At 68.4% G+C, this 55823-nt stretch carries 52 protein-coding genes and 1 tRNA gene (2 of these 53 cut by a window edge); 36 read left to right on the top strand and 17 right to left on the bottom strand.

Going from position 1 to position 55823, the window contains the following annotated elements:
- Positions 1-1018, bottom strand: partial view of a M28 family metallopeptidase gene (locus ML342_RS08290; protein ID WP_240126570.1) — the 5' portion only. Its footprint begins 707 nt before the window's first position; only the first 1018 of its 1725 coding nucleotides appear in the window; the start codon lies at positions 1016-1018; its stop codon lies off the left edge, out of view.
- A 72-nt stretch (positions 1019-1090) separates the two neighbouring features.
- Complete coding sequence (locus ML342_RS08285) at positions 1091-1771, bottom strand: DUF4097 family beta strand repeat-containing protein (protein WP_240126569.1); 681 nt, start codon at positions 1769-1771, stop codon at positions 1091-1093.
- A gap of 106 nt (positions 1772-1877) precedes the next feature.
- Here ML342_RS08285 and gpmI point away from each other — a divergent pair, with 106 nt between their 5' ends.
- The 3 genes from gpmI (at position 1878) to ML342_RS08270 (ending at position 6156) form a co-directional block, all read left to right on the top strand.
- A complete protein-coding gene (gpmI, locus tag ML342_RS08280; protein ID WP_240126568.1) occupies positions 1878-3422 on the top strand; it encodes a 2,3-bisphosphoglycerate-independent phosphoglycerate mutase in 1545 nt (514 codons plus the stop codon).
- A 50-nt stretch (positions 3423-3472) separates the two neighbouring features.
- Positions 3473-4636 carry a murein hydrolase activator EnvC family protein gene (locus tag ML342_RS08275; RefSeq protein WP_240126643.1) on the top strand — a complete coding sequence of 388 codons (1164 nt, stop codon included), beginning with the start codon at positions 3473-3475 and terminating at the stop codon, positions 4634-4636.
- A gap of 98 nt (positions 4637-4734) precedes the next feature.
- Positions 4735-6156 carry a S41 family peptidase gene (locus ML342_RS08270; protein WP_240126567.1) on the top strand — a complete coding sequence of 474 codons (1422 nt, stop codon included), beginning with the start codon at positions 4735-4737 and terminating at the stop codon, positions 6154-6156.
- On the opposite strand, the gene ML342_RS08265 is transcribed toward ML342_RS08270, so the two are convergent.
- The gene (locus ML342_RS08265) at positions 6150-6842 is read right to left on the bottom strand and encodes a rhomboid family intramembrane serine protease (protein WP_240126566.1); all 693 of its coding nucleotides are present in this window, start codon (positions 6840-6842) and stop codon (positions 6150-6152) included. The genes ML342_RS08270 and ML342_RS08265 overlap by 7 nt on opposite strands.
- Before the next feature lie 198 nt (positions 6843-7040).
- Here ML342_RS08265 and ML342_RS08260 point away from each other — a divergent pair, with 198 nt between their 5' ends.
- Positions 7041-8402: an OmpP1/FadL family transporter gene (locus tag ML342_RS08260; RefSeq protein WP_240126565.1), complete on the top strand. Its 1362-nt coding sequence runs from the start codon at positions 7041-7043 to the stop codon at positions 8400-8402.
- 113 nt (positions 8403-8515) lie between these two features.
- Here the strand turns inward: ML342_RS08260 and putA are convergent, their stop codons facing one another.
- Positions 8516-11728: a bifunctional proline dehydrogenase/L-glutamate gamma-semialdehyde dehydrogenase PutA gene (gene putA, locus ML342_RS08255; RefSeq protein ID WP_240126564.1), complete on the bottom strand. Its 3213-nt coding sequence runs from the start codon at positions 11726-11728 to the stop codon at positions 8516-8518.
- 242 nt (positions 11729-11970) lie between these two features.
- Between putA and coxB the strand changes: the two genes are divergently transcribed.
- The 5 genes from coxB to ML342_RS08235 are packed head-to-tail and all read left to right on the top strand — an operon-like array spanning position 11971 to position 16210.
- Positions 11971-12909 (top strand): cytochrome c oxidase subunit II, encoded by a 939-nt coding sequence (gene coxB, locus ML342_RS08250; protein WP_439655185.1) that lies wholly within the window; start codon positions 11971-11973, stop codon positions 12907-12909.
- Between the two features lie 32 nt (positions 12910-12941).
- Entirely contained in the window at positions 12942-14564 is a 1623-nt protein-coding gene (ctaD, locus tag ML342_RS08245; protein ID WP_240126563.1) for a cytochrome c oxidase subunit I, read from the top strand.
- 16 nt (positions 14565-14580) lie between these two features.
- Positions 14581-14715 (top strand): hypothetical protein, encoded by a 135-nt coding sequence (locus ML342_RS11900; protein ID WP_275672422.1) that lies wholly within the window; start codon positions 14581-14583, stop codon positions 14713-14715.
- Positions 14716-14717: 2 nt separating this feature from the next.
- Positions 14718-15290: a cytochrome c oxidase assembly protein gene (locus tag ML342_RS08240; RefSeq protein WP_240126562.1), complete on the top strand. Its 573-nt coding sequence runs from the start codon at positions 14718-14720 to the stop codon at positions 15288-15290.
- Positions 15291-15319: 29 nt separating this feature from the next.
- Positions 15320-16210: a cytochrome c oxidase subunit 3 gene (locus ML342_RS08235; protein ID WP_240126561.1), complete on the top strand. Its 891-nt coding sequence runs from the start codon at positions 15320-15322 to the stop codon at positions 16208-16210.
- Between the two features lie 109 nt (positions 16211-16319).
- On the opposite strand, the gene ML342_RS08230 is transcribed toward ML342_RS08235, so the two are convergent.
- Positions 16320-16547 carry a twin transmembrane helix small protein gene (locus tag ML342_RS08230; RefSeq protein WP_240126560.1) on the bottom strand — a complete coding sequence of 76 codons (228 nt, stop codon included), beginning with the start codon at positions 16545-16547 and terminating at the stop codon, positions 16320-16322.
- 63 nt (positions 16548-16610) lie between these two features.
- Between ML342_RS08230 and ML342_RS08225 the strand changes: the two genes are divergently transcribed.
- The 6 genes from ML342_RS08225 to ML342_RS08200 all read left to right on the top strand — a co-directional run bounded on the left by ML342_RS08225 (position 16611) and on the right by ML342_RS08200 (position 21618).
- A complete protein-coding gene (locus ML342_RS08225; RefSeq protein ID WP_240126559.1) occupies positions 16611-17366 on the top strand; it encodes an SURF1 family protein in 756 nt (251 codons plus the stop codon).
- A complete protein-coding gene (locus ML342_RS08220; RefSeq protein WP_240126558.1) occupies positions 17363-17950 on the top strand; it encodes a redox-active disulfide-containing membrane protein in 588 nt (195 codons plus the stop codon). Before ML342_RS08225 ends, ML342_RS08220 begins: the two co-directional genes overlap by 4 nt.
- A gap of 5 nt (positions 17951-17955) precedes the next feature.
- Positions 17956-19113, top strand: coding sequence for a COX15/CtaA family protein (locus tag ML342_RS08215; RefSeq protein ID WP_240126557.1), 1158 nt, complete (start codon positions 17956-17958; stop codon positions 19111-19113).
- 7 nt (positions 19114-19120) lie between these two features.
- Complete coding sequence (cyoE, locus tag ML342_RS08210) at positions 19121-20047, top strand: heme o synthase (RefSeq protein WP_240126556.1); 927 nt, start codon at positions 19121-19123, stop codon at positions 20045-20047.
- Positions 20044-20688 carry a DNA oxidative demethylase AlkB gene (gene alkB, locus ML342_RS08205; RefSeq protein ID WP_240126555.1) on the top strand — a complete coding sequence of 215 codons (645 nt, stop codon included), beginning with the start codon at positions 20044-20046 and terminating at the stop codon, positions 20686-20688. The genes cyoE and alkB overlap by 4 nt, the downstream gene beginning before the upstream one ends.
- 75 nt (positions 20689-20763) lie before the next feature.
- A complete protein-coding gene (locus ML342_RS08200; protein WP_240126554.1) occupies positions 20764-21618 on the top strand; it encodes a methylated-DNA--[protein]-cysteine S-methyltransferase in 855 nt (284 codons plus the stop codon).
- A gap of 20 nt (positions 21619-21638) precedes the next feature.
- Here ML342_RS08200 and ML342_RS08195 read toward each other — a convergent pair whose 3' ends face one another.
- Positions 21639-24101 (bottom strand): acyl-CoA dehydrogenase, encoded by a 2463-nt coding sequence (locus ML342_RS08195; RefSeq protein ID WP_240126553.1) that lies wholly within the window; start codon positions 24099-24101, stop codon positions 21639-21641.
- 180 nt (positions 24102-24281) lie between these two features.
- Here ML342_RS08195 and ML342_RS08190 point away from each other — a divergent pair, with 180 nt between their 5' ends.
- The 4 genes from ML342_RS08190 to ML342_RS08175 all read left to right on the top strand — a co-directional run bounded on the left by ML342_RS08190 (position 24282) and on the right by ML342_RS08175 (position 31098).
- Entirely contained in the window at positions 24282-24860 is a 579-nt protein-coding gene (locus ML342_RS08190; protein ID WP_240126552.1) for a TetR/AcrR family transcriptional regulator, read from the top strand.
- Between the two features lie 83 nt (positions 24861-24943).
- Entirely contained in the window at positions 24944-26698 is a 1755-nt protein-coding gene (locus ML342_RS08185) for a phosphoenolpyruvate carboxykinase (GTP) (RefSeq protein ID WP_240126551.1), read from the top strand.
- Positions 26699-27013: 315 nt separating this feature from the next.
- Positions 27014-30022: a TonB-dependent receptor gene (locus ML342_RS08180; protein ID WP_240126550.1), complete on the top strand. Its 3009-nt coding sequence runs from the start codon at positions 27014-27016 to the stop codon at positions 30020-30022.
- 320 nt (positions 30023-30342) lie between these two features.
- Entirely contained in the window at positions 30343-31098 is a 756-nt protein-coding gene (locus tag ML342_RS08175) for a hypothetical protein (RefSeq protein ID WP_240126549.1), read from the top strand.
- A gap of 292 nt (positions 31099-31390) precedes the next feature.
- On the opposite strand, the gene mgtE is transcribed toward ML342_RS08175, so the two are convergent.
- Entirely contained in the window at positions 31391-32752 is a 1362-nt protein-coding gene (mgtE, locus tag ML342_RS08170; RefSeq protein WP_240126548.1) for a magnesium transporter, read from the bottom strand.
- 121 nt (positions 32753-32873) lie between these two features.
- On the opposite strand from mgtE, the gene apaG reads away from it, so the two are divergent.
- Both apaG and ML342_RS08160 read left to right on the top strand, forming a co-directional pair.
- A complete protein-coding gene (gene apaG, locus ML342_RS08165) occupies positions 32874-33257 on the top strand; it encodes a Co2+/Mg2+ efflux facilitator ApaG/CorD (protein ID WP_240126547.1) in 384 nt (127 codons plus the stop codon).
- A 10-nt stretch (positions 33258-33267) separates the two neighbouring features.
- Positions 33268-34128 carry a symmetrical bis(5'-nucleosyl)-tetraphosphatase gene (locus ML342_RS08160; protein ID WP_240126546.1) on the top strand — a complete coding sequence of 287 codons (861 nt, stop codon included), beginning with the start codon at positions 33268-33270 and terminating at the stop codon, positions 34126-34128.
- A gap of 25 nt (positions 34129-34153) precedes the next feature.
- Here ML342_RS08160 and murA read toward each other — a convergent pair whose 3' ends face one another.
- Together murA and ML342_RS08150 are read right to left on the bottom strand one after the other, a co-directional pair.
- Positions 34154-35410, bottom strand: a complete 1257-nt coding sequence (murA, locus tag ML342_RS08155) for a UDP-N-acetylglucosamine 1-carboxyvinyltransferase (RefSeq protein WP_240126545.1) — start codon at positions 35408-35410, stop codon at positions 34154-34156.
- The gene (locus ML342_RS08150) at positions 35410-35643 is read right to left on the bottom strand and encodes a BolA family protein (RefSeq protein WP_240126544.1); all 234 of its coding nucleotides are present in this window, start codon (positions 35641-35643) and stop codon (positions 35410-35412) included. The genes murA and ML342_RS08150 overlap by 1 nt, the downstream gene beginning before the upstream one ends.
- Positions 35644-35712: 69 nt before the next feature.
- Between ML342_RS08150 and ML342_RS08145 the strand changes: the two genes are divergently transcribed.
- From ML342_RS08145 to ML342_RS08090, 12 genes are all read left to right on the top strand, one after another.
- Positions 35713-36699 carry a KpsF/GutQ family sugar-phosphate isomerase gene (locus ML342_RS08145; protein ID WP_240126543.1) on the top strand — a complete coding sequence of 329 codons (987 nt, stop codon included), beginning with the start codon at positions 35713-35715 and terminating at the stop codon, positions 36697-36699.
- Positions 36699-37244 (top strand): KdsC family phosphatase, encoded by a 546-nt coding sequence (locus ML342_RS08140; protein WP_240126542.1) that lies wholly within the window; start codon positions 36699-36701, stop codon positions 37242-37244. The genes ML342_RS08145 and ML342_RS08140 overlap by 1 nt, the downstream gene beginning before the upstream one ends.
- On the top strand, positions 37241-37795 hold the full coding sequence (lptC, locus tag ML342_RS08135; protein WP_240126541.1) for an LPS export ABC transporter periplasmic protein LptC: 555 nt from the start codon (positions 37241-37243) through the stop codon (positions 37793-37795). Before ML342_RS08140 ends, lptC begins: the two co-directional genes overlap by 4 nt.
- On the top strand, positions 37779-38300 hold the full coding sequence (gene lptA, locus ML342_RS08130) for a lipopolysaccharide transport periplasmic protein LptA (RefSeq protein ID WP_240126540.1): 522 nt from the start codon (positions 37779-37781) through the stop codon (positions 38298-38300). Before lptC ends, lptA begins: the two co-directional genes overlap by 17 nt.
- On the top strand, positions 38300-39019 hold the full coding sequence (gene lptB, locus ML342_RS08125; RefSeq protein WP_240126539.1) for an LPS export ABC transporter ATP-binding protein: 720 nt from the start codon (positions 38300-38302) through the stop codon (positions 39017-39019). Before lptA ends, lptB begins: the two co-directional genes overlap by 1 nt.
- A 197-nt stretch (positions 39020-39216) precedes the next feature.
- Positions 39217-39540, top strand: coding sequence for a ribosome hibernation-promoting factor, HPF/YfiA family (hpf, locus tag ML342_RS08120; protein WP_240126538.1), 324 nt, complete (start codon positions 39217-39219; stop codon positions 39538-39540).
- Between the two features lie 10 nt (positions 39541-39550).
- Entirely contained in the window at positions 39551-40507 is a 957-nt protein-coding gene (gene hprK, locus ML342_RS08115) for an HPr(Ser) kinase/phosphatase (protein ID WP_240126537.1), read from the top strand.
- Positions 40504-41373, top strand: coding sequence for an RNase adapter RapZ (gene rapZ / locus ML342_RS08110; protein ID WP_240126536.1), 870 nt, complete (start codon positions 40504-40506; stop codon positions 41371-41373). Before hprK ends, rapZ begins: the two co-directional genes overlap by 4 nt.
- Before the next feature lie 67 nt (positions 41374-41440).
- Entirely contained in the window at positions 41441-41833 is a 393-nt protein-coding gene (locus ML342_RS08105) for a PTS sugar transporter subunit IIA (protein ID WP_240126535.1), read from the top strand.
- Positions 41834-41877: 44 nt separating this feature from the next.
- Positions 41878-42147 (top strand): HPr family phosphocarrier protein, encoded by a 270-nt coding sequence (locus tag ML342_RS08100; protein ID WP_240126534.1) that lies wholly within the window; start codon positions 41878-41880, stop codon positions 42145-42147.
- A complete protein-coding gene (gene ptsP, locus ML342_RS08095; RefSeq protein WP_240126533.1) occupies positions 42147-43874 on the top strand; it encodes a phosphoenolpyruvate--protein phosphotransferase in 1728 nt (575 codons plus the stop codon). Before ML342_RS08100 ends, ptsP begins: the two co-directional genes overlap by 1 nt.
- Before the next feature lie 98 nt (positions 43875-43972).
- Entirely contained in the window at positions 43973-45106 is a 1134-nt protein-coding gene (locus ML342_RS08090) for an HD-GYP domain-containing protein (RefSeq protein ID WP_240126532.1), read from the top strand.
- An 18-nt stretch (positions 45107-45124) separates the two neighbouring features.
- On the opposite strand, the gene rsmA is transcribed toward ML342_RS08090, so the two are convergent.
- From rsmA to ML342_RS08055, 7 genes are all read right to left on the bottom strand, one after another.
- Positions 45125-45937: a 16S rRNA (adenine(1518)-N(6)/adenine(1519)-N(6))-dimethyltransferase RsmA gene (gene rsmA, locus ML342_RS08085; protein ID WP_240126531.1), complete on the bottom strand. Its 813-nt coding sequence runs from the start codon at positions 45935-45937 to the stop codon at positions 45125-45127.
- Positions 45934-46908 carry a 4-hydroxythreonine-4-phosphate dehydrogenase PdxA gene (gene pdxA, locus ML342_RS08080; RefSeq protein WP_240126530.1) on the bottom strand — a complete coding sequence of 325 codons (975 nt, stop codon included), beginning with the start codon at positions 46906-46908 and terminating at the stop codon, positions 45934-45936. The genes rsmA and pdxA overlap by 4 nt, the downstream gene beginning before the upstream one ends.
- Before the next feature lie 7 nt (positions 46909-46915).
- Positions 46916-48364: a peptidylprolyl isomerase gene (locus ML342_RS08075; RefSeq protein WP_240126529.1), complete on the bottom strand. Its 1449-nt coding sequence runs from the start codon at positions 48362-48364 to the stop codon at positions 46916-46918.
- Entirely contained in the window at positions 48361-50691 is a 2331-nt protein-coding gene (gene lptD / locus ML342_RS08070) for an LPS assembly protein LptD (protein WP_240126528.1), read from the bottom strand. The genes ML342_RS08075 and lptD overlap by 4 nt, the downstream gene beginning before the upstream one ends.
- A gap of 80 nt (positions 50692-50771) precedes the next feature.
- A complete protein-coding gene (locus tag ML342_RS08065) occupies positions 50772-51683 on the bottom strand; it encodes a histone deacetylase family protein (protein ID WP_240126641.1) in 912 nt (303 codons plus the stop codon).
- A 15-nt stretch (positions 51684-51698) separates the two neighbouring features.
- On the bottom strand, positions 51699-52250 hold the full coding sequence (locus ML342_RS08060) for a cob(I)yrinic acid a,c-diamide adenosyltransferase (protein WP_240126527.1): 552 nt from the start codon (positions 52248-52250) through the stop codon (positions 51699-51701).
- Positions 52250-52819, bottom strand: a complete 570-nt coding sequence (locus tag ML342_RS08055) for a DUF6580 family putative transport protein (RefSeq protein ID WP_240126526.1) — start codon at positions 52817-52819, stop codon at positions 52250-52252. The genes ML342_RS08060 and ML342_RS08055 overlap by 1 nt, the downstream gene beginning before the upstream one ends.
- Before the next feature lie 42 nt (positions 52820-52861).
- Here ML342_RS08055 and ubiH point away from each other — a divergent pair, with 42 nt between their 5' ends.
- Together ubiH and ML342_RS08045 are read left to right on the top strand one after the other, a co-directional pair.
- Positions 52862-54094: a 2-octaprenyl-6-methoxyphenyl hydroxylase gene (gene ubiH, locus ML342_RS08050; protein ID WP_240126525.1), complete on the top strand. Its 1233-nt coding sequence runs from the start codon at positions 52862-52864 to the stop codon at positions 54092-54094.
- Complete coding sequence (locus ML342_RS08045; RefSeq protein ID WP_240126524.1) at positions 54091-55293, top strand: FAD-dependent oxidoreductase; 1203 nt, start codon at positions 54091-54093, stop codon at positions 55291-55293. The genes ubiH and ML342_RS08045 overlap by 4 nt, the downstream gene beginning before the upstream one ends.
- A 116-nt stretch (positions 55294-55409) precedes the next feature.
- On the opposite strand, the gene ML342_RS08040 is transcribed toward ML342_RS08045, so the two are convergent.
- Positions 55410-55494, bottom strand: a tRNA-Leu gene (locus tag ML342_RS08040).
- Positions 55495-55593: 99 nt separating this feature from the next.
- Between ML342_RS08040 and rnr the strand changes: the two genes are divergently transcribed.
- A protein-coding gene (gene rnr / locus ML342_RS08035) for a ribonuclease R (RefSeq protein WP_439655184.1) crosses the window boundary here: on the top strand, positions 55594-55823 show its 5' end (the start). 2158 nt of this gene lie beyond the right edge of the window; the window shows 230 of its 2388 coding nt (coding positions 1-230); the start codon lies at positions 55594-55596; its stop codon lies off the right edge, out of view.

Below are 55823 nucleotides of genomic sequence, written 5' to 3'. Positions count from 1 at the left end.
GGTGATCCCAGTGCGCCATGTACACGATTGCCTCGTCGGCGGCCTCGCGGCCGGGCAGCAGGCCGAGCACATTGCGCGACTGCGCCGTGCTGATCGTGCTGTCGAGGCTCAACGAGGCGCTCGCGGGAAGATCCACCGGCTTGAATCCGGGTTTGGCGGCGGCCGCGCGCAGCTTGGCCAGATCCAGCCCGGCGGCCGAAAACAGGGCCTGCGCGGCGTGACCGGTGATCCAGCCCTGCACCGGCAGCCGTGGCGAGGGATCGGCCGACACCGGCAAGTCGTACTGCGGGCCCGACCAGGAATTGCGCACCACGTCCCAGCCGTACGAGGCCCCGGGCGTGTCATGAATGATCAGCGCCGCGGCGGCGCCCTGGCGCGCGGCCTCCTCGAACTTGTAGGTCCAGCGTCCGTAGTAGGTCATCCGCTTGCCGTCGAACAGGCGCGGATCGCCGGTGGCGAAGCCGGGGTCGTTGATCAGCATCACCACCGTCTTGCCGCGCACGTCGATGCCGGCATAGTCGTTCCAGCCGCGCTCCGGGGCGTTGATCCCGTAGCCGACGAACACCAGCGGGCTGTCGGTGAGCTCCACGTGCGACTTCCCGCTGCGGGTGCCGACCACCATGTCGGTGCCGAACGCGAGATCCTGGCGGTGGTCGCCGATCGTAAGATGCAGCACCGTGGAAGGATCGGCCACGCTGCGCACCATCGGCACCGTCTGGAACCAGTGCTCGCCATTGCCGGGTTGCAGGCCGATGCGTGCGAACTGCGACTTGATGTATTCCACCGTCTTCTGTTCGCCCGGGGTGCCGGGGCCGCGACCGCCGAAGGCGTCCGAGGCCAGTTGCTGCACGTGAGCGGCAAAGTCGGCCGCATCGATGGCGGGCTGGAAGGCATGATCGCCGGCGTGGGGCGTGCTGGCTGGCGCCGCGGTGTCCGATGCCGCGTCCGTCGCCGGCGCGGTCGCGTTCTGGCCGCAGGCGCACAGGGCAAGGCAGAGCAGCAGGAGCAGCGGGCGCATCGGTGGAACTCCAGGATCAGGGTTCCATCATCCTAGCAGCGCGGCCCGTCCACGCCGGCCGCGCCGCCGCCGTCAGTCCGCCGGCGGGCGCTCGCCGCTGTAGCGCACCACGCTGGCGCCGGTGACGCTGCCGATGCGGGCGCTGGCATGCACGTACAGCTTCACCTCGCGTTCGAACACCATCGGGCCTTCGACCACTGCCTCCGGGCCGATCACGATGCGCGGGATCTTGGGCTTGCCGAACAGCCCGTGCAGCGTGCCCTTCGGCTTTTCCACCAGGATGCCGCCGACCACTCGCGAGCCGCTGCCCACGGTGATGTCGCCGGTCACGGTTTCCACCCGGCCTTCGATCGTGCTGGCCTGCAGGCCGATTCCGCCGTTGACGGTGCTCACCTTGCCGCGCACCACGCTGCCGCGGTCGAGGGTGATGCCGCCATTGACGGTCTCCAGGTCGCCGTCGATGCGGCCGCGCTGGCCGAAGCGGATGCCGCCGTTGACGGTGGAGGCGCTGCGCAGGACGACATCGTCGCCGGCATCGATCCCGCCGTTCACGGTTTCTACGTCACTGGCGCGGGCGCCGCGGCCGAGGGTGATGCCGCCGTTCACCGTTTCCAGCCGGCCGTAGGCCTGCCAGGCCTCCGCGACGATGCCGCCGTTGACCTTGTCGATGTCGCGCAGCGGGGGTTGCGCCTGCGGGGCGGCGAGCGCCACGCCGGAGGCGAGCAGGAACGTGCAGAGCAACAGGGGTTTCATCGGGCCTCCCGGCCGTGTGGACGTGCCGGTTGGGATGCAGCGGCAAGGCGCAGGGTTTACACGCCGCTACAATCACGCATCCGTTCGAACTTCCCCGGAGTGCCCCGTGTCCACTGCCGCCGCCCCGCGCCCCCGGCCCGTCGTCCTGCTGATCCTGGATGGCTGGGGCCACCGCGAGGAGACCGCGGACAACGCGCTGGCCCTGGCCGAACTGCCGAACTGGCGCGGTCTGCTGGCAAGCTGTCCGCACACGCTGATCCACACCGAAGGCAAGTACGTCGGGTTGCCGGACGGGCAGATGGGCAACTCCGAGGTCGGCCACATGAACCTCGGCGCCGGCCGCATCGTCTATCAGGACCTGACCCGGGTGGATGCGGCGATCGAGGACGGCAGCTTCTTCGCCAATCCCGAGCTCACCGCCGCCTGCGCCGCGGCCAAGGCCGACGGCGGCACCCTGCACGTGCTGGGGCTGCTCTCGCCCGGCGGCGTGCACAGCCACGAGCGGCACATTTTCGCGATGCTGGAACTGGCCCAGCGCGCCGGCGTGTCGCGCGTCGCCGTGCATGCCTTCCTGGATGGCCGCGATACCCCGCCGCAGTCGGCGCGCGCCAGCCTCGAGGCCTTGCAGGCGCTGTGCGCGCGGCTCGGCAATGCGCACATCGCCAGCCTCGGCGGCCGCTATTTCGCGATGGATCGCGACAAGCGCTGGGACCGCGTGCAACGCGCGTGGGAGGCGATCGTCGAGGCGCGCGCCGAATACCGCGCCGGTGATGCGCTGGCGGCGCTGGACGCCGCCTATGCCCGCGGCGAGACCGATGAGTTCGTCGCGCCCACCGTGCTGGAGGGTGCCGAGCCGATGCGTGACGGCGATGCGGTGGTGTTCATGAACTTCCGCGCCGATCGCGCGCGTCAGCTCACCGCCGCGTTCGTGGACCCCGCATTCGCCGGATTCGCCGCGCGGCGTCCGGCGCTTTCACGGTTCGTCTGCTTGACCGAATACGACGCCACGCTGCTCGCCGCGGTGGCGTTTCCGCCGGACGATCTGCGCCAGACGTTCGGCGAGGTCATCTCCGCACACGGGCTGACCCAGCTGCGCATCGCCGAGACCGAGAAATACGCGCACGTCACCTTCTTCTTCAGCGGTGGGCGCGAGGCCCCGTTCCCCGGCGAGGAGCGCATCCTCATCCCCAGCCCGAAAGTGGCCACCTACGACCTGCAGCCGGAGATGAGCTGCCCGGAGCTGACCGAGCGGCTGGTGGAGGCGATCGCCGGCGGGCGTTTCGATGCGATCGTCTGCAACATCGCCAATCCCGACATGGTCGGCCACAGCGGCGTTCTGGAAGCGGCGATCCGCGCTGCCGAAGCGGTGGATGCGGCGATCGGGCGGATCACGGCGGCGGTGCGCGCGGCCGGCGGCGCACTCATCATCACCGCCGACCACGGCAATCTGGAAATGATGCGCGACCCGCAGACCGGCCAGCCGCATACCGCGCATACGGTCGGCCCGGTGCCGCTGGTGTACGTGGGCGAGCGCCCGGCCCGTCTGCGTGAAGGCGGCGCCCTGCGCGACGTGGCGCCGACTTTGCTCGATCTGATGCAACTGCCGCAGCCAGCGGAGATGACCGGAACCAGCCTGCTGCTTCCGATCTGATGCGCCATGTCGTCGCCCGCGCGATCTTCCCGTGCGCGCTCCTGTGCGGAGTGTTGACGGCAAGCGCCCTGGCGCAGGAGGTGAAAGACGCCCGGGAGGCGGAGCGCCGGCTGCAAGACGTGCGCGGCGAGCTGCGCCAGGTGGCGGCGCAGCGGCGGCAACTGGAGGGCCAGCGCGGCCAGGTCGCGCAGCGCCTGCGTGAGGTCGAGCGACGGATCGAGGCCCTGCAGCGCGATTTGCAGCGCACCCAGACGCAGCTGCAGCAGGATGGCGCGGCGCTGGCGCGTGTGCAGACGGAGCATGCGCAGCATCAGCAGGCGCTCGCTGCGCGTCGGGACGAGCTGGCGCGTCTGCTGCGCGCGGCGCAGGCGGCGGGCGATGCGCCGGCGCTGAAAGCGTTGCTGGCGCAGGACCGGATCGCAGAGGCCGAGCGCGAGCTGATCTACCAGGGTTACCTGCAACGGGCGCAGAGCGCGCGTATGCGCCAGTTGCGCGAGGAAATCGACCAGCTGCAGACACAGGCGGCTGAGATCACCCAGCGCCAGCAAGCGCTGGATGCGGCGCGTCAGCAGCAGGCGCGCCAGCTGGCGCAACTGCAGCAGGCGCGCCAGCAGCGGGCGGAGCTGCTGGCCGAGCTCGACCGGCAGTACAAAGATCGCAGCGCACGCGAACAGGCGCTGGGACAGGATGCCCGCGCACTTCAGCAACTATTGGCGCAGCTGCGTGCGGCAGCCGCCAGCGCGGCGCGGGCCAAGGCCGAGGCCGAGCGTCAGGCGCGTCTTGCCGGCAGGACGAAACCATCGCCGCCGCCGTCCACGAGCAGACGCCCGCAGGTAGGAGGCGCGAGCTGGCCGGTGGCCGGCGGCCTGCTGGCTGGCTATGCCGGGCGGCTGCCGGACGGCCGCCGCAGCGATGGCGTGCTGATCGCCGCCGGTGCCGGAACCCCGGTGAAGGCGGTGGCCGACGGCACCGTCGTGTTCGCCGATTGGATGACCGGCTACGGCAATATCCTCATCATCGACCATGGCAATGGCTACATGAGCCTGTATGCCCACAACGACAGCCTGCTGCGCAGCCCGGGAGACAAGGTCAGGCGGGGTGATCCGGTCGCTACCGTCGGCACCTCTGGCGGGCAGGCGATGCCCGCTCTGTATTTCGAGCTGCGCCGCAACGGCGCTCCGGTGGATCCCGCGGCCTGGCTGAGCAGGCCATGAGGGCGTGCCGTTTGCCTGATTCACAGGCAAGATCGTGGGATCACACCCGCGGCAGCGGATCGAAGACACCCCCCATTCCCCTCTGCAGGAGCATTTGCATGCGCATTCGGTCGCCTTTCTTCCTCATCGCGCTGACGCTGATGGGGATGCCGCAGTGGAGCTGGGCGCAGGCGGCCCCTGCCGTGGTGCAAGGGCAGGACGCGGCGCCGGATGCGGAGCCCGCGGAGGAGGATCCGGACGCCGCCGCGCTGGCGGCGTCCAAGGTACCGCTGGCGGAGATCCGCCGTTTCGTGACGGTCTACAACGCGATCCGGCAGGCCTATGTGGACCCGGTGGACGACCACACCCTGATGCAGTCGGCGGTGCGCGGGTTGCTGTTCAACCTCGATCCGCACAGCGCGTATCTCGAGAAGGCCGATGCCGAGGATTTCGACGAGCAGACCCGCGGCGCCTACGACGGCGTTGGCGTGCAGCTGCAGCAGCTGCCGGACGGCAGCCTGCGGGTGATCGCGCCGCTCGACGACAGCCCGGCCGCGCGCGCCGGGCTGCGCAGCGGCGACCGCATCGTGGCGATCGACGGCAAGCTCCTGATGCCCGGTCAGAGCGATGGCTCCGCGCCGCTGCGCGGCAAGGCCGGCACCAAGGTGGTGGTGAAGGTGGTGCGCGAGGGCGTGCGCGAGCCGTTCGACCTCACCCTGGTGCGCGACACCATCCGCACCGCCAGCGTGCGCTCGCGGATGTTGGCGCCGGGCTTTGGCTACATCCGCATCGCCAGCTTCCAGGCCGATACCGCCGCCGATTTCGTCAAGCAGCTCGATGCCTTGCAGACGCGCGCGCCGCTGCGCGGGCTGGTGATCGACCTGCGCAGCAATCCGGGCGGCCTGCTGGTCGGCGCGGTGCAGATCGCGGACGAACTGCTGGACAGCGGCAATATCGTCAGCACCCGCGGGCGCGAGGCGATCGGCACCACCCGCTTCGAGGCCACTCCAGGCGACCGCCTGCATGGTGCGCCGATCGTCGTGCTGGTGGACGCCGGCTCGGCCAGCGCCGCCGAAGTGCTGGCCGGCGCGCTGCGCGACAACAAGCGCGCGCGCATCGTCGGCAGCCGCACGTTCGGCAAGGGCTCGGTCCAGACCCTGCTGCCGCTGGACAACGGTGATGCCGTCAAGCTCACCACCGCGCGCTACTACACGCCCAGCGGCCATTCGATCCAGGCGCTGGGGATCACGCCCGATGTCGTTCTCCATCCCGAGGACGGCCAGCGCCGGCCGGCGCCGGTCAGCGAGGCGGAGCTGCCCGGCCATCTCGCCGCGGAAGCCGGCGCGCTGGAAGGCGACAACGCCGGGGAAGTGCTGCCGGGGCAGGCGCCGATCGAGGCCGCCCTGCGCGAGCTCAAGGCGATGGCGGGGATCGCGCCGCCGCCAGCCCCCATCGCGGCCAAGCCCGCGCCTGCCAAGCCCGCGCCGGCGGCGACGCCGGCCAAGCCTGGAGCCAAAGCGGACCCGGCAACGCCTCAATAACCGCGCTGGCGGCGTAGGCGACGCGCGATCGCCGCCTTGGTCAGCAGCGCGAACACGATCCCGAACAGGAAGCCGGCGATGTGCGCCGGCCAGGCCACCGCGCCGAACGTCGGCCCGGCATAGGCGAACCCGACCTGCAGCAGCGCCCACAGGCCGATCAGCAGAAACGCCGGCACCCGCACGAACTGCAGGAACAAGCCCAGCGGCAGCACCACGCCCAGACGCGCGCCCGGGAGCAGCGCCAGATAGGCGCCGAGCAGCGCCGAGACCGCGCCGCTGGCGCCGATGATGAGGCGGTCTGGCGCGACGATGGCGAGCACCGCAGCCAGGTTGGCCATTGCGCCCCCGAGCAGGAACAACAACAGCAGCCGCGCGCCGCCCATCACCCGTTCCGCCGGCAGGCCGAAGATCAGCAGGAACACCAGGTTGCCGAGCAGATGCAGCCAGTCGGCGTGTAGGAACAGCGCAGAGAACAGACGCAGCACGCTGCCGTCGGCCAGCGCGCGTCGCCATTCGGCGAGGCTGTCCAATCCGCCGCTGAGCACGCCCCAGTCCAGCGCGGTGGCCAAGCTACCGGCCGGCGTATGCAGCGCGGCCAGCACGTAGGCCAGCCATAGGGTGGCGAACAGGGCGGGGGTTGCCCACACGAACCGGCGCTGCGGGCGGGGCGGGATGGCGACGAACATGGGTGGCGAATGGCGTCGAATGGGCCTCAAAGCGGCCGTTGAGCGTGTTAGAGCAAAGTTAAAGTTTTGCGGTATAGTCGCATACAGCGTCGTACGTGGAGGGGGACTCCGGTGCACGCATTGATGAGCCGCGCGGCTGATGTTTGCCGTGCGCACGACCACTCAAACCAACCGATCCGCATTCGGAGACACATCAAGATGCACAAGACTCGCAATATCCGCGCCTCGGCCCTCGCGCTGGCCGTGCTCGGCACCCTGTTCGTCGGCCAGGCGGCCGCCTCGGGCTTCCAGCTGCGTGAGCAGAGCGTGAAGAACCTCGGCAAGTCCAACGCCGGCAGCATGGTCGGCAAGGACGCGGCGGTGGTTTCGCTCAACCCGGCGGCGATGGTCAACCTGGACAAGAACACCTTCCAGGCCGACCTGACCGTCATCGATCTCAATGCCAAGTTCAGCGGCGGTGGTGCCATCCTCGGCAACCCGGCCAAACCGCTGACCGGTGGCAACGGCGGCGACCCGGGCGATCCGACCCCAGTGCCGAACATGGCTGTGGTGTTCCCGATGCACGGAGCGCTGGAAGGCCTGACCCTGGGCGCCAGCCTCGGCGCGCCGTTCGGCCTGGCCACCAAGTACGACGCGAACTGGGTGGGCCGCTACCGTGCCATCGAGTCCGATGTGAAGACCATGGACCTGACCCTGTCGGCCGCGCTCAAGCTCAGCGACGGCGTGTCGATCGGCGCCGGCTTCATCTGGGAGCGCGCAGAGGCGACCCTGACCAAGGCGATCGACTTCGGCACCGCGATCTGCGCAGGCTCGGGCAACCCGGCCAACTGCTTCAACCCGAGCTATCCGTTCCAGCCGCAGGCGCTGGATGGCGGTTTCAAGGTCAAGGGCGCCGACAACAGCATCGGCTTCGTGATCGGCGCACAGATCGCCCCGACCGACCAACTGGCGATCGGCCTGAGCTACCGCTCCGAGATCAAGCAGGAGCTCAAGGGCAACCTGTACTTCACCGGCGTGCCGGCCCTGCTCGCCAGCGACCCGCGCTTCGCCAACGGCCCGGGCGGCGCGCGCCTGGTCACTCCGAGCGTGACCACCGTGAGCGTGAAGTACGCCGTCGCCGACAACTTCCGCGTGCTGGCCGACTACCAGTACACCGGCTGGGATTCGCTGCAGGACGTCACCATCAAGCGCAGCAACGGCACCATCGTCGGCAGCGAGCCGTTCCACTGGAGCAACACCCACTTCTACTCGCTGGGCATGGAGTATGACTTCTCGCCGGCGCTGACCCTGCGCGGCGGCATCGGCAAGGACAAGACCCCGACCCACGACACCTACCGCACGCCGCGTCTGCCCGACAACGATCGCACCCTGTACTCGATCGGCGCCAGCTGGCACCTCAGCGACAGCCTGTCGCTGGATGCGGCCTACCAGCGCATCGAGATCAAGTCGCCGACCATCAATCTGCCGGTGGACGCGGCATCCGGCAACACCTCGACCCTGGCCGGCCGCTACACCGGCCACGCGGATCTGGTGGGCGTGTCGATGCAGTACCGCTTCTGATCCTGGCGATCACGCAACAAGAAACAGCCCCGCTCCGGCGGGGCTGTTTCGTTGCAGGCACGGATGCCGCCGAGGCGGTGCCCCGCGCATCGCGCGCAGGGCGGCCACCAGGCTCAATCGCCCAGGGTCAGCAGGCTGGCATTGCCGCCGGCGGCGGTGGTGTTGATGGTCACCGTCTTCTCGGTGGCAAAACGCGGCAGGTAGTGCGGTCCGCCGGCCTTGGGGCCGGTGCCGGACAGCCCCTGGCCGCCGAACGGCTGCACCCCGACCACCGCGCCGATCTGGTTGCGGTTGACATAGATGTTGCCGACCTTGGCGCGCGCCACGATGCGGTCGATGGTGGCATCGATGCGCGAGTGGATGCCGAGGGTCAACCCGTAGCCGGTGGCGTTGATCGCATCCACCACCGCATCCAGCTCCTCGGCCTTGAACCGCACCACGTGCAAGGCGGGGCCGAACTTTTCGCGGTCGAGCTGGGCGATGGAATCCAGCTCCCAGGCGGTGGGTGGGAAGAAGGTGCCGTGCTCGGTTCCGGGCGGCAGCGGAGTGCGTGCGATCAGGCGCGCCTCGCGGTCCATGCGCTCGGCATGCGCGGCCAGCACTTGGCAGGCATCGGCATCGATCACCGGGCCGACGTCGGTGGAGAGCAGCGCCGGGTTGCCGACCTTCAGCTCTGCCATCGCGCCGGCGAGCATGTTGATCACTTTGTCGGCGATGTCCTCCTGCACCAGCAGGATGCGCGCGGCCGAGCAGCGCTGGCCGGCCGAAGTGAACGCGGAGGCGAGCGCGTCTTTGACCACCTGTTCCGGCAGCGAGGAGCTGTCGGCGATCATGGCGTTCTGGCCGCCGGTCTCGGCGATCAGGGTGGCGATCGGGCCGGCCTCGCGGCTGGCCAGCGCGCGGTGGATCAGGCGCGCGGTGTCGGTGCCGCCGGTGAAGGCCACTCCGGCCACGCGCGGATCGCGGGTCAGCGCTGCGCCGACGGTGGCGCCATCACCCGGCACGAACTGCAGCACGTCCTGCGGGATGCCGGCCTCGTGCAGCAGCTTGACTGCGGCATACCCGACCAGGTTGGTTTGCTCGGCCGGCTTGGCAATCACGCTGTTGCCGGCCGCCAGCGCCGCCGCGATCTGGCCGGTGAAAATGGCCAGCGGGAAGTTCCACGGGCTGATGCAGACGAACACGCCGCGCCCGGACAGCTGCAGCTGGTTGGATTCGCCGGTCGGGCCGGGCAGGGGGATCGGGGCGAAATGCTCGCGCGCCTGCAGCGCGTAGTAGCGCAGGAAATCCACCGCTTCGCGCACCTCGGCCACGCTATCGGCGATGGTCTTGCCGGCTTCCTTCACGCACATCGCCATGAACTGCGGCATGCGCGCCTCCAGCAGGTTTGCGGCGTGCTCGAGGATCGCGGCGCGCGAGGCGGCCGGCATCGCGTCCCAGGCGGGCTGCGCGGCGACGGCATTGGCCAGCGCGCGCTCGACGGTCGCGGCGTCCGCGGGCTGCCAGTGGCCCACCACCTCGCGGCGATCGGCCGGATTGGTGACGGCGATCGCTTCGCCGGCGGAGCGTGCGCCCGGCACCAAGGGGGCGGCGGTCCACTGGCCGCTGCCGGAGGCGTTCATGGCGGCGGCCAGTTCGCGTAGGGTGTCGTCGTTGGCGAGATTGATGCCCATGGAGTTGTCTCGTGGCTGGCCCTGGCTGCGGTACAGGTCGACCGGCAGTGGGATGCGGGGGTGCGGGATGTGTTCGAGTGCGGACACGAAGTCCACCGGGTCGCGGATCAGCTCTTCGACCGGAATCTCCGGATCGGTGATGCGGTTGACGAAGCTGGAGTTGGCGCCGTTTTCCAGCAGGCGGCGCACCAGGTAGGGCAGCAGGTCCTCGTGGCTGCCGACCGGCGCGTACACCCGGCAGGGCACGTCCAGGCGGTCGGCTGGGATCACCTCCGCGTACAGATCGTCGCCCATTCCGTGCAGTTTCTGGAACTCGAAGTCGCGGCGGCCGCGCATGGCGCGCGCCATCCGGTGCACGGTGGCGATGGTGTGCGCGTTGTGGGTGGCGAACATCGGATAGACCGCATTGCCGGCGTCCAGCAGGCGACGGGCGTTGGCGAGATAGCTGACGTCGGTGTTCTGCTTGCGCGTGAACAGCGGGTAGCCGGCCTGGCCTTCGACCTGGGCGCGCTTGATCTCGGCGTCCCAGTAGGCGCCCTTGACCAGCCGCACCGGGATGCGGCGACCCAACTGGCCGGCCATGTGCACGATGTGGTCGATCACGAACGGCGCGCGCTTTTGGTATGCCTGCACCACGATGCCGAAGCCATCCCAGCCCTGCAGCGAAGGGTCTGCCATCACCTGGAAGATCAGGTCCAGCGACAGTTCCAGACGATCGGTCTCCTCGGCGTCGATGGTCAGGCCGATGCCGTATTCGCGCGCCAGACGCGCCAGTTCCAGCAGGCGGCCCCCCAACTCGTCCAGCACCCGCGCGCGCTTGGCGTGCTCGTAGCGTGGGTGCAGCGCCGAGAGCTTGACCGAGATGCTGGGCGCGGCGAACACCGCATCGGCGCCTTGCGCGCGGCGTGGGGCGTAGTCGCGACCGATCGCATGGATCGCGCCCAAATAGGCTTGCTGGTAGCGCAGCGCGTCACGCTGGGTGAGCGCGCCTTCGCCCAGCATGTCGAAAGAATAGCGGTAGGCGGCGTTCTCGCCCTTGCGGCTGCGCGCCAGGGCTTCTTCGATCGTGCGTCCCAGCACGAACTGGTGGCCCATGATCTTCATGGCCTGGCGCACCGCCAGCCGGATCACCGGCTCGCCGGCGCGGCCGATCAATCGTTGGAAAGCCCCGTACACGTCGCGGCGGGTGTCATCGGCCAGTTCGACCAGCTTGCCGGTCAGCAGCAGGCCCCAGGTGGAGGCGTTCACCAGCAGGGATTCGGACTGCCCCAGGTGCTTCTCCCAGTTGGCATCGCCCAGCTTGTCGCGGATCAGCGCATCCGCCGTGGCCTGATCGGGAATGCGCAGCAGCGCCTCGGCCACGCACATCAGCAGCACGCCTTCCTCACTGCCGAGGTCGTACTGGCGCATGAAGGCTTCGACCGCGCCCTGATTGCGCGCGCGGGCGCGCACCCTGCGCACCAAGTCGGCCGCGACTGCCTGCGCGGCGTCGCGGTCGGCGGCGGGCAGGCGGGCCTGCTCCAGCAGTTCGCGGACGTGGCTGGCTTCGTCGCGGATCCAGCCGGCGGTGATCGCGGCGCGGGTGGGCGCGGGGACGGGAGGGAGTTCCGGAGAGAGGATGGGAGAAGAAGAAATGGAGGCCTGACTGCTCATGCGGAGGGCCGATCGCAGGGGATCACACATTGTAGAGGCCCGCGGCCAGCAGCGAGCAGGCAGCGAGTATGGGCGGTGGTTGCCGTGCGCTCCCGGGCCCAGTAATCTTTGATTCGGGTCAAGGCAGTTTGTGTTCATTCATGTTCCTGCCAGCCCAGGACTTAAAAAGTCGCGCGCCACGGGAGGGGTATGCCGTGGCCCGGCATCTTCGATCGAGCACGAGACAGGCGGGACTTGGCGTGATGACATCCGGTCGTATCAAACAACTGGCGCTGGCGGCGATGGCCGCCGCATGGCCTGTGCTGGCGCAGGCGCAGGATCCGGCCGCAGGGCCCGCCGATCCGCATCCTTGGCAGCTGAACATGGGGCAGGGCGTCACTCCGACCTCACAGGCGGCCTACGACGCCCACATGATCATGCTGGTGGTGTGCGTGGTGATCGGCATCCTGGTGTTCGGCGCCATGGCCATCGCCATCTTCCGCTTCCGCAAATCCAAGGGCGCAGTGGCGGATACCTCGTTCACGCACAGCACCAAGCTGGAGCTGATCTGGACCGCGATCCCGGTATTGATCCTGATCGGCCTGGCGTTCCCCGCCACCAGCGGCCTGCTGCGCATGTACGACGTGCGCGATGCGCAGATGACGGTGAAGATCACCGGCTATCAGTGGATGTGGAAGTACGAATACCTGGGCGAGAACGTGGCCTTCACCAGCCGCCTGGCGCGCGAGCATGACGAACTGAGGCAGAGCGGGAAAACCGTCACTGCGGCAGATGCTCCGCACTATCTGCTGGACGTGGACAACGCGCTGGTGTTGCCGGTCGGCACCAAGGTGCGCTTCGTGCTGACCGCGGACGACGTCATCCATTCCTGGTGGGTGCCGGCGCTGGGCTGGAAGCAGGACGCGGTGCCCGGCATCGTCAACGAAGCCTGGGCCAAGATCGACAAGCCCGGCATCTATCGCGGCCAGTGCGCCGAACTGTGCGGCAAGGATCACGGCTTCATGCCGATCGTGGTCAAGGCGGTCAGCCAGCAGGAGTTCGCGCAGTGGCTGGCGGCCGAGAAGGCCAAGCGCGCGTCGGCCAAGCCCGAGGCTCCGGCAGAGACGCCAGCGCCGGCGCCTGCCGCCACCGCTGCGGCCACTCCGTCCGATCCGCCCGCCGCCGTCGCGCAGGCCGGTTGATCTCCGCACCGCATTCGTCAAGAGGTCACGCCATGTCCGCTACCCATCCCGATGCCGTCGCCCAGCACGATGCCCACGGCCACCACGCGCAGGGCTTCATCGAGCGTTGGCTGTTCTCGACCAATCACAAGGACATCGGCACGCTGTATTTGGTGTTCAGCTTCATCATGGCCATTCTCGGCGCCGCGCTCTCGGTGGGCATCCGCGCCGAGCTGGCCGAGCCGGGCCTGCAGTTCGTCAAGCCCGAGGTGTTCAACCAGCTGACCACCATGCACGCGCTGGTGATGATCTTCGGCGCGATCATGCCGGCCTTCGTGGGGCTGGCGAACTGGATGATCCCGCTGCAGATCGGCGCCCCTGACATGGCGCTGCCGCGCATGAACAACCTCTCGTTCTGGATCATGCCGTTCGCGTTCGCCCTGCTGCTGCTGACCTTCTTCCTTCCGGGCGGCGCGCTGGCGGGAGGTTGGACGTTGTATCCGCCGCTGTCGTTGCAGGGCGGCGCCAACCTGGCGTTCGGCATCTTCGCCATCCACATGATGGGCATCAGCTCGATCATGGGTGCGATCAACATCATCGCCACCGTGCTCAACATGCGCGCGCCGGGGATGGACCTGCTGAAGATGCCGATCTTCTGCTGGACCTGGCTGATCACCGCATTCCTGCTGATCGCGGTGATGCCGGTGCTGGCCGGCGCGGTGACCATGCTGCTCACCGACCGCTTCTTCTCCACCAGCTTCTTCAATGCGGCCGGCGGCGGTGACCCGGTGATGTATCAACACATCTTCTGGTTCTTCGGACACCCGGAGGTGTACATCATGATCCTGCCGGCGTTCGGGGTCGTGTCCGAGATCATCCCCACCTTCAGCCGCAAGCCGCTGTTCGGCTATCAGGCGATGGTGTATGCCACCGCGGCGATCGCGTTCCTGTCATTCATCGTGTGGGCGCACCACATGTTCGTGGTCGGCATGCCGCTGGGCGGCGAACTGTACTTCATGTTCGCCACCATGCTGATCTCGATCCCCACCGGGGTGAAGGTGTTCAACTGGGTCACCACGATGTGGCGCGGCTCGCTCACCTTCGAGCCGCCCATGCTGTGGGCGATCGCGTTCGTGGTGCTGTTCACCATCGGCGGTTTCTCTGGCCTGATGCTGGCGATCGTGCCGGCCGACTTCCAGTATCACGACACCTACTTCGTGGTCGCCCACTTCCACTACGTGCTGGTGACCGGCGCGCTGTTTGCGATCATTGCCGCGATCTACTACTGGTGGCCGAAGTGGACCGGCCGCATGTACAACCAGACCTGGGCCAAGTTCCATTTCTGGTGGAGCGTCGTGTTCGTCAACGTGCTGTTCTTCCCGCAGCACTTCCTCGGCCTGGTCGGCATGCCGCGCCGCATCCCGGACTACAGCGTGGTGTTCGCGGACTGGAACCTGGTCAGCTCGATCGGCGCGTTCGGCATGTTTCTGACCCCGTTCATGATGGCCTTCATCCTGTGGCATTCGCTCAAGCATGGCGCCAAGGCCGAGGCACGGGTCTGGGAAGGTGCGCGCGGTCTGGAGTGGACGGTGCCATCGCCCGCGCCGCACCACACCTTCCAGCACCCGCCGGTGATCAACGACGGCGACCTCGCGCACGGCGACGTGGCGCACTGATCCTTCGGAGCCTGCGATGCGTCCTGATCCTGCCAACGACCCCGCCCTGCAGGCGCGCCGCCGGCGCGCCCGCCGCACGGCGTGGTGGTTGGCGGCGATCGCGCTGGCGGTGTATGCGGGGTTCATGCTGTCGAGTATGCCGGGGCGTTGAGCATGGCCGCGCGGCGCGAGCACGGGGTATGGAAGCTGGCCGGAGTGGCGCTGCTTGCGTTCGGCTTCGCGTTCTCGATGGTGCCGCTGTACCGCCTGGCCTGCCAAAAGGTGTTCGGCGTGCGCCTGGAGCAGGGGCCGGTGCAGGACGCCGGTGTGCAGCGGCCTGCCGATCGCTGGGTGACCGTCCAGTTCGATGGGGCCGTGAACTCCAAGTTGCCGTGGAAGTTCGCGCCCGAGCAGCAGAGCATGCGGGTGCAGGTGGGGCGTCAGTACCAGGCGCTGTACTTCGCGCGCAACGGCGCCGGGCGCGCGATCGTGGGCAATGCGGTGCCGTCGGTGGCGCCGGCGCGGGCTTCGGGCTATTTCAACAAGACCGAATGCTTCTGCTTCACCGCGCAGACGCTTCAGGCCGGCGAGTCGCGCGACATGCCGGTGCGCTTCATCGTCGATCCGGCGCTGCCGGCCGATATCAACACCATCACCCTGTCCTACACCTTCTACAAGAACGACGCTCTGACCGCCGCGCTGGCGACGAGCAGAGATCCCGCGGGAGCGGTTCGCGCCGCGCCCTGACCCACCTGACAGAAGACTGGAAGACCGCCATGTCCCACGCTCACGCCGAACACGGCCATCATGATCAGGACGTTTATTTCGTTCCCCACGGCAGCAAGTGGCCGGTGTTGCTCTCGGTCGCACTGTTCGTACTGATGGTCGGGTTCGCCAGCTGGCTGAACGAGGTCAGCTGGGGCCGCACGGTGTTCTTCGTCGGCCTGGCTGGCCTGCTGGCGGTGCTGTTCAAGTGGTTTGGCGATGTGATCCGCGAGTCGATCGCTGGCCACTACAACAGGCAGGTGGATGTGTCGTTCCGGATGGGGATGGTGTGGTTCATCTTCTCCGAGGTGATGTTCTTTGCCGCCTTCTTCAGCGCGCTGTTCTACGCACGCCAGTTCGCGCTGCCGTGGCTGGCGGGCGAGGGTCATGGCGTGCAGACCCACGCGCTGCTGTGGCCGGATTTCTTCGGCGGCTGGCCCAGCAACGGGCCTGCGGACGTCGGCGGCAGTTTCCAGACCATTCCGCCGTGGGGGCTGCCACTTCTCAACACTCTGATCCTGCTGTCCTCCGGCGTCACCGTCACCATCGCGCACCATGCCCTCAAAGCGGGCAAGCGCGGCGCCCTGCTGCTGTTCCTCGGCCTGACCGTGGTGCTGGGCTGTCTGTTCCTGTACTTCCAGGCTACCGAGTACGCGCACGCCTACCACAGCCTCAACCTGACCCTGGGCTCGGGCATCTACGGCTCGACCTTCTTCATGCTGACCGGCTTCCACGGCGCCCACGTCACCCTCGGCACGCTGATGCTGCTGGTGATCTGGCTGCGCTGCGCGATGGGCCATTTCACCAAGGACAACCACTTCGCGTTCGAAGCGGTGGCCTGGTACTGGCATTTCGTGGACGTGGTCTGGCTGGGCCTGTTCCTGTTCGTGTACGTGCTCTGAATCCAGACCTGCGTTCGCAGGCAGGCGAGAGGCCGGCGCTGCCGGCCTTTTCGTTCATGGGCGGAGGCAGGGTTCGAGTCCAGCCCGCAGGCGGGCGTCAGGTCGAGAATCAGCCGGGAGCGCGGCCGATGCCGTGCGGCACGATCCAGCCCAGCTTGATGGCCAGGATCACCAGCAGGATCAGCGCGATGCTCAGCGCCACCCGCCGGGTCAGGGCGTTGACCGTCCGCTTACTGGTGCCCTTGTCGATCAGCAGGTAGTACAGCCCCGCACCGAGGTTCCATAGGATGAGCAGCAGAAAGCCCACTACCAGCAGGATTTTCAGGGGTTCGCTCATGGAGGCCTCTTTGCCGGTTCAGGCTGTCAGCATAGCCGCATCGCCGCGGAAGGTGTGGCGCAGATGAGCATCCGCAGCGGACGCCTGCTGGGCGGTTGGGCTTTGGCGCTGCTGCTGGCGGCTGGGTTCGCCGCGCTGGGGCGCTGGCAGCTGGCGCGCATGCACCAGAAAGAGCGCCAACTGGCAGATGCCGCAAAGGCGGCGCTTGCGCGTGGCCAGCCGCAGCCGCTGCTGCTGGCCTCTGATCCCGCGCGCGCGCAGGCCTACGACTGGGCGGCCGGGCGCGGCGTGCTGGCGGATGTCACCCTGTGGCTGGACAACCAGCAGCGCGACGGCCGGGTGGGCGTGCGCATGTATTGCCTGCTGTATCCGCAGGACGGCGTGCAGCCGCTGCTGCTGGATGCCGGATGGTGGCCGCTGGGCGGCGATCGCGCGCTGCCCGCGCCGGGTTGCCCGCGGGTGGCCGACCAGGCCGTGCGCGGGCTGCTGGCGCCGCCGCCGGCAGCAGGTCTGGCGCACGGCGCGCCGCTGACGCGCCAGGCGGACGGCCGCTGGCTGGCGGTGCGCCTGGACCTGCCGGCGATCGCCGCCGCGCTGGGCCTGCGTACCCACATCGCGCCGCGGGTGCTGCGGCTGGATCCGCAGTATCGGCCGGGAGATGCGGGCGTGATGCTGGCCCCCGGCCAGCGCGATCTCGACATCCTGCCGAATACCCTGCCGCCCGAACGCCACCTTGGGTATGCCGTGCAGTGGTTCGGGCTGGCATTTGCCACAGTGGCGGTAGCTGCCGTCCTCACGTTCAGGAGACGATCGCGATGAACTCGCTGACTCCACCGCCTGCGGCCGTGCGTCGCAACCGTCTGGTCTTGCTCGCGATCGCAGGTCTTTCATTCGGCACCCTGCTGGCGGCGGGCGCACTGCGCTTTTCCGGCTGGCAGCCGCAGGGCCTGAAGAACAAGGGCGAGCTGTTGCAGCCCTACGGTGACCTGCGCGATCACGCCCTGACCCTGGCTGACGGTAGCCACTACCGTTGGAAGGACAGCCCGCGCACCTGGCGCATCGTGGCGGCGCCGGACGGGTGCGACGGCGCCCGCCGCGCCGCCTGCACGCAGCTGCTGGAAAACCTTGACAAGGTCTGGCGGCTGATGGGGCGCGAGGCCGACCGCGTGCACGTGCTGTGGGGCGGTGCGCTGCCGAGACCGGTTGCCGGAATGCGCGAGGTGTATCCGATCCAGATGGATGCGCGACTACGTACGACGTTGGCGCCAGGGAAGAGCGCCGCCGCGCCGGGCGATCAGGTGTGGCTGGTGGATCCCTATGGCTTCGTGGTGATGCGCTACCCTTCCGGATTCGATCCGGGCGATCTGCGCAGCGATCTCGCCCGTCTGCTGAAGGTCAACTAACGACGATGAGTGCTTCTCCTGGTTCTGCCCGTCAGCCGCTGTATCGCCATTTCCACCGCATCGCCTGGCTGGCGGTGCTGCTGGCGGCCGGGGTGATCGTATTCGGCGCTTTCGTGCGCCTGTCCAACGCCGGCCTCAGCTGCCCGGATTGGCCGACCTGCTACGGCCGCGCGACGTGGCCGACGCATGCCGATCAGGCGCTGGATCATGCCGCCACCGCGATCCGCCCGGTGGTCCCGGAGAAAGCCTGGCGCGAGCAGGTGCACCGGATGATCGCCGGCCTGCTGGGCCTGCTGGTGTTCTGCCTCGCGCTGCTGGCCACGCGCCGGCGCCCCCAGGGCTGGCTGCACGTGCTGGGCGCGGCCGCCGCGGTGGTGGTGGCCATCCCGCTGTACATGCGCGGCGCGCATGCGCCGGCCTCGCTGCTGGCGGTGGCGGCCGAACTGCTGTTGCTCATCGGCGCGCTGCGCTGGTCGAACGTCGATCTGGCGCGGGTGTCCACCTTGACCCTGGCGGTGATCATCTTCCAGGCCCTGCTGGGGATGTGGACGGTCACCTGGCTGCTGAAGCCGGTGGTGGTGATGGGGCACCTGCTGGGCGGGCTGACCACCTTCGCCCTGCTCACCTGGACCGCCTGGCGCGCCACCGGGCGCCCGCTGCTGAGCGCGGATGCGCGTCGGCTGCGGGTGCTGCTGGGTATCGGGCTAGCGCTGCTGGCAGCGCAGATCGCGCTGGGTGGCTGGACCTCGGCCAACTATGCCGCGCTGGCCTGCGGCAACGAGTTCCCGAAATGCGCCGGTGCCTGGTGGCCGGCGCATGATTTCCGCGAGGGCTTCGTGCTGTGGCGCGGGATCGGGGTGGACTACGAAGGCGGGATCCTCGACAACCCGGCGCGGATCGCGATCCAGCTGGCGCACCGGATGATGGCGGTGGTGGTGGCGGGCTATGTGCTGCTGCTGGCGCTGCGCCTGCTGCGAATGCCTGGGCTGCGCGGTTGGGGCGCGCTGCTGGGGCTGCTGGTGTGCGCCCAGTTCGGGCTGGGCATGGCCAACGTGCTGCTATCGCTGCCGCTGCATGTGGCGGTGCTGCACAACGCCGGCGCGGTGCTGCTGCTGTTCGCGCTGGTGAGCCTGTTGGCGCGGCTGCGTCCGCCGGAGGCTTGAAGTGGGCATGCGAGCGCAGGCGCCGCAGTACTGGGCGGTGACCAAGCCGCGGATCGTGGCGCTGATCGTGTTCACCGCGATCATCGGCATGCTGCTGGCGATCCGTCCCGGCGAGGTCTGGCCGTGGCGGCGAATGCTGGCGGCGAGCGTCGGCATCTGGCTGGCGGCGGCCAGCGCGGCGGCCATCAATCATCTGCTGGATGCGCGCATCGATCGGGTGATGGCGCGCACGGCGGAACGCCCGCTGGCCACCGGCGCGCTGCGCCCGGCGCAGGTGCTGGCCTTTGCGCTGCTGCTGGCGGCGCTGTCGATGGCGATCCTGCTGCTGTGGGTGAACTGGCTGTGCGCGCTGCTGACTTTCGGCGGACTGATCGGCTATGCGGTCATCTATACCGGTTTTCTCAAGCGCGCCACGCCGCAGAACATCGTGATTGGCGGCCTGGCCGGCGCGGTGCCGCCGCTGCTGGGATGGGCCGCGGTCAGCGGCATGCAGCGCCCGTGGGACTGGGCGCACGCGCTGCTGCTGGTGCTGATCATCTTCGTATGGACGCCGCCGCATTTCTGGGCGCTGGCGATCTTCCGCCGCGAGGACTATGCGCGCGCCCTGGTGCCGATGCTGCCGGTGACCCACGGCGTCACCTACACGCGCTGGCAGATCCTGCTGTACACCGTGCTGCTGGTGGTGGCCAGTGTGTTGCCATGGGCCACGCACATGAGCGGCATCTTCTATCTGGCCGGCGCGCTGGTGTTGGGCGCGGTGTTCTTGTGGTACGCGTGGCGGCTGCTGGATCCGCCGGATGAGTTCTTCGCGATGCGCATGTTCAAGTACTCCATCGTGTACCTGATGGCGTTGTTCGGCTTCCTGCTGCTCGACCACTGGCTGATGCCGCTGCTGGGCGGCGCGCCGGTGCTGGAGCTGGCCCCAGTGGCGTGAGCGATCTGTTCGCCAGCGCGACGGCCGGCGGCAGCACGGCGCTGGGAGCGCAGGCGTATGTGCTGCACGGGTTCGCGCTGGCGCAGGCGCCCGCGCTGTTGCAGGACATCGCGCAGATCGCGGCGCAGGCGCCGTTCCGGCAGATGCGCACCCCGGGCGGACGCCTGATCCAGGTCGAGATGACCAACTGCGGGGAATACGGTTGGGTCAGCGACCGCCGCGGCTACCGCTACGAAGCGATCGATCCCGGCAGCGGGCGGCCGTGGCCGGCCATGCCTGCCGCATTCCTGCAGCTGGCGGCCGCAGCGGCCGCGAAGGCCGGATTCCCCGATTACCGGCCGCAGGCCTGCCTGATCAACCGCTACCGCGCCGGGGTCGGAATGGGCCTGCACCAGGACCGCGACGAGGATGATGCGGTGGCGCCGATCGTCTCCGTCTCGCTAGGGCTGCCCGCGGTATTCCTGTGGGGCGGAACTACCCGCCAGGAGCGGCCGCGGGCATTCCCGTTGACGCACGGCGACGTGGTGGTCTGGGGCGGAGTGGACCGCATGCGCTTCCACGGCGTGCGCCCGCTGCGGCCCGGGCGCGATCCGGCCACCGGCGACTGCCGCCTGAACCTCACTTTCCGCAAGGTGCGCTGAGCCTGCGCGATGCGCTGCACTGCGGCGTGCAAGAAGCGGGAGGCCGTGCCGGCACGGCAGCGCTAGAGTGACGGCATGCCCCATGCTTCCACGCCAGCGTCCTCACGCGACGCCGCCGCCCTGGTCGCGGCCGCCTGCCGCCGGATCGAGCAGGCCGAAACGCCACCTCCGCTGCGAGTGTTGGCGCAGGCCGCCGGGCTGCCGCCGCATCGCTTCCATCGCCTGTTCAAGGCGGTCACCGGGCTCACGCCCCGCGCCTACGCGCAGGCGCTGCGCCGGCAGCGGGTGCAGGCTGCCTTGGGCAACCCCGGCAACAACGTGCTGCAGGCCGCACTGGAGGCAGGGTTCAATGCCTCCAGCCGGTTTTATGCGAATGCGCCGGCGCTGCTGGGGATGCCGCCGGGACGCTTTCGCGCGGGGGGCGCCGGGATGCGCATCCAGTTCGCGCTGGGGCAGTGCGCGCTCGGCGCTCTGCTGGTGGCGCGCAGCGTGCGTGGCCTGTGCGCGATTGCCTTGGGCGAGGACCCGGAAGCGCTGCTGCGCGAACTGCAGCAGCGTTTCCCGCGGGCCGAGCTGATCGGCGGCGATGCCGAGTTCGAGCGCTGGATGGCGCAGGTCGCGGGCTTCGTCGAGGCGCCGCGCATCGGCCTCGATCTTCCGCTGGATATCCAGGGCACCGCGTTCCAGCAGCGCGTGTGGGAGGCGCTGCGCAAGATCCCGCCGGGCCGCACCGCCAGCTATGCCGAGATCGCCGCCGCCATCGGCCAGCCGAACGCCGCGCGCGCGGTGGCCGCGGCCTGCGCCGCCAACCCGCTGGCGGTGGCGATTCCCTGCCACCGCGTGGTGCGCAGCGACGGCGGCCCGTCCGGCTACCGCTGGGGCGTGGCGCGCAAGCAGGCGCTGCTGGCGCGCGAAGCGGCGCCCGGATGAAGGAAGCGCCGCCCGCGGCCTCAGGCAGCCGCCCGCGCTACGCGGGGGGCGTGGGCCGCGCGCAGTTCCTCGCTGTCGAAGTCGTCCACCATGATGGTGTCGAGCGTCAGCGCGCGCAGGGCTTCCAACTGGACGCGTTCGTCCGCGGTGATGGCCCCGATGCGCACGGCTTCCTCCAGCTGCGCCGGATAGTCCAGCGCCTGGATCTGGCCGGACTTGAGCGCCTTGAGGAACTTGCGCTCCACCGGCTCGGCGTTGATCGCCTGCGTCAGATAGCTGTTGATGCGGCCGCCCGGGTTGTTGTCGCCCGGGGTCAGGAACGCGCCGGCGGCCAGGCGCTCGCGCGCCTCGTTCGGGTTCATCAGCAGGTTGGCCACCCGCCGCGACAGGCGATCGCCCGGAGCCACGGCGCGGCGGCCCAGCGGGAACACCAGCGGCCACAGCAGCCAGCCCAGCGGCCGGATCGGGAAGTTGCGCAGCGCCTGCGACAGGGCTAGCTCGATTTCATGCACGCCGTTGTGGAAGGCCCAGGCCAGCAGCGGCTTGTCCGCCTCCGGGCAGCCCTCGTCGTGGTGACGCTTGAGCACCGCCGCCAGCATGTACAGATGGCTGAGCACGTCGCCCAGGCGACCCGACAGCGATTCCTTGAACTTCAGGCGGCCGCCCAGCGCGCCTAGCGAGATGTCGGTCAGCAGCGCCAGGTTCGCTGCATAGCGGTTGAGCTTGCGGAAGAACTTGCGGGTATAGGCATCGCCAGGGACGCCGGTCTGCAGGCGCGCGCCGGTCAGTCCGAACCACAGCGAGCGCACGGCGTTCGAGATCGCGCCGCCGATGTGCGCGTACAGCACGCCGTCCAGCGCGTCCAGCCCGGCCTTCGCGTCTGGATCCTGCGCCGCGCGCATCTCCTTGAGGATGTAAGGATGGCAGAGGATCGAGCCCTGGCCGAAGATCAGCAGGCTGCGGGTCATGATGTTGGCGCCTTCCACCGTGATCGCGATCGGCGCGGCCTGCCAGCCGCGGCCGGCGAAATTGCGCGGACCGAGCACGATGCCCTTGCCGCCGATCACGTCCATCACGTCTTTCGACACTTCGCGCGCCATCGTGGTGCAGTGGTACTTGGCGATCGCCGAAGGCACCGACGGCACATCGCCGCGATCGACCGCCGCGGCAGTGGCCTGCGCCAGCGCGCTGATCACATAGGCGCGCCCGCCGATCCGTGCCAGCGCCTCCTCGACGCCCTCGAAGCGGCCGACCGACAGCCCGAACTGCTTGCGGATGCGCGCGTAGGCGCCGGTCACCACCGCGCCGGCCTTGGCGCCGCCGCTGGCGGTGGAGGGCAGGGTGATCGAACGTCCCACCGCCAGGCATTCGTTGAGCATGTTCCAGCCCTTGCCGGCCATGTCCACGCCGCCGATCAGCTGGCTGAGCGGGATGAACACCTCGCGCCCGTGGATCGGCCCGTTCTGGAACGGCGAGTTCAGCGGGAAGTGGCGGCGACCCACTTCCACCCCGGGCGTGTCGCGCGGCAGCAGGGCCAGGGTGATGCCGATATCCGGCGTGTCACCCAGCAGCCCGTCCGGGTCGTACATGCGGAAGGCCAGGCCGATCAGGGTCGCCACCGGCGCTAGGGTGATGTAGCGCTTGTCGAAGGTGAGCTTCACGCCGAGCACGTGGGCGCCATTCCATTCGCCCTTGCAGACGATGCCGTAGTCCGGAATCGAGGTGGCGTCGGAGCCGGCGAACGGCCCGGTCAGGCCGAAGCAGGGCACTTCCTGGCCAGTCGCCAGGCGCGGCAAGTAGTAATCCTTCTGCTCGCGGGTGCCGTAGCGATGGATCAGTTCGCCCGGGCCCAGCGAATTGGGCACGCCGACGGTGGCGCTGACTACGCTCGAGATCGAGGCGATCTTCTGGATGACCTTGTGGTGCGCCAGCGCCGAGAAGCCCAGGCCGCCGTATTCCTTCGGGATGATCATGCCGAAGAACTTATTGCGCTTGAGGAAGTCCCACAGCTCCGGCGGCAGGTCGGCATGCACGTGGGTGATTTCCCAGTCGTTGATCCGCTTGCACAGCTCTTCCACCGGACCGTCCAGGAAGGCCTGTTCCTCGGGCGTGAGCTGGGGCTTGGGGTAGGCCAGCAGCTTGTCCCAGTCCGGCTTGCCGTTGAACAGATCACCCTCGAACCCGACCGAGCCGGTTTCCAGCGCGATCCGCTCGGTCTGCGACAGCGGCGGCAGCGCCTTGCGCAGCACGCGCAGGATGGGCGCGGTCAGCAGCGGCTTGCGGATCACCGGGATCAGCAGCGGCAGCGCGATCAGCGCCAGCAGCGCGGCAGCGACGGCGCTGGCGGCAGGGCTGGCACCCAGCAGCCAGGCGACGACGAGCAGGCTGCCGGCCAGCGCGACCCAGACCGCCAGACGCAGGCGGTGATAGGCCGCAAAGGCGGCGGACAGCAGCAGGAGGAAAAACGGGACGAGATGGCTCATGGCAGGACTCCGTGGCGCGGCTCGAGCGGCGGCGACGAACGACATGGACGGCCCCGGCAGAGGGAAGACCGGGCAACCATACGCTTTAGTATGGCAACCGCCGGCGCGCTGTCAATGCAGAAAAAAGAGTGAAAACTCAGCATACTGCGCCCTGCATCACCGTACGGAAACATGACGTTCATGACCGACATCGCTCCCCGCAGCGGGCGCCTGAGCGCCGATGACTGGGCCAAGGAGGCGCTCGACCAGATCGCCGAGCAGGGCGTGGCCTCGGTGGCCGTGGAGCCGCTGGCGCGCCGCCTGGGTGTCACCAAGGGCAGCTTTTACTGGCATTTCCCTTCGCGGGATGCCTTGCTGCAGGCGGCGCTGGATCGCTGGGAGCGTGACGAGCAGGCCGCCTATGGCGCGCTGGAAGCGATCACCGATCCCGCCGAGCGGCTGCGCACCCTGTTCCGGTTGATCGCCCAGCACAACAAGACCCACGTCATCTACTCCGAACTGCTCAAGGCGGCAGGGCACCCCGCGATCGACGCGGTGCTGGCGCACGTGCTGGAGCGCCGCATCGGCTTTCTGTTCAGGTGCTTCCGCGAGGCTGGCCTGAGCCAGAAAGATGCGCTCAACCGGGCGCGCATGACCTATGCGATGTACGTCGGGGTGCTGCAGCTGGAGCTGCCGCGCTTCCGCGCGCGTCAGCCGATCGAAGGCTTCGACGGCTACATCGAACACATGATGGCCACGTTGGTGCCGCAGCCGGCCTGAGCGCCGCCGCATCCGGCCGCCATTCCGCGCGCGCTCCTGCAATCGATTTCAACCAGTGCCTGATCAGGCAAGGACTTCGCCCGATGACAAGCAAGCTCGCATCCTTGAACCAATGGGTCGCGGAGGTCGCGCGCCTCACCCGTCCCGCCGCCATCCACTGGTGCGATGGCAGTGACGCCGAGAATGCGGCGCTGATCGCGCGCATGCAGGCCGACGGCACCCTGATCCAGCTGAATCAGGCCACCCATCCCGGCAGCTGGCTGCACCGTTCGCATCCGGACGACGTGGCGCGGGTCGAGCACCTCACCTTCGTCTGCACCACGGAGCGCGAGGACGCCGGCCCCAACAACCACTGGATGGCGCCGGCAGAGGCGCACGCCAGGATGGACGCCCTGTTCGACGGCTGCATGCAAGGCCGCACGATGTACGTCATCCCATACTGCATGGGCCCGATCGACTCGCCGCTGTCGCGCTGCGGGGTGGAGATCACCGATTCGCCCTACGTGGTGGCCAACATGCGCATCATGACCCGCATGGGCGCGTCCGCGCTGGCGCGGATCGAACGCGAGGGCACGTTCGTGAAGGGACTGCACTCCATCGGCGAGCTCGATCCCAACCGTCGCTTCATCATGCACTTCCCGGAAGAGCTCACGATCAAATCCTACGGCTCTGGCTATGGCGGCAATGCCCTGCTCGGCAAGAAATGCCATGCGCTGCGCATCGCCTCCTGGCAGGCCCGCCAGGAAGGCTGGCTGGCCGAGCACATGCTGATCCTCGGGGTCGAGACCCCGAGGGGCCAGACCCACTACATTGCCGCGGCGTTCCCGTCCGCCTGCGGCAAGACCAACCTGGCCATGCTGATTCCGCCGGAAGGCTACCGCCGCGCCGGCTGGAAGGTGTGGACGGTGGGCGACGACATCTGCTGGATGCGTCCGGGCACCGACGGCCGTCTTTATGCGATCAATCCGGAGGCCGGGTTCTTCGGCGTCGCGCCGGGCACGTCGAACGCGTCCAACCCGAATGCGATGGCCATGATTCGCGCCAACACCATCTTCACCAATGTGGCGATGACCGCCGATGGCCAGCCCTGGTGGGAGGGCATCGACAACGGCCTGACGCCCGCGCTGGATTGGCAGGGGCGGCCGTGGCGGCCGGACAATGGCCCGGCGGCGCACCCCAACGCACGCTTCACCGTCAGCGCCCGCCAGTGTCCGTCGTACTCCCCGATGGCCGAAGACCCGCGCGGCGTGCCGATCAGCGCGATCGTGTTCGGCGGCCGCCGCGCCTCGCTGGTGCCGCTGGTGTTCCAGGCGCGCGACTGGACTCACGGCGTGCTGGTCGGCGCCGCGATGGGGTCGGAGACGACCGCGGCAGCGACCGGTGCGGTCGGCGTGATGCGTCGCGACCCGATGGCGATGAAGCCGTTCTGCGGCTACAACTTCGCCGACTACTTCGCGCACTGGCTCTCATTCGAGCGCCCGGGCGCGCAACTGCCCGCCATCTTCCACGTCAACTGGTTCCGCAAGGGCGACGACGGCAAGTTCCTGTGGCCCGGCTTTGGCGAGAACCTGCGCGTGCTGGAGTGGATGATCGGCCGGGTGGAAGGACGCGCCGGCGCGGTCGAGACCCCGATCGGGCACCTGCCGCGCGCCGAGGATCTCAACCTCGAGGGGCTGACGCTGTCCGACGAGGCCCGGGCCAAGCTGTTTGGCCTCGACCACGCGGGCTGGCAAGCGGAGCTCGCGAGCATCGAAGCCTATCTCGACGACTACGGCCCGCGCCTGCCGCAGGCGCTGCGCGCCGAGCAGCAGCGCATCGCGCGCGCGCTGAAGAGCTGATCGGCAGGCAAGCGCATACCCGCCAGGACCGTCTGCGCCGCATCCTTTCCCCGCTTGCGTCGTCCAGACGCGCCTCGGTCTTGCCGGGGCGCGTCAACGATAACGATGGTGCGAGACGGGCCCCAACGTCCGGATGTCAAGCCCGATCAAGGCGCCCGCTGCATCTGAAGCTGAATGCGCAGATAGCATCATGAATGGCCGCTAAGGGGCTTGTTAAAGAAGTGTTGACTGTCCTATAGTCGGGAAGTCGGGCCAGCTCCGGCCGGACGCATCTCAACTTCAAGTCACTTCGTCCCACATAGGGGGTTACACACAATGGCTTCTACTTACCTCTCCAAAGGCCTGAAGCGAAGCGCGCTGACCGTTGCTCTGGGTCTGTGCTTCGCGGGTGGCGTGCAGGCGCAGAGCGCAGTCGGTTCGATTTTCGGCGAGGCGCCGGCGAACAGCAGCGTTTCGATCGAGAATCTCGACACTGGTGCGACTCGTCAGATCAGCGCAGACGCGAACGGGCGCTTCTCGTTCTCGCAGCTGCAACCGGGGCGCTATCGCGTGACTTCGAACGGGGTCACCCGCGAAGTGCAGGTCAAGGTCGGTACGGGTACGAGCGTGAGCCTGAATCAGCAGGCCACGACCCTGGGGACTGTGACGGTCATCGGCTCTGGTGCCATCAACCCGATCGACGTGTCTTCGGTGGAGTCCACCACGGTCTTCACCCAGCAGCAAATCCAGCAGCTGCCGGTGGCGCGTGACATCACCAACGTGGCCCTGCTTGCGCCGGGGACCGTGAAGGGGGACACCGGGCTTGGCAATGGCAATCTGGCGTCGTTTGGCGGCTCCTCCGTGGCCGAAAACGGCTATTACATCAATGGTTTCGACGTCACCAACATCCGCAATTTCTTGTCCTACGCGGACCTGCCGTTCGATGCCATCGGTGAGCAGCAGGTCAAGACCGGCGGTTATGGTGCCGAGTTCGGTCGCTCCCTGGGCGGCGTGATCAGCCTGGTGACCAAGCGCGGCACGAATGAGTGGAAGGGGGGCGTCAGTGCTTACTGGGTGCCCTCGTGGGGGCGTGAAGCGGGCAAGGATGTCGTATCCCGCAACCCTCTGGATCAGCAGTCGGGTGATATCTATTCCGTCTACCGTAGCGCCAATGAGAGCGAATCTCTGACCTACAACGTGTATGGCGGTGGCCCGCTGGTAAAGGACAAGCTGTTCTTCTTCGGTCTGATCGAAGGGCGCAGCAATTCGTCCGATACTTATCGCCGCATCACCAGCACTCATACCAGTGACACCAGTCCGAACGCGCTGGTGAAGCTGGACTGGAATATCACCGACAACCACGTCCTCGAGTTCACCGGGATCCACAACAAGAACAAGACCCACTATCGCGATTATTCCTATGCGAATGGGGCCAAGTATGTCGGTCAGCACCAGAACTTGGATGCTGAATACGACGTCGAAAACGGTGGCGACGTCTACATCGGCAAGTACACGGGCTACCTCACCGATTCCTTCACCCTGTCGGCAATGGCGGGGCGCCTGGAGAACGTCAATTCCTATCGCACGCCGGAATCCCTGCCAGGCGGCAATTGCCCGCGCGCATATGACAGCCGCACCAACCCTAGCAGCGTTACCTACATTGGTTGCTGGAATCAGTCGCAGACCTACATTCGTGATCCCAACTGGGGCCCGGACAAGGATACGCGTAATGCCTTCCGTCTCGATGGTGAATGGATTCTGGGCAACCATCATCTGCGCTTCGGCTATGACACCGAAAAGTTCACCTCGGGTCATGCGGGCCAGGTCTACACCGGTGGCATTTACTGGCGGTTCTACTTCGTCCCGGCCAATACCACCCGAGTCGTCAATGGCGTGACGGTCAATGGCGGTGCGAACGGGCAGAATTACGCACGCAGCTGGTATTACCAGACCACGTCCGGATCCTATGAGGTCAGGAACACGGCGTACTACCTCGAAGACAGCTGGCAGCTCACCGACAAGTTCCTGGTGTATGCCGGCGTGCGCTCGGAAGGGTTTGAAAACAAGAACTCGACGGGTGATACGTTCGTCAAGGCCGACAACCAGATCGCACCGCGGCTGGGCTTCTCGTGGGATGTGAACGGCGACTCCACCTTCAAGGTATTCGGTAACGCCGGCCGCTACTACATCCCGGTGGCGTCCAATACCAATATTCGTGCCAGCGGTGGGGAAGTGCTGATCCAAAACTTCTACTACACCACGGGCGTGGATGCAGCCAATGGCGTGCCGCTGGGGATTGGTTCCAAGATTGGGCCGGAATCGGTGAATGGCTCGCTCAATCCGCCTGATCCGCGCACCATCGCCGTCACCGACCTCAAGCCCATGTATCAGGATGAGTTCATCCTCGGTATGCAGATGCAGCTCAACGATGCATGGACGGTGGGTGCGCGTGCGATCCATCGCCAGGTCAAGAATGGCATGGATGACTATTGCAGTCATCAGGCGTTCGTTAACTGGGCCAACGACAACGGTTACACCAATTTCGATCCGAGTTCGATGGCGACATGCTTCATCGTCAACCCGGGTCGCGATATCAAGATCGCGCTCGATCTGAACAGTGACGGGAACTACACCGTCGTAACCGTGCCCAATAGTTACCTGGGGCTGCCCAAGTATCAGCGTAGCTACAACGCATTGGAGTTGTTCTGGGAGCGCAACGCGGGTGACAACTGGTTCCTGCAGGGCTCGTATACGTTCGCCAAGAGCCGCGGTAATGTCGAGGGCTACGTCAATTCGACCCTGGAGCAGGAAGATGCTGGTTTGACCCAGGACTTCGACCATCGTCTGTTCGAGGATGGCGCGTACGGCTACCTGCCGAATGATCGCCGGCATACCTTGAAGCTGTTCGGGTCTTACAAAATCAACGATGAGTGGCGCGTGGGCGCCAATCTGTTGGTCCAGTCCGGGCGGCCGGTGAACTGCACTGGCTATGTCCCGCTCACGGGGCTGGGTGTGGATGCCAGCAGCCTCAATGCTTACGGTCCGTCGAGCTTCTACTGCCTGGATCAGAACGGCAATAAGTTCCTGAGTCAGCGTGGTGCTTTCGGGCGTACGCCTTGGACCAGGAACGTCGATCTGCAGGTGTCTTATCAGCCGAACTGGGCTGACAAGAAGTTGACGCTGGCGGTGGATGCGTTCAATGTCTTCAACTTCCAGACGGTGACGGAGTACGACGAGAGGTCGGAGCTTGACCGTTCGACGCCCACCTATAACCCGAACTTCCTGAACGCGGCCAACTTCCAGAGCCCGCGCTACCTGCGGTTTACGGTGCGCTACCAGTTCTGATAAGTATCGCCGTGCGTATTTTCGAAGCCGCCGGGGTTATCCGGCGGCTTTTTTTTGGTTCTTCTCCCAACTGAGGGGAGAGACGCACGGCCGACCCGCCAGAATTGCTGTTGTCGAGGCAACAAAGTGGGGATCGGCCGTGGCCGACGGGGATTGTATTTCTCAGCTTGGGGGCTGGGCGGGATATGACGTGGCGGGATGGCGTCACGAACAACGGGGCGATCGTCGCTGGCTGATTCTGGAACTGCTCGGCTTGACAAGCCCCGAGACCATGCTGTTGTTTAGCGTCAGCATTGACGCTTTCATGGGGGAGAGTCGCTATGAAATTTGCTATTGCTTTGCTTTTAGTAGCATTGATCGTGCCAGCGTCTTTTGCTGCCGGGCCAAAAGTTTGCAGCCCCATCGGCAATGGTTTTCCAGCCGATACAGCTTACATCCAAAATAAAGATGGATCGATGAGCATTGGCGTTCCAGAAGGATGGACAATGCTCCAGAATCTGAATGGGAAGTGGTCTCATACAACTGTTGCGGCTGTTACTTGTAGATGCACCACAGGCACAGGATGTAGTCCAGGCGCATTCAACGGCCAGGTAGCCTGCGTCATGACATCATGTTCTGCCTGTACAAAATCTGGGGGTGGTGCCTTAGCGCTTTACCCAGTCCGCGATGAGGATATTGGTGTTAGATTCGCAGATAAAAGCGAACTCGGGAAACTACCATCTGTCGATCATGAACTTCTCTCCGCTCCAGAAGTGCAGGCATCAATTCAAGAATTCAAAAACACGCTAGGCGTTCCAGCAAATGCTCCAGAAGATTTCTATGCGGCGGTTAAAATTTATGGTCGCCTTGCTGCTATTGGGCTCCCAAAGACCATAAAAATGCCAAGAGCTGGATCGGCCATCGGTGATGCCTTCATGGGCTTGGCGGCAATAAATATGGTCACTTACCCCAGCATTGCCGCTATCACATGTAAATGCAATGTCGGTGCTAGCTGCCCCAAAGAAGGCAATGTCATTATTGGCGTTTATTGGTGCAATGCCTCCAATTGCAGTTCGTGCACTATGAGTGGTGTATAGCAAAGGCCGACGTCCCCCCGCATTTGAGTAGCACCGCGATCTGGAGTCCAATCCCCACCGACAAGGGAACCTCTGATCAAATCAGAGGTTCCTGCCGGCCATGGAGGGCCGGCCACGCATCAATCGCACAAGTGATTGATGCGTGCGAGCCGAGTCCGGGCCTGTACCGGACTCGGCGTGGGCTGACAACGCCTGGATGGCGTTGTTCAGACCTTCCCAAGGAGATTGGACGTGAAGAAGCGGTTTTCTGAATCGTTCTCTCGCCTCGATTAGCGGGGTGTCGACCCCCCGCTCACCGCAGAAGCAAAAGCGTGGCTAGGCCGAGGAAGGTGAAAAAGCCCATCACGTCGGTGACGGTGGTGAGGAAGATGCTGCTGGCCAGCGCGGGGTCGTAGCCCAGGCGCTTGAGGGTCACCGGCACCAGCACGCCGGCGAGGGCGGCGAACAGCAGGTTGCAGGTGAGCGCGATGGCGATCACCAGCGACAGGCCGAGGTCGTGGAACCACAGCAGCACCACCAGCGCCAGCACCAGGCCGAGGCCGAGGCCGTTGAGCAGCGCGACCCGCGACTCTTTCCACAGCAGGGTGCGGATGTTGGAGGCGCCCACCTGACCCAGCGCGATGCCGCGCACCATCAGCGCCAGCACCTGGGTGCCGGCGTTGCCGCCCATGCCGGCCACGATCGGCATCAGCACCGCCAGCGCGGTCAGGGCGTGGATGGTCTCTTCGAACTGGCCCACCACGCTGGCGGCCAGGAAGGCGGTGGCGAGGTTGATGCCGAGCCAGAGCATGCGCCGGCGGGTGGCGCGCCAGACCGGGCTGAACAGATCCTCGTCTTCGTCTAGACCGGCAGCGGAGAGCGCCTGGTGTTCGGCCTGCTCGCGGATGATGTCCACCACGTCGTCGATGGTGATGCGTCCGAGCAGGACGTTGCTCTCGTCCACCACCGGCGCGGAGATCCAGTCGTGGTCGGAGAACTTGCGCGCGACTTCCTCGGCGCTCTCATGCACTTCGATCGCCGGCTGGGTGTCGTCGATCAGCTGATTGATCGGGGTGCTGGGTGCATGGATCAACAGATCCTGCAGGGCAATGCGCCCCAGATATTGGTGGCGCTTGCTGACCACATACAGATGGTCGGTGTGTTCGGGCAGCTCGCCGCGCAGGCGCAGGTAGCGCAGCACCACATCCACCGTGGTGTCGGCGCGCACCGTCACCACGTCCGGGTTCATCAGGCGCCCGGCGGTGCCCTCCTCGTAGGACAGGACCTGCTCCAGGCGCTCGCGGTTCTCGCGGTCCATCGACTTGAGGACTTCGTCGATGACCTTGTCCGGCAGGTCTTCGGCCAGGTCGGCCAGATCGTCGATATCGAGGTCTGCGGCTGCGGCGACCAGCTCATCCTCGTCCATGTCGGCGATCAGCGACTCACGCACTTCCTCGCCGACGTGCACCAGCACCTCGCCATCGTCCTCGGGATCGACCAGGCCCCACACCACCGAACGCTTGGCAGGCGGCAGCGACTCCAGCAGGTTGCCGATCTCGGCGGGCGAGAGGGTGTTGATGAGGCGGCGCACCGGCCCCAGCCGGCCGCTGTCCAGCGCGTCGCTGAGCAGGCGCAGCTGGCGCGCGGTCTTGTCGTGGCGAACGGCTTCGGCCATGCGGGAGTTCCAAAAAAGAGCTGGGGCGCGCGCCCGGCGGGCTGGGGCGGATCTTGCGATTATCGCCTGCATCGGCAACGTTGCCCACTCGCGCAAGCGTTGCCGCGGCTAGAATGTGCCGATGAGCAGTAGCAGTGATTACCAGTTCGACATCGACGTAGAAACCCGCTATCTCGACGACCAGTCGGCGCCGGAGGAGGGCCGCTACGTGTTCGCCTACACCATCCATATCCGCAACCGGGGCAAGGTGCCGGCGCGCCTGTTGGGACGCCACTGGCGGATCACCGACGGCAACGGCAAGGTGCGCGAGGTAGTGGGCGAGGGCGTGGTGGGCGAACAGCCGTGGCTGCGCCCGGGCGAGGTCTTCGTCTACACCTCCGGGGCGGTGCTGGAGACCGACATCGGCACCATGCGCGGCAGTTACGACATGCTGGCGGACGACGGCACCCGCTTCGCGGCCCCGATCCCGGCGTTCACGCTGTCCATCCCGCGCACCCTGCACTGAGGCCGCACGCATGGCCGTCTGGGCAATCGGCGACCTCCAGGGTTGCTACGACGTCACCCAGCGCCTGCTGGAGAAGCTGCGCTTCGACCCGGCGCAGGACCGGCTGTGGTTCTGCGGGGATCTGGTGAATCGCGGCGGACAGTCGATCCAGACGCTGCGGCTTGTCTATTCGCTGCGCGATCACTGCGAGGTGGTGCTCGGCAATCACGACCTGTCGCTGCTGGCGGTGTCCGAGCGCACGCCCGAGGAGCAGCGCCGGGTCAACCCGGATTTGCAAAGCGTCCTGTTCGCGCCGGATGCGCCGGAGCTACTGGCCTGGCTGCGCGGGCGCGAGCTGTGCCATGTCGATCGCGATCTGGGCTGGATGATGGTGCACGCCGGGCTATCCCCGAAATGGACGACCCAGTTGGCCGAGAAGCACGCGCGCGAGGTGGAGGCGCGCCTGCGCGGCGAGCACTACCCGCGCCTGCTGCGCAACATGTATGGCGACGGGCCCGACTGGGGCCCGCACCTGAAGGGCAACGACCGCGACCGCGCGATCATCAACATCTTCACCCGCATGCGCTATTGCAGCCCGCGCGGACGGATCGCGTTCGACCAGAAGGGGCCGCCGGGCAGTCAGCCAGCGGGTCTGTACCCGTGGTTCTGCGTACCAGGACATGCCGCGCGCGATCTAAAGATCGTGTGCGGCCACTGGAGCACGCTGGGGCTGTTCATCGGCAACGGCGTGTATGCGATCGATACCGGCGCGGTCTGGAGCGGCAAGCTCACCGCGCTGCAGCTGGATACCGACGAGCTGCGGGTGGTGCAGGTGCCGGGCCGCGACGTGCCGGCGCCGAAGCCGCGCCCGGCCAAGCCGCGCCCGCGTTGAGGCGGGCGCAAGGCCGACGAGGCGTTCAGTTCACCCGGCGGATGCGCGCGCCCAGCGCCGACAGTTTGGCTTCGATGTTCTCGTAGCCGCGGTCGAGGTGGTAGATGCGGTCGATGGTGGTCTCGCCGTCGGCTACCAGCCCGGCCAGGATCAGGCTGGCCGAGGCGCGCAGGTCGGTGGCCATCACCGGCGCGCCGCTCAGCCGCGTCACCCCACGCACCACTGCGGTATGCCCGTCCACCCGGATGTCCGCGCCCAGGCGCAGCAGTTCGTTGACGTGCATGAAGCGGTTCTCGAAGATCGTCTCGGTCACCACGCCGACGCCCTCGGCCACGCAGTCCAGCGCCATGAACTGCGCCTGCATGTCGGTAGGAAAGGCCGGGTGCGGCGCGGTGGTAATGTCCACCGCGCGCGGGCGCCGGCCGTGCATGTCGAGGTGGATGCGGTCGGCTTCGCAGGCGATCTCCGCGCCGGCTTGGCGCAGCTTGTCCAGCACCGCGTCCAGCGTGTCCGGGCGCGCGCGGGTGGCAGTGATGCAGCCGCCGGTCATGGCGGCGGCGACCAGGAAGGTGCCGGTCTCGATGCGGTCGGCGATCACCGCGTGCTCGCCGCCGTGCAGGCGCTCCACGCCCTCGACCTCGATCCGCGGCGTGCCGTGCCCGCGAATGCGCGCGCCCATCGCGTTCAGGCAGTCGGCTAGATCCACGATCTCCGGTTCCATCGCCGCGTTTTCCAGCACCGTGGTGCCCTCGGCGAGCGTGGCCGCCATCAGCACGTTCTCGGTGGCGCCCACACTGACCAGCTCGAACACGTGGCGCGCGCCCTTGAGGCGGCCGGCGCTGCGTGCCTTGATGAAGCCGTGCTCCACCACGATTTCGGCGCCCAGCGCCTGCAGGCCTTTGATGTGCAGGTCCACCGGGCGCGAGCCGATGGCGCAGCCGCCGGGCAGGGAGACCTCGGCATCGCCGAAGCGCGCCAGCAGTGGCCCCAGCACCAGCACCGAGGCGCGCATGGTCTTGACCAGCTCGTACGGCGCCACGTGGCTGTCGACAGTGCGCGGATCGACGGTCATCGCGTCGCCCTCGTGGACGACCCCCGCGCCCAGCCCGGCCAGCAGCTTGGCGGTGGTGAGCACGTCGTGCAGGCGCGGCACGTTGGTGATGCGCACCGGCGCGTCGGCCAGCAGGGTGGCGCACAGGATCGGCAGCACCGCGTTCTTGGCCCCGGAGATGCGGACTTCGCCCGCCAGGCGGGGGCCGCCTTCGACCACGATCTTCTGCATCAGGCGGCCGCCTCGTCGGGGGTCAGGGTCTTCAGCTGCAGGGCGTGGATCTCACCGCCCATGCGCTTGCCCAGGGTGGCGTACACCATGCGGTGGCGGGCGAGCGGCAGCTTGCCGGCGAAGCCGGCGTAGATCACGGTGGCTTCGAAATGCACGCCGTCGTCGCCGCGCACTTCGGCGCGGGCGCCGGGCAGGCCGGACTCGATCAACTGGCGGATATGCTCGGCGTTCATGTGGGGGGCAGGGGGAACTCGCGTAAACTGAACGGCCCAGTTTAGCGGAATCGCGCCGAGCCTCCCGCCATGACCGATCGCCCGGACAGCTTCCAGTTCGCCGCCAGCGGCCGCCGCGTGCTGGCCATCGAAGCCGAGGCGCTGGGCGCGGTGGCCGCCCGCATCGGGGCCGAGTTCGAGGCTGCATGTCGGACGATGCTGGCCTGTCGTGGGCGGGTAGTGTGCACCGGGATGGGCAAGTCGGGGCACGTGGCGCGCAAGATCGCGGCGACCCTGGCTTCCACCGGCACTCCGGCGTTTTTCATGCATCCGGGCGAAGCGGCGCACGGCGACCTCGGCATGGTGACCGATGCCGACGTGCTGCTGGCGCTGTCGTATTCGGGCGAGAGCGACGAGATCCTGCTGCTGCTGCCGGCCCTGCGCCGGCAGGGCAACCCGATCATCGCGATGACAGGTCGCGCCACGTCCACGCTGGCGCGCGAGGCCGACATCCATCTCGATGTGGCGGTGCCGGTCGAGGCCTGCCCGCTGCAGCTGGCGCCGACGGCCAGCACCACTGCGTCGCTCGCCCTGGGGGATGCGCTGGCGGTGGCGCTGCTGGAGGCGCGCGGGTTCACCGCCGATGATTTCGCGCGCTCGCATCCGGCGGGTGCGTTGGGGCGTCGCCTGTTGCTGCATATTTCCGACGTGATGCACGTGGGCGAGGCGGTGCCGAAGGTGGGGCCGGAGGCCACCTTGAGCGATGCGCTGCTGGAGATGAGCCGCAAGCGGCTGGGCATGACCGCGGTGGTGGATGCGGAGGATCGTCTGCTCGGCGTATACACCGATGGCGATTTGCGCCGCAGCCTGAATGATCCTGCGATCGACCCGCGCCAGGTGCGCATCGCACAGTTGATGACCCGCTCCCCGCGCACCATCGCGCCGGAGGCGCTGGCCAGCGAGGCAGCGCAGATGATGGAGGCGTACAAGATCCAGGGCCTGCTGGTGACCGATCGCGACGGGCGCCTGGTCGGCGCGCTGAACATTCACGACCTGCTGCGCGCACGGGTGGTGTGATGGCGGCCCTCGATTACCCGGCGGAGGTGCTGGCGCGCGCGGCGCGGATCCGCCTGATCGGCTTCGACGTGGATGGCACCCTGACCGACGGTGGCCTGTACTACGACGCACATGGCGGCGAGAGCAAGCGCTTTCACGTGCAGGACGGGCTCGGCCTGGTGCTGCTGCGGCGCGCCGGGATCGCCACCGCGCTGATCAGCGCGCGCCGCAGCGAAGCCACCCTGACGCGCGGGCGCGAGCTGGGCATCGACCACCTGCACCTGGGCGAGAAGGACAAGCTCGGCTGCCTGCGGCGGATCGCGGCGGAACGCGGCCTGGGCCTGGAGGAGGTGGCGTTCATGGGAGACGACCTGCCCGACCTGCCGGTGCTGCGCGCGGTCGGTCTGGCGCTCGCTCCGGCCAACGTACACCCGTGGCTGCGTGCGGACGTGCACTGGATCACGGCGCTGGCCGGCGGCGAGGGAGCGGTGCGCCAGGCCTGCGATCTGCTGCTGCAGGCGCAGGGCCGACTTGCGCAGGTGTTGGCGCGCGAGGGCGGCCCATGACGCCGCGCCGGGCGATGATATGGGTGTTGCTGGGAGCGGCCATCGCCAGCGGCTGGTCGATCTGGAAGCGTTCGCATCCGGTCGAGGATGGAGTGCTGCGCGTGCGCCCGGACTACGTGCTGCGCGATTTCGAAGTGGTCTCGCTGGACCGGCAGGGCAAGGAGGCCTTCACCCTGCTTGGCCCGGAGTTGCAGCGCAATCCTGTAGACCACACCATGACGCTGGATACGCCGCGCTTTCTGGTACCGGATGGCCATGGTCATTATTGGGACGTGCGCGCCCGAAGCGGGCTGGTGCCGGCGGACGGCCGCCGGATCGAACTGCGCGGCGGCGTGCAGGCCACCAGCCCACCGCAGACACCGCCGCCAACCCAGATCGTTACCGATCGCCTGGCGCTGGATCTGAACCGCAATCTGGCCAGCACCAGCGCCGACGTCATCCTCACCCGCCCCGGTCTTACAATGCAGGGGAAGGGGCTGGAGGCGGATTTCGAGCGCCAGCAGGTTTCCCTTCTTTCCCAGGTCCACACCCGCTATGTCCCGCAGCACTGATTTCCTGGCCGGCCTGCTGGGCGTGGCCCTCACTCTCACCGCTGCCGCAGCCTCTGCGCGCACGTCCGACCGCCGCCAGCCGATGGACATCGAATCGGCGCGCAGCACCTGTGCCACCGGCGGCAATGCCAGCTGCACCCTGACCGGCGATGTCACCCTGGTGCAGGGCACGCTGCGCGTGCGGGCCGACAAGGCGGTGATCCAGCAGGCCGGCGGCAACCCCAGCCGCGCCCTGCTCAGCGGCAATGTCAGCCTGCAGCAGGAGATGGACGACGGCGACCGCATCGACGCCACTTCCGACAATATCGACTACGACCTGCGCAACGAGGTCATGGTGTTCACCGGCAACGTGGTCATCCGCCAGCAGCGCGGTACCCTCAATGGGCAGCGGGTGGTGTACAACCTCAAGACCGGCCAGGTGGAAAGCGGCGGCGATGGTGGACGGGTGAAGATGCGCATCCTGCCCAAGGAAGCGCCGGCCACGACCGGCAAGGGCATGCTCTGATGCTTCTCGTCGAAGGGCTGCGCAAGCGCTACCGGGCGCGCGAGGTGGTGCGCGACTTCGGGCTGACGCTCAATCCCGGCGAAGTGGTCGGCCTGCTCGGGCCGAACGGTGCCGGCAAGACCACCTGCTTCTACATGATCGTCGGCCTGATCTCGGCCGATGCCGGGCGGATCGTGCTGGATGGCACTGACATCACCGGCGCGCCGATGCACCAGCGCGCGCGCCGGGGGCTGGGCTATCTGCCGCAGGAGCCCTCGATCTTCCGCAAGCTCAGCGTGGCCGACAACCTGCGTCTGGTGCTGGAGCTGCGGCCCGACCTCGACGAGGATGGACGTGCGCGCGAGCTGGATGCGCTGCTGGAGGAGCTGCAGATCGGGCATGTGGCCGAGCAACTGGGGGCCAGCCTGTCTGGCGGCGAGCGGCGGCGGGTGGAGATCGCGCGCGCACTGGCCGGCAAGCCGCGCATGATCCTGCTGGACGAGCCGTTTGCCGGGGTCGATCCGATCTCGGTCAACGAAATCCAGCGCATCGTTCGTCATCTCAAGGCGCGCGGGATCGGCGTCCTGATCACCGACCACAACGTGCGCGAGACGCTGGGCATCTGCGACCGCGCCTACATCCTGGCCGATGGCGGTGTGCTGGCGCAGGGCACGCCCGCGGCGGTGCTGGAGAACGCCGACGTGCGCAGGGTGTATCTGGGCGAGGAGTTCAGGCTGTAGGCGCCTACCGCCGCACGTTCCGGCGGCCGCGACCGCCCGAACGACGCCAGCCCCTTGCCGGATCCGCGTCAGGTCGCTAGGTTGAACCTCGAAAGCGTGTCGAGCGGAGTTGCCGGACTGCCCGCGCTGCAACCGGAGCCCCTCGCCGCTCGTCGCGTGCAGACGCCCGCGGCCCACTCGTGCAGAAGGAGGTCAAGATGCAGATCGAAACCTACGGCCAGCAAATGGACGTGACGCCCGCCCTGAACAAGTACGTGGAAACCCGTTTCGAGCGCCTGGGGCGGCATTTCGAGCACCCGTGCCAGATTCGCGTCCAGCTCGGCCTGGACAAACCCGACCACCGCGCCGAGGCGACCGTCACCCTGCCCGGCAAGACCCTGCACGCCGATGCCAGCGCCGCCGACATGTACGCAGCGATCGACCTGCTGGCGGACAAGCTCGACCGCATGCTGGTGAAGCAGAAGGAAAAGATGGTCGATCACCACCGCGGCGAGAGTCTGAGCCGGGACACGGCCGGCTGATCGGCAACCGATGAGCACAGCCCGCATCACCGCCGCCGAGCTGTTCGCCCTCCAGCAGGAACGCCTGGGCCTGCGCTGGGTGGCTGGCCGCGAACGCGGCGGCGAGCGGGTCCTGGAAGCCGTGCAGACCGTAGCCCGCCGGCCGTCGCTGGCGGGCTACCTCAACATCATCTATCCCAACAAGGTGCAGATCCTCGGCACCGAGGAGCTGGAGTGGCTGGACGGGCTGGACGCCCGCCAGCGCTGGGAGACGATCCAGAAGATCATCGGGTTCCGGCCGCTGGCGCTGGTCCTGAGCAAGAACCAGGCGTGCCCCGAGGACCTGCGGCTGGCGGCCGAGGAATCCGATACCCCGCTGTGGGTGTCGCCGCGGCGCGGTCACGAGTTGCTCAACCACCTGCAGTACCTGCTGGCGCGCAAGCTGGCGCCGCGGGTCACCCTGCATGGCGTGTTCATGGAGATCTACTCGATCGGCGTGCTGATCACCGGGGAGTCCGGCTCCGGCAAGAGCGAGTTGGCCCTGGAGCTGATCACCCGCGGCCACCGCCTGGTGGCGGACGATGCGCCGGAGTTCACCCAGATCGCGCCCGACGTGCTCGACGGCACCTGCCCGGAGCTGCTGCAGGACATGCTGGAGCTGCGCGGGCTGGGCGTGCTCAACATCCGCCAGATGTTTGGCGACACCGCGGTCAAGCGCAACAAGTACCTGCGCATGATCGTGCATCTGAGCCGGCCCGCGCTCGAGCCCGATCCCAGCGGCATGGAGCGCCTGACCGGCGATATCGGTACCCGCCGAGTGCTGGATCTGGATGTGCCGATGATCACCATTCCGGTGATGCCGGGCCGCAACCTGGCGGTGCTCACCGAGGCCGCGACCCGCATGCATATCCTGCGCAGCAAGGGCATCGATCCGGCCGCGGCGTTCATGGCCCGGCACAGCCACTTTCTCGAGCATTCCAGCCCATGAGCACGCCACGGGCGCCGACGTTGGTAGTGGTCAGCGGCATGTCCGGGTCCGGCAAATCGGGCGCGCTGCACACGCTGGAGGATCTCGGCTATTACTGCGTGGACAATCTGCCGGCCGAGCTGCTGCCGGAGTTCGTGCAGCGCATGCACGGCAGCGAGGGCGCGCCAGAGAAGATGGCGGTGGCGATCGATGCGCGCAGCCTGGGCGATCTGGCCGAGGTGCCGGGCATCCTGTCGCAGGTCGGCGCGATCGGCGTCGATCCGCGCCTGCTGTTCCTGGAAGCGCGCAGCGACGCGATCCTGCGTCGCTATGCCGACACCCGTCGGCGGCATCCGCTCAGCCATCTGGGGCTGTCGCTGGCGGATGCGATCGCGCTCGAGCGCCAGGCGCTGCGGCCGCTGCGCCAGATCGCCGACATCCTGATCGACACCAGCGAGCTCAACGTGCACCAGATGCGCCGCTGCATCCTGGCCGAGTTCGGGCTGGACAGCGCCGGGCTGTCGCTGCTGTTCGAGTCGTTCGCCTACCGCCACGGCGTGCCAGTCGACGCCGATTTCGTATTCGATGCGCGGGTGCTGCCGAACCCGCACTGGGACGCGCGGTTGCGCCCGCTGTCCGGGCGCGATGAGGCGGTGCGCGACTACCTCGATGCGCAGCCGGAGGTGGCGGCCTACGTCGCGCAGGTGCAGGCGTTCCTGGATACCTGGCTGCCAAAGCTCAGCACCGATACCCGCAGCTATGTCACCGTGGCATTCGGCTGCAGCGGTGGGCGGCATCGCTCGGTGTACCTGGCCGAGCGCCTGGCGCGGCATTGCCGCGACGCCGGCTGGCGGGAAGTGGCGACGCATCATCGCGAGCTGGATTGACGCCGCGCCCGCTGCGCGCGCATGGCCCGCTTCCCCGATGTCATGGCGGTCTGCTAAGTTGCTGAGCATGAGCGTCGGGGTCCTCCTCATCACCCATGAAGGCATCGGCAGCGCCCTGCTGGCGGTGGCCACGCGCCTGCTGGGCAGACTGCCGCTGGCGTGCGAGGCATTCGAGGTGCCGTTCGATGGCGAGCCGGAGGCGCTGCTGCCGCGCGCCAGCGCCGCGATGCGGCGGGTGGACGGCGGCGACGGGGTGCTGGTGCTGACCGACCTGTATGGCGCTACCCCCGCCAACCTCGCCGCGCGCCTGGCGCGGCTGGGCACCCCGGTGCGGCGAGTGTCAGCGCTCAGTTTGCCGATGCTGCTGCGGGTGATGAACTACGCGGAGCTGGAGTTGGCCGATTTGCCGGCGGTGGCCGCCGCCGGCGCGCGCAGCGGAGCCATCATCGATGATCTTTGAAGACGCTCGGTTCCGCGTTTGCGGCACGTACGGAGAGCAGGTGCATGATCCGGCGTGAGCTCAAAGTCAGCAATCGCCTGGGGCTGCATGCGCGCGCCACCGCCAAGCTGGTGCAGCTGCTGGCGGGATTCCGTAGCCACGCGACGCTGGAGGCGCGCGGGCGCGAGGTCAATGCCAAGAGCATCATGGGTGTGATGCTGCTGGCCGCCGGCCCCGGTTCGGAAGTCGTGCTGCGGGTGGAAGGAGAGGATGAGCAGGCCGCCGCCGATGCGGTGGTCGCGCTGTTCGAGCGCCGCTTCGACGAGGACAGCTGATGCGCCAGGTCCTGTCCGGCACCGCCGCTGCCCGCGGCAGCGCGCTTGGACGGGCCCGGGTGCGCCTGCCGCACGCGCTCGACATTGCCGAGACCCGCATCGATCCCGGGCAGGTGGAAGCCGAGCGGGCGCGCTTTCAGTCCGCGGTGGCCCATGTGCGGGCGGAGATGCGCGAGCTGCGCGAGCGTCTGCATGGGGCGCTCGCGCACGAGATCGGCGAGTTCCTCGACCTGCACGCGCTGCTGCTGGACGATCCCGAGCTGCTGTCCGGGATCGACGAGTTGATCCGCGTCGGGCTGTATTCGGCCGACTATGCGCTGCGTCTGCAGCGCGACCGCATCGCCGCGGTATTCGAAGGCATGGACGATGCGTATCTGCGCAGCCGGATCGACGACATCGACCAGGTGATCGGCCGCCTGCATGCCGCTTTGCATCGCGACCGCGCCAGGCTGCAAGGGGTATCCGGCGAGATCCTGGTGACCGACAACGTGGCGCCGGCGGAACTGGCGCAGCTGCAGGCGCAGGGCGTGGTCGGAGTGGTCACCGCCGGCGGCAGCCCGCTCTCGCACAGCGCGATCCTGGCGCGCAGCCTGCACCTGCCGCTGGTGGTGGGCGCCGCGCAAGCGCTGCAGAAGATCAACGACGGCGACGTGCTGGTGATCGACGGCGGTAGCGGGCTGGTGGTCCTGGAGCCGGATGCCGCCGACCTGCGCGCCCACCACCGCCGGGTGGCCGAGGCGCGCCGCGAGCGGCGCCAGCTCAACCGCCTGCGGCGTGAGCCCACCCGTACCTTGGATGGCATCGACATCAAGCTGTGGGCGAACGCCGAGTCGCGCGAGGACGTCACCGAAGCGCATGCGCTGGGCGCCGCGGGCGTCGGCCTGTACCGCACCGAGTTCCTGTTCCTCGGCAGCAGCGTGCTGCCGGACGAGGAAACGCAGTTTCGCGCCTACCGCGACGCGGTGCTGGCGATGACCGGGCGCACCGTCACCATCCGCACCCTCGACCTCGGGGCGGACAAGGCCGACAAGACCGGCCTGGCCCTGCGCGATGAGCCGAACCCCGCGCTGGGCCTGCGCGGCGTGCGGCTGTCGCTGGCGCGGCAGGAACTGCTGCGCACCCAGCTGCGTGCGATCGCGCGTGCGTCCGGCTACGGCCCGGTGCGGGTCTTGGTGCCGATGGTCAGCGCCGGCGAGGAGCTGCGTGCGGTGCGGCGGATGCTGGACGAGGTCCTGCGCGAGCTGCGCGCGCAGGGCATGGAAACCGCGCCGCGGCTGCCCTTGGGCGCGATGATCGAGGTCCCGGCCGCGGCCCTGGCGCTGGGGACGTTCATCGCGCAGTGCGATTTCCTGTCGATCGGCACCAACGATCTGGTGCAGTACCTGCTGGCGGCCGATCGCACCCACGAGGCGCTGGGCGAGCTGTATACCCCGCTGCATCCGGCGGTGCTGCGGGTGCTGCGCGACGTGGTCCGGATCGGCCAGCGTCGCGGCCGCGCGGTCACGGTGTGCGGCGAGATGGCCGCCGACCCGCGGCTGGTGCCGCTGCTGCTGGCGCTGGGGTTGACCGAGCTGAGCCTGCATCCGGCGACCCTGCTGGAGGTGCGGCGGGCGATCCGACAGTGCGATTTCGGTCGCTTGCGCGATGCCGCGCCGACGCTGCTGCGCGCGCGCCGGCGCGCCGCCATCGAGGCTTGGCTGGAGGCGCATGTTCCTGCCCTTGCGTGAGCGCGTAGGCGTGCTTGCCTCACGGCGAATCCTCTCTGGCACACTAAGCCTGCGGCCTGGCTGCCAGCGCCGTGTTCACCTTGGGGCGTTGCACTGACATGAGCCAAGCACCCATCCGCATGGATGCCGCCCGCCCGGTGCGGGAGGATGATGTCGAAGTCGGCAAACCGTTGCTGCTGCCGGTTTACGATCGGGCAGGCACCCTGCTGATGCCGCAGGGCGCCGTGGTCGAAAACGAAGAGCAGCGTCGCATGCTGCTGCGGCAGGGGAATCTGGTGCCGCTGGCGCGGCGCGCACCGGCGGCGCCAGCCGCGCCGGTCACCACGATCGAGGCGATCAACCAACTGCATCGCGATGTGGCCATGCTGCACCGGCGGTTGCTGTCCGGGGCCGCGGCCGGGGTGCAGGAGCGCGTGGCGCAGCTGGTGGCGGGCATCGAAACCCATCTGCAGCGGGATCCGGATGCCACCTTGGCGGCGATGCAGCTCCAGCTGGATCCGGCCAATCACGCCGCCCGCCAGACCCATGCCGGCATCATTTGCGTGTTTTCGATGCGCGCCATGGGCATGGATCCGGCGACGAAGCGCGCTCTGGCGGGCGCCGCGCTGACCTACGACCTCGCCCTCGGCCCGCTGGCGGCGCGGCTCAATCACCAGAGCGAGCGTTTGAGCTATACCCAGCTGGCACAGGTGCGCGCGCACCCGGAGGTGGCGGTGCGCCTGCTGGAGGCCGCCGGCATCACCGATCCGGTGTGGCTGGATGCGGTGCTGCATCATCACGAACGCCTGGACGGTTCCGGCTATCCGCACGGCCTGCGCGGCGCGGCGATCCGCGAGCCGACCCGTCTGCTGGCGATCATCGACATCTATACCGCGATGCTGCGGCCGCGGGTGTACCGCGATGCGCTGCCGGCGCGGATGGCCCTGCGCAGCATCTTCCTGGAGCGTGGCAAGCAGGTGGATGAAGGCCTGGCGATGATGCTGGTCAAGGAGCTGGGCGTGTATCCACCCGGGACCTTGGTGCGGCTGGCCAACGGCGAGATCGGCATCGTGCTGCGCCGCGGCGAGGATGCCGCGCATCCGCAGGTGGCGCGGCTACTGAACGCCGACGGTAGCCGCGATGAGGCGCATTTGCTGCGCGATACCCGCCAGCCCGACTACCAGATTCAAGATTCCGTGCCGCATGACCGCGTGCCCGGGATGATGGCGGAGGTCGCCGCGCTCTGGGGATAAGCCGGGGGCGCAGTGCGCTCAGGGGCCGTGGGTGGCGACGAGATTGGCCAGCCGCACGAACTCGGCGACGGCGACCTGCTCGGCGCGCGCGTCCGCACGCAGCCCGGCGGCGCTGATTCGTTCTGGGGTCGCCACCCCCTGCAGCGCGTTGCGCAGGGTCTTGCGGCGCTGCCCGAAGGCCGCGCGGACCACGTTCGCGAACGTCGCGCGATCCGCCACCTCGATGCACTCGGCCGGCTTCGGCACCAGGCGCACCACCGCCGAGTCCACCTTCGGCGCGGGCCGGAACGCGCCGGGCGGTACCGTGAACAGCGGCGTCACCGCGCAGTAGGCCTGCAGCATCACCGAAAGCCGCCCATAGACCTTGCTGCCGGGGGCGGCGGCCATGCGCTCCACCACCTCCTTCTGCAGCATGAAGTGCATGTCGCGGATCGCGGCGGCGTGGTCCAGCGCGTGGAACAGGATCGGCGAGGACAGGTTGTAGGGCAGGTTGCCGATCAGCCGGATCTGCCCGCGGGCATCGCTGCGGCGCGCGGCCAGCGCGGTGAAATCCACGTCCAGCACGTCGCCTGCGATCAGGTGCAGTATGCCGTGCTCGCGCGATGCGGCCTGCAGCGGGGCGTGCAGGTCGCGGTCGAACTCGATCGCGGTGAGTTCGCCGTGGCGATCCAGCAGCGGGAAGGTCAGCGCGCCCTGGCCAGGGCCGATCTCCACCAGCACGTCGCCTGGCTGCGGGTCGATTGCCTGCACGATCTTCGCGATCACGCCTTTCTCGTGTAGGAAGTTTTGGCCAAGGTGCTTCTTGGCCGGTTCGGTGAAGCCGGTGGTCATGGCATCGCTCGCGGGTGCACCAGCCGCGTGCAGGTGGTGATCGCGGCGAACAGGCTGGAGGGATCGGCCTTGCCGGTGCCGGCGAGGTCGAACGCGGTGCCGTGGTCCACGGCCACCCGCGGGAACGGCAGGCCGAGGGTGATGTTCACCGCATGGGCGAAGTCCGCGTGCTTGAGCACCGGCAGGCCCTGGTCGTGGTACATCGCCAGTACCGCATCCACGCCGCGCAGTTTTTCCGGCAGGAAGGCGGTGTCCGCCGGCAGCGGGCCGAGCAGGTACAGGCCCTCGCCGCGCAGCGCCTCCAGCACGGGGATGATGACGTCCAGCTCTTCGCGGCCGAGGTGGCCGTCCTCGCCTGCGTGCGGGTTCAGGCCCAGCACCGCGATGATCGGCTTGGCGATGCCGAACTGCACGCGCAGCGCGCCGTCGAGGATGCGCAGGGTGCGCGCCAATGTCTGCGGGGTGATCGCGTCGGGCACCGCCCGCAGCGGCAGGTGCACCGTCTGCAGGGCCACCCGCATCGCCGGGTTGGCCAGCATCATCACCACTTCGCAGCCAGTCAGTTCCGCCAGCAGCCCGGTGGTGCCGGTAAACGCGATTCCGGCCTGGTTGATGACCGCCTTGTGTACTGGGCCGGTGACCATGCCGTGCAGGGTGCCGGCCAGGCAGTCCCGCGCGGCGCGGCTGAGCGCGGCGACCACGCTGCCGGCATTGGCGGGATCCGGTCGCCCCCAGGCCGGGACGCACGCATGCGGGATGTCCACCAGCGCCAGGCTGTCGGGCCGCGGCGGTGGGCTGCCTGCGGGGTGCAGATGCAGCGGCAGGTCGAGCATGGCCGCCGCGCGCTGTAAGGTGGCGGCATCGCCATAGACCACGAGCTCCGCGCCCCAGTCGCGCTGGGCGGCGCGGACCACGAGCTCGGGGCCGACGCCAGCCGGTTCGCCGGGGATCAGGGCCAGCCGCGGGCGCATCGCGCCCTCAGGGAGTGCCGCTGCCGGGCATGAAGGTGCCGGCGGCGCTCGCCTCTTGCACCTCGCGGCTCGAGGATGCCTTGCGTTTTTCCTTTGGCGTCTCCGGCAATGCCGGCGCGGTGGAATGGCCCTGCGCGTCGCGCACGTCCACATAGGCCTCGCCGCGCATTTCGCGCAGGAAGCGGTTCCACTCGTCTTCCAGCTTGCGGCGGCCGATGGTCTCGCGGATCTGCGCGCGCAGGTTTTCGTCGCCGGCGGCGATCTCGCGACTGCCGATGCGCTGCACGATCACCCAGCCGGCATCGGTCTTGAACGGCGCCGAGGTCTGGCCATCCGCCAGCGCAGCCACCTGCAGGCCGAAGGTGGTGCCATAGGTATCGGCGGTGAACCAGCCGAGGTCGCCGCCGCGACGGCGGGTGGTGGCGTCGTCGGAGTTTTCGCTGGCCAGCTTGGCGAAATCGGCGCCGCCGGCCAGTTTCGCCGCCAGCGCGTCGGCCTTGGCCTTGGCCGCGGCATCGCTGGTTTTGTCATCGACCTTGATCAGGATCTGGCGTGCGGAGAACTGGGTCACCTTGTCGCCGCTGCCCGGCGCCTGGGTGCGGGTGCCTATCAGCTGCAGCAGCTGGAAGCCACTGGGGCCGCGGATCGGGCCGAGGATCTCGCCGTCGTGCATCTGCTGGATGGCGGCGGCGAACGCGGGCGGAATCTCGTTCAGGCTGCGCCAGCCGAGATCGCCGCCCTCCAACGCGTTCGGGCTGTCGGAATAGCGCACGGCGGCGGCGGAGAAGCTCATCTCGCCTTTGTCGATCAGGGCCTTCACGCCCTCGATCTTCTTCTGCGCGGTGGCGATCTGCTCGGGGCTGGCGGCCTCCGGGGTGGCCACCAGGATGTGGGCCAGATGGTATTGCTGGGTGGCGGTCGCGGCGGCGGTGGCCATGGCGGCGTCCACTTCCGCCTCGCTGACGTTGATGCGGCCCTGGGCAAAGCTCTGGCGCAACTTCTGGATCACGATTTCATCGCGCAGGTTGTTGCGGAAGTCGGCGAAGCTCATGCCGTCCTGGGCGATGCGTTCGCGCAGCTGGTCCAGGCTCAGGCCGTTTTGCTGGGCGATGCTCTGCACCGCGCGCTCGATGTCCGAATCGGTGGCGGTGATGCCCGCATCGGCGGCGCGCGCCAGCTGCAACCGCATCAGGATCAGGCGTTCCAGCACCTGGCGTTCGAGCACGTTGTCCGGTGGAAGCTGATCCTCGCGCCCCTGGTACTGGGCACGGATGTTGGCGATCGCGCGATCCAGCTCGCTGCGCAGGATCACATCGTCATTCACGACGGCGGCGATCCGCTCGACTGGCTGCAGCGGCGCATCGGTCTGCTGCGCGCCCACGCGTCCGATCGACAGGGCGGACAGCAGCAGAACGGCGATGAGACGGGAAAGGCGCAGGGAAACGGTAGGCGTCATGGAGTGGTGTTCGCGGGGGCGGGCTTGGAAGGCTGGCCCGTGGCAGTCTGCGGCGGCACCAGGTAGAGGTCGTCGCGATTGTAGCCGAGGATGGAACGGCGCAAGGTGGTTTGGATGTCCTGGCCGGCGGAGCCCAGCCCCTTCAGCTCGATCTCGAACATCAGGGTGTTGCCCAGCTGGCCGGCCCGATTCTGCACGTAGCGGCGGGCTACGAGCCGCACCGCGACACAACAGCTGTCCCACTGCACCCCGGCCACGCCTTCCAGGGTCTTGCGGTCGCGCAGCGAGTAGTACTCGCGGCCGACCACGCTCCAGCTGGGGTTGATCGGGTACAGGAAGGAGAAGTCCACCTGCTCCAGCTGCGCGCGGCGGTAGCGGTAGTTGATGTTCACGATCCCGTCGTCCGGGAACAGGTAGCGCGCGCGCAGGCTGGCGAGGTCGGTGCGCTTGAACTTGGGATCGCGCTGGTAGGATGCGCCGATGGTCCAGCGGTCGGTGGGGGCATAGCTGGTGTCCACCACCCAGGCGGAGTTGCCTTTCTCGGTGATCGGCTCGCCCGGCAGACGCACCAGCGACTCGCGGAAGTAGCGGATCTGGCCGATGCTGGCTTCGAACCGCTGGAAGCCATCGGACTGGCGGATCATGCGGGTGCTGACCGCCAGCGTGAGCTGGTTGGCGTCGGCCTGGCGGTCGCCGCCGGTATAGCGGTTGTCGCGGAACAGCTGCTGCCAGGTGAAGGTCAGCGGCTGGGTGTCGAACACCGGCATCCCGGACTGATCGACGTAGGGCACGTTCAGATAGAACAGGCGCGGCTCGATGCTCTGCAGATAGTCGTGGCCCTTGACCCGGACCTCACGGTCGAAGAACAGCCCCGCATCGAGACTGAAGATGGACTGCGCGCGCGACGGAGTCTTGCCGCTGCCCAGCGTCTGTGCCAGCGCCGGATCCAGCGCGTAGCTGGTGTAACGCCAGGCCAGGGTGGGGCGCACGAACCAGGCATCGCCTGCCAGCGGCGCGCTGATCCAGGGCTTGGCATCGAAACGCGCGCCGGCCGCGTACACCGGATGCTGGAAACGCACGGCTTCGGCGTCCACGCCGTAGGCCAGCAGCATTCCGGTGTCGCGCTGCCAGTGCAGGAAGGCGCGCGGCAGACGGTCGTAGGGCAGCACGCCGCGGGTGAGGGTGTAGTCGGCCAGCTGCCAGTGATCGGCGGTCACCCCGGCGGTCCAGCCGTGTCCGATCCCGTACAGCCCCAAGCTGCTGTAGAGGTTGGCGCGCGCCAGCCCGTCCAGGCTGCTGCTGAAGTCTTCCAGATAGCGCGGATCGCTGATCCAGGCGAGATCGGCGCGCGCCTGCCAGTGCGCGGAAACGTTGTGGGTGCCTTTGAAGTCGAAACTGCCGCGCTCGCGGTCGCGCAGGCGGTCGCGCGGCATCCACCAGGCGTTCACGGTGCCGAATCCGGCCTCCTGCAGATAGCGGAACTGCCCGCCCAGCAGCGCGCCGCGCGCGGTCATGATGCGCGGGCTCAAGGTGGCGTCGTAGTTCGGTGCCAGGTTCAGGTACACCGGCTGGGTCCAGTCCAGTCCGTTGCGGCCGGAGTTGGAAATCGACGGCAACAGCAGACCGCTGCGGCGGCGTTCGTCGGTGGGGAACATGAAGAAGGGGAAATACAGCACCGGCACATGGCCGACCTGCAGGCGGGCGCCATAGGCGCGCGCCCAGCCGGTCTGGTTGTCGATGTCGATCCGGCTGGCCTCCAGTTCCCAGTGCCGCGCCTGCGGCGGGCAGGTGGAATAGGTGGCGCCGCGCAGGCTGCCTTCCTGGCCGGCCAGATTCAGGCTGTCGGCCTTGCCGTTGCCGCGCCGCGACAGCAGCTGGTACTGCAAATCCTGCATGGTGTGGGTGTTGGAGTTCTGGTCGCCTTCCGCGCGCGCCGCGCGCAGGCGCAGGCCGTTGGCCTGGAAGCGCACGCTGCCTTCGGCCTTGTAGCGGCCCTCGGCTTTGTCGAAGGTGAGCTGGTCGGCGCCCATGAACTGGCTGCCGTGGCGCATGGTCACATTGCCCTGGAACACCGGATTGGCATCCGTGCCGCCCAGGTGGTCGCCTTCGATATCGATGGGAAGGCGCTGGCCGTCGGCCCGATCGCCTGCCTGCAAGGGGGCGATGTCGATCCCTTCCGGCGCGCGCTGGAAATCCGCGAAGGCCGGCACCGCATCCTCCACCGGGCACAGCGCCCAGTTGTGCGGGATGGGGCGTTCGCCCGCCCGTGCGGAGAGCGCGGCGACGACGCAGAGCGGAAGCGGCAGCAGGCGCGGGAGCAGGCGCACGAACGATCCAAGCGTGGGGAAGTCAAGCTCAAGCTTGCCGGAAGCGGCCGGAAGCGGCAAACCCCATGGGCTGTGGGTGTTCAGGATCGCAGCGCGTCCACGTGCGCCACGCAGGATTCCGCCAGCGCCTGCAGGTCATAGCCGCCTTCCAGCAGCGAGACCACCCGGCCACCACAGTGGCGGTCGGCCAGCGCGACCAGATGCGCGGTCAGGCGGGCGTAGTCCTCGGCGTCCAGCTGCAGGCCGGCCAGCGGGTCGCGGCGATGGCCGTCGAAGCCCGCCGAGATCAGCAAAAGCTGCGGCCGGAACGCATCTAGGAACGGTAAGAGCTCATCCTCCCAGGCCGCCAGAAATGCGGCGCCTCCAGTGCCTGGCGGCAGCGGGACATTGAAGATGTTGCCGCAGCCGGTTTCGTTGTGCGCGCCGGTGTCCGGATACAGTGGCCACTGGTGCGAGCTGACGAAGCGCACCCGCGCATCGTTTGCGAAGATCGCCTGGGTGCCATTGCCGTGGTGCACGTCGAAATCGGCGATGGCGACCCGCTCCAGGCCGTGCGCATCGAGCGCATGACGCGCCGCGACCGCGACGTTGTTGAACAGGCAAAAGCCCATCGCCGTGCTGGCGGTGGCGTGATGGCCGGGCGGGCGCACCGCGCAGAAGGCGCGGCGGGTGCGGCCGGACAGCACGGCATCGACCGCCGCCACCCCGGCGCCCGCCGCGCGCAGCGCGGCTTCGGCAGAGGCGGGCGAGAGCACGGTGTCGGGGTCCAGCATCACCCGTTCATGCGGATGGCTGTCCAGCACCGCATGGAGCAGGGGTTCCTCGTGCACGCGCAGCAGCTGGCCGCGGCTGGCGCGCGGGGCCTGCTGCCAATCGAGGTCGGGGTGCGCGCGCTCCAGCGCCTCCAATACCGCGCGCAGGCGCTCGGGGCGCTCGGCATGGCCGGGGCCGGTGTCGTGCGCAAGGCAGGCGGCGTGGGTGAAGGCTTGCAGCATGCGCGCGTGGCGTCACTTGCGGCGTTCGTGCTGCCACAGCACGTCGCCATGGCCGGCCGCGCGCGCCAGCACCCGCGCCAGTACGAACAGCAGGTCCGACAGCCGGTTCAGGTAGCGGATGGCCTGCGCGCGCACCTGCTCCTGCCGCGCCAGCGCCACGGTGGCGCGCTCGGCGCGGCGCACCACCGTGCGCGCCACGTGGCAGCGTGCCGCCGCCTCGCCGCCGCCAGGCAAGATGAACTCGCGCAGTGGCGGCAGATCGGCATTGAAGCGGTCGAGCTCGGCTTCCAGCGAGGCGATGTCGGCGTCGAAAATGGCGGCGTGGCCGGGAATGCACAGCTCGCCGCCGAGATCGAACAGCTGGTGCTGGATGCGTGTCAGCAGGTCGCGCACGGCGTCCGGCAGGTCGGCCGCCAGCAGCAGGCCGATGCAGGAGTTGGCTTCGTCGACCGTGCCGTAGGCTTCCACCCGCAGGGAGTCCTTGCCCACCCGCGAGCCGTCGCCGAGGCCGGTGCTGCCGTCGTCACCGGTGCGGGTGTAGATCTTGCTGAGGCGGTTGCCCATCAGGCCGTCTGCGCGCGCAGGGCCGGCAGCTGCCGGCGCAGCAGTTCGAAGCCGCCGAACAGCAGCGCGGAGTAGACCAGGGTGCCGAGCACGCTCCACTGGAAGAACGGAATCCCGGCGATGTAAGCCGCCAGCAGGCCGCTTGCGGTGTGCGGGTACAGGGTGCCGAACGCCCACACGCCGGCATTGGTCAGCACGAAGAACAGCAGCGCGCCGGCCAGCGAATAGGCCAGCACGCGCCCGGCCCCGACCTTGCCGCGCAGGCCGAAGCCAAGCACGGTGGACAGCGCGATGCAGGCATACACCAGCAGGTAGCCGGCGCTGGCGAAGTAGCGCCAGTAGATGCCGCCGTTGACCAGGCCCAGTACCAGGTCGGAGGCGAACATCGCCAGCAGCGGCACCGCCAGCGCCCAGCCGCGGCGGGCGAAATAGGCGCCGCCGAACAGCGCCACCGCTTCCACCGGCGAGAAGTTCGGCGGATGCGGCAGCACCCGGCTCAGCGCAGCGGCGAAGATGAGGAGGGCCAGGGTCAGGGGCCCGGCGGAGATCAGGGATGCAGCGCGATTCATGGCGGACAGGCGGTGCAGCGGTGAAGCCGTTAGCATAGCGCAATGTCCTCCGATGCCCCCATCCAAGACCCCGCACACGACGTCCTGATCATCGGCGGCGGTCTGGTCGGCGCCAGCCTCGCCATCGCGCTCGACGCGCAGGGACTGGACGTCGGTCTGGTCGAGGCCGCCCCCGTCGGCGCGTTGCCGCCGGTGTTCGACCAGCGCAACCTCAGTCTGGCCGAGGCCACCCTCAACGCGCTGCAGGCGCTGGGCGTGCTGCCCCTGCTGCGCGCGCCCAGCGGGCCGATCCGGCGCATCCACGTCAGCCGGGCCGGTGATTTCGGGCGGGTGCTGCTGGATGCGCGCGAGCATGGCCGCGAGGTGTTCGGGCGGGTGGTGGTGGCGCGCGATTTCGGCGAGGCGCTGGAGGCGCGGCTGCTGCAGCTGCGCCGCCTGACCCGCTATCGCCCGGCGCGCTTCCTCGGGTTGGAGGAGGGTGATTCCGGCCTGCGGCGGATCCGCGTCGCGGAGCCTGGTGGCGAGCGCGTCCTCACCGCGCGGCTGCTGGTCGCCGCCGACGGCGCGCAGAGCGGGGTGCGCGCGGCGCTCGGCATCGGCGCCCGCCAGCACGATTACGACCAGACCCTGTTCGTGGCCCGCCTGCGCACCCAGCGCGCGCCCGACGGTACGGCCTACGAGCGCCTGACCGACCACGGCCCGACCGCCCTGCTGCCGCGCGGCGACGGCCACTACGGGCTGATCCACGGCGTGCCGCGTGCGCAGGCCGACGTCGTGGCCGCACTCGACGATGCCGCCTTCCTCGCCCGCGTGCAGGAGTGCTTCGGCTGGCGTGCCGGGCGTTTCCTCGCGGTCGGGCCGCGCAGCGCCTATCCGATCCAGCGCTGCGTGGCCGATGCGCTCATCGCGCCGCGCGCGGTGCTGGTCGGCAACGCGGCGCAGGCGATCCATCCGATCGGTGCGCAGGGCTTCAACCTCGGCCTGCGCGATGCGCTCACTCTGGCCGAATGCATCGCCGCCGGCGGTGGCGATCCCGGCGCCGACGCGGTGCTGCAGCGGCATGCCGAACGGCGCGGCGAGGACCGCGCGCGCACCCTGGCGTTCTCCGACGGACTGGCGCGGCTGACCGCCAGCAACACCCCGCTGCTGCGCCCGCTGCGCAGCGCTGGCCTGGTCGCCAGCGATGCGATGGGCTGGCTGCAGGGCTGGCTGGTCGGCGGCGCGATGGGCTATCGCGGCGACGTGCCGGCACTGTGTCGGGGACGTGCCGCATGAGCCGGCGCGGGACGCTGGATGCGGTCGTCGCCGGCGGCGGCGTGGTGGGCGCGACGGCGGCGCTGGCGCTGGCGCGCGCGGGTCTGCAGGTGGCGCTGGTGGAGGCGCGCCCGACCGCGCCGTGGCAGCGCCAGGCGCGCGACCTGCGGGTGTATGCCTTCGCTCCGGACAATGCGGAGCTGCTGCGTGGCCTGGGAGTGTGGGAGAAAGTTTGCGCAGCCCGCGCGCAGCCCTATCGCGGCATGCGGGTGTGGGACGCCGCGGGTGGCGATCCGCTGGTATTCGATGCCGACGCGCTGGGGCAGCCGCAGCTGGGCTGGATCGTGGAGAACGCCGTGCTGGTGGAGGCGCTGTGGCAGGCGCTGCTGGCGGCCGGCGTGCGCCTGCACTGCCCGGCGCGGGTGGAGGGGCTGGAACCACTGGACGACGGCGTGCGCCTGCGCCTGGACGATGGCCTGCAGCTGGAGGCGCACCTGGCGATCGCGGCCGACGGCGGGCAGTCGGCCTTGCGCCAGCTGGCCGGGATCGCGGCCCCGCAGCACGACTACCACCAGCGCGGGCTGGTGGCGTTCGTGGCCAGCGGCGCGCCGCACCGCGACACCTGCTGGCAGCGCTTTCTGCCCACCGGCCCGGTCGCGCTGCTGCCGTTCGCCGCGGATGGCGATCCCGCATTGACCGGGCATCTCGGCTCGATCGTGTGGACCTTGCCCGAGGCCGAGGCGCAGCGCCTGCTGCAGGCACCGCCTGCCGAGTTCGAACGCGCCCTGTCCGTCGCGTTCGGCGGCGAGCTGGGCGACTTCGCCCTGCAGTCACAGCGTGCCGCGTTCCCGCTGCGGCGCCAGCTGGCGGAGACCCAGGTCGCCGGGCGGGTGCTGCTGGTGGGCGATGCCGCGCACGTCATGCATCCGCTGGCCGGGCAGGGCGTGAACCACGGCCTGCGCGACGTGGCCGCGCTGCTTGCGCTGGTGCGCGCGGCGCAGGCGCAGGGCATGGACATCGCCGCGCCGGCACGGCTGGCGCGCTGGGCGCGCAACCGCCGCAGCGAGAACGCACTCGGCGCCTATGCGTTCGAAGCGATCAACCGGGTGTTCAGCAACGATGCGCTGCTGCCCACCCTGCTGCGCGGCCATGCCCTGGGCCTGGCCGGGCGCATGCCGCCATTGATGCGCGCGCTGTGGCGGCACGCCGCCGGCATCTGAGGGGTGCGCGTCCGATCTGGCGCTGGCCGCGTACAGATCAATCCAGGCCGGTCGCCATTGGCGCTGGATCGGCGGATACGAAAAAACCCGCTTGCGCGGGTTTTTCATGCGTCATTTGGTGCCCAGGAGAGGACTCGAACCTCCACGGTTTTACCCGCTAGTACCTGAAACTAGTGCGTCTACCAATTCCGCCACCTGGGCCGGTGGTGAGGCGCGCATTTTCCGGAGATGCAGGAGGGCTGTCAACAGGTATTTTCGCGCCATGGCGGCGCTTCACCTGCCTGCCTGTACCATGGCGGGATGACGAACTCTTCGAGCACGCGCGGCGGTGGCCGCGGCAAGGCCCCCGGCAAGGCGTCGGGCACTTCCTCAAAAACCGGCCAGCGGCGCAAGCCGGATTCGCGGCCGCCGTGGATGCCGGAGCCGCCGCCGGGTCGGCGTGCTGCGGTTCCGGCCGTCGATCCGCATGCCCAGCGTGAGGCGCAGCGCTACGCGCAGCCGATCGCCAGCCGCGAGATGATCCTGCAGGT

It is taken from the genome of Thermomonas alba (assembly GCF_022419205.1).
GTDB classification, from domain to species: Bacteria; Pseudomonadota; Gammaproteobacteria; order Xanthomonadales; family Xanthomonadaceae; genus Thermomonas; species Thermomonas alba.
This window is presented reverse-complemented; position numbering and strand designations above follow the sequence as displayed.

Excerpts from the sequence above, each read along its gene's own strand:
- ML342_RS08045 (WP_240126524.1), top strand. The coding sequence starts at position 54,091 with ATGAGCCGGCGCGGGACGCTGGATGCGGTCGTCGCCGGCGGCGGCGTG.
- lptC (WP_240126541.1), top strand. The coding sequence starts at position 37,241 with ATGACGCCGCGCCGGGCGATGATATGGGTGTTGCTGGGAGCGGCCATC.
- ML342_RS08195 (WP_240126553.1), bottom strand. The coding sequence starts at position 24,101 with ATGAGCCATCTCGTCCCGTTTTTCCTCCTGCTGCTGTCCGCCGCCTTT.
- ML342_RS08225 (WP_240126559.1), top strand. The coding sequence starts at position 16,611 with ATGAGCATCCGCAGCGGACGCCTGCTGGGCGGTTGGGCTTTGGCGCTG.
- pdxA (WP_240126530.1), bottom strand. The coding sequence starts at position 46,908 with ATGCGCCCGCGGCTGGCCCTGATCCCCGGCGAACCGGCTGGCGTCGGC.
- ML342_RS08230 (WP_240126560.1), bottom strand. The coding sequence starts at position 16,547 with ATGAGCGAACCCCTGAAAATCCTGCTGGTAGTGGGCTTTCTGCTGCTC.
- ML342_RS08220 (WP_240126558.1), top strand. The coding sequence starts at position 17,363 with ATGAACTCGCTGACTCCACCGCCTGCGGCCGTGCGTCGCAACCGTCTG.
- ML342_RS08240 (WP_240126562.1), top strand. The coding sequence starts at position 14,718 with ATGGCCGCGCGGCGCGAGCACGGGGTATGGAAGCTGGCCGGAGTGGCG.
- ML342_RS08180 (WP_240126550.1), top strand. The coding sequence starts at position 27,014 with ATGGCTTCTACTTACCTCTCCAAAGGCCTGAAGCGAAGCGCGCTGACC.
- ML342_RS08150 (WP_240126544.1), bottom strand. The coding sequence starts at position 35,643 with ATGAACGCCGAGCATATCCGCCAGTTGATCGAGTCCGGCCTGCCCGGC.
- hpf (WP_240126538.1), top strand. The coding sequence starts at position 39,217 with ATGCAGATCGAAACCTACGGCCAGCAAATGGACGTGACGCCCGCCCTG.
- lptB (WP_240126539.1), top strand. The coding sequence starts at position 38,300 with ATGCTTCTCGTCGAAGGGCTGCGCAAGCGCTACCGGGCGCGCGAGGTG.
- ML342_RS08060 (WP_240126527.1), bottom strand. The coding sequence starts at position 52,250 with ATGGGCAACCGCCTCAGCAAGATCTACACCCGCACCGGTGACGACGGC.
- ML342_RS08145 (WP_240126543.1), top strand. The coding sequence starts at position 35,713 with ATGACCGATCGCCCGGACAGCTTCCAGTTCGCCGCCAGCGGCCGCCGC.
- apaG (WP_240126547.1), top strand. The coding sequence starts at position 32,874 with ATGAGCAGTAGCAGTGATTACCAGTTCGACATCGACGTAGAAACCCGC.
- rapZ (WP_240126536.1), top strand. The coding sequence starts at position 40,504 with ATGAGCACGCCACGGGCGCCGACGTTGGTAGTGGTCAGCGGCATGTCC.
- hprK (WP_240126537.1), top strand. The coding sequence starts at position 39,551 with ATGAGCACAGCCCGCATCACCGCCGCCGAGCTGTTCGCCCTCCAGCAG.
- cyoE (WP_240126556.1), top strand. The coding sequence starts at position 19,121 with ATGCGAGCGCAGGCGCCGCAGTACTGGGCGGTGACCAAGCCGCGGATC.
- ML342_RS08055 (WP_240126526.1), bottom strand. The coding sequence starts at position 52,819 with ATGAATCGCGCTGCATCCCTGATCTCCGCCGGGCCCCTGACCCTGGCC.
- ML342_RS08175 (WP_240126549.1), top strand. The coding sequence starts at position 30,343 with ATGAAATTTGCTATTGCTTTGCTTTTAGTAGCATTGATCGTGCCAGCG.
- ptsP (WP_240126533.1), top strand. The coding sequence starts at position 42,147 with ATGCGCCAGGTCCTGTCCGGCACCGCCGCTGCCCGCGGCAGCGCGCTT.
- ML342_RS08075 (WP_240126529.1), bottom strand. The coding sequence starts at position 48,364 with ATGACGCCTACCGTTTCCCTGCGCCTTTCCCGTCTCATCGCCGTTCTG.
- ML342_RS08100 (WP_240126534.1), top strand. The coding sequence starts at position 41,878 with ATGATCCGGCGTGAGCTCAAAGTCAGCAATCGCCTGGGGCTGCATGCG.
- ML342_RS08260 (WP_240126565.1), top strand. The coding sequence starts at position 7,041 with ATGCACAAGACTCGCAATATCCGCGCCTCGGCCCTCGCGCTGGCCGTG.
- mgtE (WP_240126548.1), bottom strand. The coding sequence starts at position 32,752 with ATGGCCGAAGCCGTTCGCCACGACAAGACCGCGCGCCAGCTGCGCCTG.
- ML342_RS08235 (WP_240126561.1), top strand. The coding sequence starts at position 15,320 with ATGTCCCACGCTCACGCCGAACACGGCCATCATGATCAGGACGTTTAT.
- ML342_RS08090 (WP_240126532.1), top strand. The coding sequence starts at position 43,973 with ATGAGCCAAGCACCCATCCGCATGGATGCCGCCCGCCCGGTGCGGGAG.
- ubiH (WP_240126525.1), top strand. The coding sequence starts at position 52,862 with ATGTCCTCCGATGCCCCCATCCAAGACCCCGCACACGACGTCCTGATC.
- ML342_RS08215 (WP_240126557.1), top strand. The coding sequence starts at position 17,956 with ATGAGTGCTTCTCCTGGTTCTGCCCGTCAGCCGCTGTATCGCCATTTC.
- ML342_RS08105 (WP_240126535.1), top strand. The coding sequence starts at position 41,441 with ATGAGCGTCGGGGTCCTCCTCATCACCCATGAAGGCATCGGCAGCGCC.
- ML342_RS08185 (WP_240126551.1), top strand. The coding sequence starts at position 24,944 with ATGACAAGCAAGCTCGCATCCTTGAACCAATGGGTCGCGGAGGTCGCG.
- ML342_RS08200 (WP_240126554.1), top strand. The coding sequence starts at position 20,764 with ATGCCCCATGCTTCCACGCCAGCGTCCTCACGCGACGCCGCCGCCCTG.
- ML342_RS11900 (WP_275672422.1), top strand. The coding sequence starts at position 14,581 with ATGCGTCCTGATCCTGCCAACGACCCCGCCCTGCAGGCGCGCCGCCGG.
- ML342_RS08265 (WP_240126566.1), bottom strand. The coding sequence starts at position 6,842 with ATGTTCGTCGCCATCCCGCCCCGCCCGCAGCGCCGGTTCGTGTGGGCA.
- ML342_RS08270 (WP_240126567.1), top strand. The coding sequence starts at position 4,735 with ATGCGCATTCGGTCGCCTTTCTTCCTCATCGCGCTGACGCTGATGGGG.
- ML342_RS08160 (WP_240126546.1), top strand. The coding sequence starts at position 33,268 with ATGGCCGTCTGGGCAATCGGCGACCTCCAGGGTTGCTACGACGTCACC.
- ctaD (WP_240126563.1), top strand. The coding sequence starts at position 12,942 with ATGTCCGCTACCCATCCCGATGCCGTCGCCCAGCACGATGCCCACGGC.
- ML342_RS08190 (WP_240126552.1), top strand. The coding sequence starts at position 24,282 with ATGACCGACATCGCTCCCCGCAGCGGGCGCCTGAGCGCCGATGACTGG.
- murA (WP_240126545.1), bottom strand. The coding sequence starts at position 35,410 with ATGCAGAAGATCGTGGTCGAAGGCGGCCCCCGCCTGGCGGGCGAAGTC.
- coxB (WP_439655185.1), top strand. The coding sequence starts at position 11,971 with ATGACATCCGGTCGTATCAAACAACTGGCGCTGGCGGCGATGGCCGCC.
- lptA (WP_240126540.1), top strand. The coding sequence starts at position 37,779 with ATGTCCCGCAGCACTGATTTCCTGGCCGGCCTGCTGGGCGTGGCCCTC.
- ML342_RS08140 (WP_240126542.1), top strand. The coding sequence starts at position 36,699 with ATGGCGGCCCTCGATTACCCGGCGGAGGTGCTGGCGCGCGCGGCGCGG.
- putA (WP_240126564.1), bottom strand. The coding sequence starts at position 11,728 with ATGAGCAGTCAGGCCTCCATTTCTTCTTCTCCCATCCTCTCTCCGGAA.
- rsmA (WP_240126531.1), bottom strand. The coding sequence starts at position 45,937 with ATGACCACCGGCTTCACCGAACCGGCCAAGAAGCACCTTGGCCAAAAC.
- ML342_RS08285 (WP_240126569.1), bottom strand. The coding sequence starts at position 1,771 with ATGAAACCCCTGTTGCTCTGCACGTTCCTGCTCGCCTCCGGCGTGGCG.